This window comes from Actinomyces oricola (assembly GCF_004104015.1).
In the GTDB taxonomy this organism is placed as follows: Bacteria; Actinomycetota; Actinomycetes; order Actinomycetales; family Actinomycetaceae; genus Actinomyces; species Actinomyces oricola.
Map to the genome: position 1 here is coordinate 1 of NZ_RYFV01000013.1, position 57,671 is coordinate 57,671.

General features: G+C 69.1%; 45 protein-coding genes and 6 tRNA genes (1 of these 51 running past the window's edge). 36 read left to right on the forward strand and 15 right to left on the reverse strand.

Going from position 1 to position 57,671, the window contains the following annotated elements; all coding sequences use genetic code 11:
• The coding region (locus EUC46_RS06570; RefSeq protein ID WP_206645928.1) for a helix-turn-helix domain-containing protein at positions 1-125 on the reverse strand (125 nt) is incomplete at its 3' end.
• A gap of 407 nt (positions 126-532) precedes the next feature.
• Positions 533-617: transfer RNA gene (locus EUC46_RS06575), tRNA-Leu, on the reverse strand.
• Between the two features lie 290 nt (positions 618-907).
• Between EUC46_RS06575 and EUC46_RS06580 the strand changes: the two genes are divergently transcribed.
• Positions 908-1,996, forward strand: coding sequence for an inositol-3-phosphate synthase (locus EUC46_RS06580; protein WP_128773395.1), 1,089 nt, complete (start codon positions 908-910; stop codon positions 1,994-1,996).
• A gap of 87 nt (positions 1,997-2,083) precedes the next feature.
• On the opposite strand, the gene bcp is transcribed toward EUC46_RS06580, so the two are convergent.
• From bcp to EUC46_RS06600, 4 genes are all read right to left on the reverse strand, one after another.
• Entirely contained in the window at positions 2,084-2,569 is a 486-nt protein-coding gene (gene bcp / locus EUC46_RS06585) for a thioredoxin-dependent thiol peroxidase (protein ID WP_128773396.1), read from the reverse strand.
• 219 nt (positions 2,570-2,788) lie between these two features.
• Positions 2,789-2,971 carry a hypothetical protein gene (locus EUC46_RS06590; RefSeq protein WP_128773397.1) on the reverse strand — a complete coding sequence of 61 codons (183 nt, stop codon included), beginning with the start codon at positions 2,969-2,971 and terminating at the stop codon, positions 2,789-2,791.
• Between the two features lie 304 nt (positions 2,972-3,275).
• Positions 3,276-3,351, reverse strand: a tRNA-Lys gene (locus tag EUC46_RS06595).
• 50 nt (positions 3,352-3,401) lie between these two features.
• Positions 3,402-3,477 (reverse strand) — tRNA-Lys (locus tag EUC46_RS06600).
• 209 nt (positions 3,478-3,686) lie between these two features.
• Between EUC46_RS06600 and EUC46_RS06605 the strand changes: the two genes are divergently transcribed.
• Together EUC46_RS06605 and EUC46_RS06610 are read left to right on the forward strand one after the other, a co-directional pair.
• Positions 3,687-4,607, forward strand: a complete 921-nt coding sequence (locus tag EUC46_RS06605; RefSeq protein ID WP_128773398.1) for an ATP-grasp domain-containing protein — start codon at positions 3,687-3,689, stop codon at positions 4,605-4,607.
• A 79-nt stretch (positions 4,608-4,686) separates the two neighbouring features.
• Entirely contained in the window at positions 4,687-5,070 is a 384-nt protein-coding gene (locus EUC46_RS06610; protein ID WP_128773399.1) for a YccF domain-containing protein, read from the forward strand.
• Positions 5,071-5,119: 49 nt separating this feature from the next.
• On the opposite strand, the gene EUC46_RS06615 is transcribed toward EUC46_RS06610, so the two are convergent.
• The gene (locus EUC46_RS06615; RefSeq protein WP_206645926.1) at positions 5,120-7,807 is read right to left on the reverse strand and encodes a DEAD/DEAH box helicase; all 2,688 of its coding nucleotides are present in this window, start codon (positions 7,805-7,807) and stop codon (positions 5,120-5,122) included.
• 442 nt (positions 7,808-8,249) lie between these two features.
• On the opposite strand from EUC46_RS06615, the gene EUC46_RS06620 reads away from it, so the two are divergent.
• The 11 genes from EUC46_RS06620 to EUC46_RS06670 all read left to right on the forward strand — a co-directional run bounded on the left by EUC46_RS06620 (position 8,250) and on the right by EUC46_RS06670 (position 23,799).
• Positions 8,250-9,731: an alanine/glycine:cation symporter family protein gene (locus EUC46_RS06620; RefSeq protein ID WP_128773400.1), complete on the forward strand. Its 1,482-nt coding sequence runs from the start codon at positions 8,250-8,252 to the stop codon at positions 9,729-9,731.
• Positions 9,732-9,742: 11 nt separating this feature from the next.
• Positions 9,743-11,272: an alanine/glycine:cation symporter family protein gene (locus EUC46_RS06625; RefSeq protein ID WP_128773401.1), complete on the forward strand. Its 1,530-nt coding sequence runs from the start codon at positions 9,743-9,745 to the stop codon at positions 11,270-11,272.
• A gap of 9 nt (positions 11,273-11,281) precedes the next feature.
• The gene (locus tag EUC46_RS06630) at positions 11,282-12,115 is read left to right on the forward strand and encodes a fumarylacetoacetate hydrolase family protein (RefSeq protein ID WP_128773402.1); all 834 of its coding nucleotides are present in this window, start codon (positions 11,282-11,284) and stop codon (positions 12,113-12,115) included.
• A 143-nt stretch (positions 12,116-12,258) separates the two neighbouring features.
• Complete coding sequence (gene gltX, locus EUC46_RS06635) at positions 12,259-13,830, forward strand: glutamate--tRNA ligase (protein WP_128773403.1); 1,572 nt, start codon at positions 12,259-12,261, stop codon at positions 13,828-13,830.
• A gap of 219 nt (positions 13,831-14,049) precedes the next feature.
• Positions 14,050-14,121 (forward strand) — tRNA-Gln (locus EUC46_RS06640).
• Positions 14,122-14,175: 54 nt separating this feature from the next.
• Positions 14,176-14,248: transfer RNA gene (locus tag EUC46_RS06645), tRNA-Glu, on the forward strand.
• 38 nt (positions 14,249-14,286) lie between these two features.
• Positions 14,287-14,359 (forward strand) — tRNA-Glu (locus tag EUC46_RS06650).
• Positions 14,360-14,518: 159 nt separating this feature from the next.
• Positions 14,519-16,153, forward strand: a complete 1,635-nt coding sequence (locus tag EUC46_RS06655; protein ID WP_128773447.1) for a ribonuclease J — start codon at positions 14,519-14,521, stop codon at positions 16,151-16,153.
• 141 nt (positions 16,154-16,294) lie between these two features.
• The gene (gene lysX, locus EUC46_RS06660) at positions 16,295-19,705 is read left to right on the forward strand and encodes a bifunctional lysylphosphatidylglycerol synthetase/lysine--tRNA ligase LysX (protein ID WP_128773404.1); all 3,411 of its coding nucleotides are present in this window, start codon (positions 16,295-16,297) and stop codon (positions 19,703-19,705) included.
• A gap of 129 nt (positions 19,706-19,834) precedes the next feature.
• Complete coding sequence (locus tag EUC46_RS06665; protein ID WP_128773405.1) at positions 19,835-20,761, forward strand: PfkB family carbohydrate kinase; 927 nt, start codon at positions 19,835-19,837, stop codon at positions 20,759-20,761.
• Positions 20,762-21,015: 254 nt separating this feature from the next.
• On the forward strand, positions 21,016-23,799 hold the full coding sequence (locus tag EUC46_RS06670) for an FtsK/SpoIIIE family DNA translocase (RefSeq protein WP_128773406.1): 2,784 nt from the start codon (positions 21,016-21,018) through the stop codon (positions 23,797-23,799).
• 82 nt (positions 23,800-23,881) lie between these two features.
• Here EUC46_RS06670 and EUC46_RS06675 read toward each other — a convergent pair whose 3' ends face one another.
• Positions 23,882-25,156: a CapA family protein gene (locus EUC46_RS06675; RefSeq protein ID WP_241655441.1), complete on the reverse strand. Its 1,275-nt coding sequence runs from the start codon at positions 25,154-25,156 to the stop codon at positions 23,882-23,884.
• 106 nt (positions 25,157-25,262) lie between these two features.
• On the opposite strand from EUC46_RS06675, the gene pgsA reads away from it, so the two are divergent.
• The 6 genes from pgsA (at position 25,263) to EUC46_RS06705 (ending at position 29,539) form a co-directional block, all read left to right on the forward strand.
• Positions 25,263-25,895: a CDP-diacylglycerol--glycerol-3-phosphate 3-phosphatidyltransferase gene (gene pgsA, locus EUC46_RS06680; RefSeq protein ID WP_128773408.1), complete on the forward strand. Its 633-nt coding sequence runs from the start codon at positions 25,263-25,265 to the stop codon at positions 25,893-25,895.
• Complete coding sequence (locus tag EUC46_RS06685) at positions 25,892-26,419, forward strand: CinA family protein (protein ID WP_128773409.1); 528 nt, start codon at positions 25,892-25,894, stop codon at positions 26,417-26,419. The genes pgsA and EUC46_RS06685 overlap by 4 nt, the downstream gene beginning before the upstream one ends.
• Positions 26,420-26,704: 285 nt before the next feature.
• Positions 26,705-27,127, forward strand: a complete 423-nt coding sequence (locus EUC46_RS06690; RefSeq protein WP_206645927.1) for a helix-turn-helix domain-containing protein — start codon at positions 26,705-26,707, stop codon at positions 27,125-27,127.
• A gap of 157 nt (positions 27,128-27,284) precedes the next feature.
• Entirely contained in the window at positions 27,285-27,509 is a 225-nt protein-coding gene (locus EUC46_RS06695; RefSeq protein WP_128773411.1) for a DUF3046 domain-containing protein, read from the forward strand.
• Positions 27,510-27,830: 321 nt separating this feature from the next.
• Positions 27,831-29,042 (forward strand): recombinase RecA, encoded by a 1,212-nt coding sequence (gene recA / locus EUC46_RS06700; RefSeq protein ID WP_128773412.1) that lies wholly within the window; start codon positions 27,831-27,833, stop codon positions 29,040-29,042.
• Positions 29,042-29,539 (forward strand): regulatory protein RecX, encoded by a 498-nt coding sequence (locus EUC46_RS06705; RefSeq protein ID WP_128773413.1) that lies wholly within the window; start codon positions 29,042-29,044, stop codon positions 29,537-29,539. The genes recA and EUC46_RS06705 overlap by 1 nt, the downstream gene beginning before the upstream one ends.
• A gap of 73 nt (positions 29,540-29,612) precedes the next feature.
• Here EUC46_RS06705 and EUC46_RS06710 read toward each other — a convergent pair whose 3' ends face one another.
• A complete protein-coding gene (locus EUC46_RS06710) occupies positions 29,613-31,481 on the reverse strand; it encodes a phosphoenolpyruvate carboxykinase (GTP) (protein WP_128773414.1) in 1,869 nt (622 codons plus the stop codon).
• 268 nt (positions 31,482-31,749) lie between these two features.
• Between EUC46_RS06710 and EUC46_RS06715 the strand changes: the two genes are divergently transcribed.
• Entirely contained in the window at positions 31,750-33,474 is a 1,725-nt protein-coding gene (locus EUC46_RS06715) for a formate--tetrahydrofolate ligase (protein WP_128773415.1), read from the forward strand.
• A 92-nt stretch (positions 33,475-33,566) separates the two neighbouring features.
• Here EUC46_RS06715 and EUC46_RS06720 read toward each other — a convergent pair whose 3' ends face one another.
• From EUC46_RS06720 to gcvP, 4 genes are all read right to left on the reverse strand, one after another.
• Complete coding sequence (locus tag EUC46_RS06720; RefSeq protein WP_128773416.1) at positions 33,567-34,040, reverse strand: RpiB/LacA/LacB family sugar-phosphate isomerase; 474 nt, start codon at positions 34,038-34,040, stop codon at positions 33,567-33,569.
• Between the two features lie 115 nt (positions 34,041-34,155).
• Positions 34,156-34,545, reverse strand: a complete 390-nt coding sequence (gcvH, locus tag EUC46_RS06725) for a glycine cleavage system protein GcvH (protein ID WP_128773417.1) — start codon at positions 34,543-34,545, stop codon at positions 34,156-34,158.
• Positions 34,546-34,636: 91 nt separating this feature from the next.
• Positions 34,637-35,875, reverse strand: a complete 1,239-nt coding sequence (locus EUC46_RS06730; RefSeq protein WP_128773418.1) for a glycine cleavage system aminomethyltransferase GcvT — start codon at positions 35,873-35,875, stop codon at positions 34,637-34,639.
• Positions 35,872-38,865 carry an aminomethyl-transferring glycine dehydrogenase gene (gcvP, locus tag EUC46_RS06735; RefSeq protein ID WP_241655442.1) on the reverse strand — a complete coding sequence of 998 codons (2,994 nt, stop codon included), beginning with the start codon at positions 38,863-38,865 and terminating at the stop codon, positions 35,872-35,874. The genes EUC46_RS06730 and gcvP overlap by 4 nt, the downstream gene beginning before the upstream one ends.
• A 171-nt stretch (positions 38,866-39,036) precedes the next feature.
• Between gcvP and miaB the strand changes: the two genes are divergently transcribed.
• Positions 39,037-40,731 carry a tRNA (N6-isopentenyl adenosine(37)-C2)-methylthiotransferase MiaB gene (miaB, locus tag EUC46_RS06740; RefSeq protein ID WP_128773419.1) on the forward strand — a complete coding sequence of 565 codons (1,695 nt, stop codon included), beginning with the start codon at positions 39,037-39,039 and terminating at the stop codon, positions 40,729-40,731.
• A 30-nt stretch (positions 40,732-40,761) separates the two neighbouring features.
• Here the strand turns inward: miaB and EUC46_RS06745 are convergent, their stop codons facing one another.
• Positions 40,762-41,763, reverse strand: a complete 1,002-nt coding sequence (locus EUC46_RS06745) for an FAD:protein FMN transferase (RefSeq protein ID WP_241655443.1) — start codon at positions 41,761-41,763, stop codon at positions 40,762-40,764.
• 132 nt (positions 41,764-41,895) lie between these two features.
• On the opposite strand from EUC46_RS06745, the gene EUC46_RS06750 reads away from it, so the two are divergent.
• The 12 genes from EUC46_RS06750 to EUC46_RS06805 all read left to right on the forward strand — a co-directional run bounded on the left by EUC46_RS06750 (position 41,896) and on the right by EUC46_RS06805 (position 54,584).
• A complete protein-coding gene (locus EUC46_RS06750) occupies positions 41,896-43,737 on the forward strand; it encodes an FTR1 family iron permease (RefSeq protein ID WP_128773421.1) in 1,842 nt (613 codons plus the stop codon).
• 97 nt (positions 43,738-43,834) lie between these two features.
• Positions 43,835-44,446 carry an iron transporter gene (locus EUC46_RS06755; protein WP_128773422.1) on the forward strand — a complete coding sequence of 204 codons (612 nt, stop codon included), beginning with the start codon at positions 43,835-43,837 and terminating at the stop codon, positions 44,444-44,446.
• Positions 44,447-44,610: 164 nt separating this feature from the next.
• Complete coding sequence (locus EUC46_RS06760) at positions 44,611-45,849, forward strand: DUF2318 domain-containing protein (protein WP_241655444.1); 1,239 nt, start codon at positions 44,611-44,613, stop codon at positions 45,847-45,849.
• Between the two features lie 52 nt (positions 45,850-45,901).
• Positions 45,902-47,191: an ABC transporter permease gene (locus EUC46_RS06765; RefSeq protein ID WP_128773424.1), complete on the forward strand. Its 1,290-nt coding sequence runs from the start codon at positions 45,902-45,904 to the stop codon at positions 47,189-47,191.
• A gap of 35 nt (positions 47,192-47,226) precedes the next feature.
• On the forward strand, positions 47,227-48,432 hold the full coding sequence (locus tag EUC46_RS06770; RefSeq protein WP_164918769.1) for an ABC transporter permease: 1,206 nt from the start codon (positions 47,227-47,229) through the stop codon (positions 48,430-48,432).
• 1 nt (position 48,433) lies between these two features.
• A complete protein-coding gene (locus EUC46_RS06775) occupies positions 48,434-49,195 on the forward strand; it encodes an ABC transporter ATP-binding protein (RefSeq protein ID WP_241655445.1) in 762 nt (253 codons plus the stop codon).
• Complete coding sequence (locus tag EUC46_RS06780) at positions 49,192-49,782, forward strand: FMN-binding protein (protein WP_241655446.1); 591 nt, start codon at positions 49,192-49,194, stop codon at positions 49,780-49,782. The genes EUC46_RS06775 and EUC46_RS06780 overlap by 4 nt, the downstream gene beginning before the upstream one ends.
• 86 nt (positions 49,783-49,868) lie before the next feature.
• The gene (locus tag EUC46_RS06785) at positions 49,869-50,339 is read left to right on the forward strand and encodes a YbjN domain-containing protein (protein WP_128773426.1); all 471 of its coding nucleotides are present in this window, start codon (positions 49,869-49,871) and stop codon (positions 50,337-50,339) included.
• Complete coding sequence (locus EUC46_RS06790) at positions 50,336-51,124, forward strand: type III secretion system chaperone family protein (protein ID WP_128773427.1); 789 nt, start codon at positions 50,336-50,338, stop codon at positions 51,122-51,124. The genes EUC46_RS06785 and EUC46_RS06790 overlap by 4 nt, the downstream gene beginning before the upstream one ends.
• Positions 51,121-52,104 carry a tRNA (adenosine(37)-N6)-dimethylallyltransferase MiaA gene (miaA, locus tag EUC46_RS06795; RefSeq protein ID WP_241655447.1) on the forward strand — a complete coding sequence of 328 codons (984 nt, stop codon included), beginning with the start codon at positions 51,121-51,123 and terminating at the stop codon, positions 52,102-52,104. The genes EUC46_RS06790 and miaA overlap by 4 nt, the downstream gene beginning before the upstream one ends.
• A gap of 10 nt (positions 52,105-52,114) precedes the next feature.
• Complete coding sequence (dapF, locus tag EUC46_RS06800) at positions 52,115-53,083, forward strand: diaminopimelate epimerase (protein ID WP_128773428.1); 969 nt, start codon at positions 52,115-52,117, stop codon at positions 53,081-53,083.
• A 1-nt stretch (position 53,084) separates the two neighbouring features.
• Positions 53,085-54,584, forward strand: a complete 1,500-nt coding sequence (locus tag EUC46_RS06805) for an MFS transporter (protein ID WP_128773429.1) — start codon at positions 53,085-53,087, stop codon at positions 54,582-54,584.
• Positions 54,585-54,715: 131 nt separating this feature from the next.
• Here EUC46_RS06805 and EUC46_RS06810 read toward each other — a convergent pair whose 3' ends face one another.
• Positions 54,716-55,324 carry a class I SAM-dependent methyltransferase gene (locus EUC46_RS06810; protein WP_241655448.1) on the reverse strand — a complete coding sequence of 203 codons (609 nt, stop codon included), beginning with the start codon at positions 55,322-55,324 and terminating at the stop codon, positions 54,716-54,718.
• Between the two features lie 280 nt (positions 55,325-55,604).
• Here EUC46_RS06810 and hflX point away from each other — a divergent pair, with 280 nt between their 5' ends.
• Together hflX and EUC46_RS06820 are read left to right on the forward strand one after the other, a co-directional pair.
• Positions 55,605-57,182, forward strand: a complete 1,578-nt coding sequence (gene hflX, locus EUC46_RS06815; RefSeq protein ID WP_128773431.1) for a GTPase HflX — start codon at positions 55,605-55,607, stop codon at positions 57,180-57,182.
• A gap of 221 nt (positions 57,183-57,403) precedes the next feature.
• Positions 57,404-57,671, forward strand: the beginning of a protein-coding gene (locus tag EUC46_RS06820) for an ATP-dependent DNA helicase (RefSeq protein ID WP_128773451.1). Its footprint extends 1,628 nt past the window's final position; only the first 268 of its 1,896 coding nucleotides appear in the window; the start codon lies at positions 57,404-57,406; the stop codon falls past the right edge of the window.

A 57,671-nucleotide genomic window follows, 5' to 3' on the forward strand; every position in this document is an offset into this window, starting at 1 on the left:
TGGTTGCGGGCGATCTCCCGCGAGACCACCGAGACATCACGACCGATCCGCTCAGCGATCCTGCGCAACGACCAGCCCTGCTCCAGCCCCCGTGCGATCGCAGCCCGATCCGACATCGTCAACATCCCACCCAACACAACCTCCCGCCTCTAACCAGCACTGTTGCTACGACCCTATGACACCACCATCAGGCCCTTCGCGCTTGAGGGCGGGGCGAGTGCGACACCCCGGTGAGTGGGGGAGTGGGGATCAACTCCAATGTGATGTAAGGAGCCATTCATTTTTCATATCCGGCGGCAGTGCGAGCCCTATGACCAACAACTGCTCCTTGCCCTCATACACGCCGAGATTAGCGAGATTAGCGTAGATCGGTGTCGTGTTGACCTCTGCATTGCCCCCAGGGCGACTTGCCGAGGCCTGTCATGGCCGTCTCGTCAAACGAAAAACACCGCCGACGAGGACCGGCGCAGATCACAGTCCAACGCGGCCCAGAACCGTGCACCGCGCATTCCGGGAACGTATAAGACCGTCGTGGTGCGCGAGAAGGGACTCGAACCCTCACGCCCGAAGGCACCAGGACCTAAACCTGGGGCGTCTGCCAGTTCCGCCACTCGCGCTCGTGGCCCAGCCTACGACACTGGGGCGCCCGTGCCCTCATCGGCTGGAGCCGTGTGACATGGCGGGCCCGGCGGCCCCACGATTCCACTCGACGGCATCATGGGCCCGGATTCGCCAGCGGCCCCCGGTGGTGACGTACAGTGTGGCGCCAAGAGCACCCTCACGCTCGGCGGACCGTGTGCCCGCCGAGGCGGGCCCCACCGTCAAGCCGAGGGTGGGTATCCCCGCCACGCCCAGAGGCCCGCGCAAGGACGCCTGCCACGGGCACACCATCTAGGAGAACTACGTCATGACCACCAGTTCCGCCATTCGCGTCGGCATCGTCGGGGTCGGCAACTGCGCCTCCTCCTTCGTCCAGGGAGTCACCTACTACCGTGACGCGGCCGCTGACGAGCGGGTTCCCGGACTCATGCATGTGAACTTCGGCGGCTACCACGTGCGCGACCTGGAGTTCGTCGCCGCCTTCGACGTCGACGCCGCCAAGGTCGGCCTCGACCTGGCCGAGGCCATTAACGCCTCGCAGAACAACACCATCCGCATTGCGGATGTGGCTCCCACCGGCGTCACGGTACAGCGCGGTGTCACCTTGGACGGCCTGGGCGACTACTACCGGGCCACCATCACCGAGTCGGACGCAGAGCCCGTCGACGTCGTCGCCGCCCTCAAGGAGGCCAAGGTCGATGTTCTGGTGTGCTACCTGCCCGTGGGGAGCGAGGAGGCGGCCCGTTTCTACGCCCAGTGCGCGATTGACGCTCACTGCGCCTTCGTCAACTGCCTGCCGGTGTTCATTGGCTCCACCAAGGAATGGAGTGACAAGTTCGTCGCCGCGGGCGTGCCGATCATCGGCGACGACATTAAGAGCCAGCTGGGCGCCACCATCACCCACCGTGTCCTGGCCCGCCTGTTCGAGGAGCGCGGGTGCATCCTGGACCGCACCTATCAGCTCAACGTCGGCGGGAACATGGACTTCAAGAACATGCTGCAGCGAAGCCGCCTGGAATCCAAGAAGATCTCCAAGACCAACGCCGTCCAGTCCAACCTGGAGCGTCGCTTGGACGACCACGACGTCCACATCGGCCCCTCCGACCATGTTGCCTGGCTTGACGACCGCAAGTGGGCCTATGTGCGCCTGGAGGGCCGTAACTTCGGCGACGCCCCCATCTCCGTGGAGTACAAGCTCGAGGTCTGGGACTCCCCGAACTCGGCGGGCATTGTCATTGACGCCGTGCGCGCCGCCAAGATCGCCCTGGACCGGGGCATTGGGGGCGAACTGCTGTCTGCTGCCTCCTACTTCATGAAGTCCCCCATGGAGCAGCGCCCCGACACTGAGGCCCGCGCCAGCGTGGAGGAGTTCATTGCCGGTACCCGCGAGCGCTGAGGCTGTGCAGCCCGCGGGCCCTGTGGACGACGAAGGCCGGCCGCCATTGCGGCGGCCGGCCCCAGGCCCTTCTCGCAGCTCAGCGATCTAGGCCGGATCCTGGATGTTGAGCTCCTTGCGCAGGCGATTCACATGCCCGGTGGCCTTAACGTTGTACTGGGCCAGTTCGACGCGGCCCTGCGCGTCGACCACGATTGTGGAGCGCAGGACGCCGGTGTAGAGGCGCCCGTAATTCTTCTTCTGGCCCCACACGCCCCAGGCCTCCATGACCGCGTGGTCAATGTCGGACAGGAGCGGGAAGGTCAAGGACTGGCGCTCGGCGAACCGGTGCAGTGTCTCAGGGGAGTCCGGTGAGACCCCCACCACGCTGTAGCCCGCCGCCTTCCAGGCGTCCAGGGAGTCGCGGAAGTCGTGGGCTTCACGGGTGCACCCGGGGGTGGAGGCTTTGGGGTAGAAGTAGACGACGACACCCCGCTCGGACTCGGCGCGCAGCCTGGTCAGGGGGACAGGCGTGCCGGTGGCGTCCGGGAGCGTGAAGTCTGGGGCGGTGTCTCCGACGGCGAGCTGGGGCATCAGCGGGCCTCCTCCTTGTCGATGCTGCTCCGCTTCATCCTTGCATCGTCGCAGCGGCTGGGTGAAGAGGTGCGCCCATAGGACTTTCGTGAGGTGCCTGACGCGTCTGATTGGGATTAAGGGTGCGGGCCCGCGGGACTCCGGCCCCGCCTGCGGGGGTTGGGCAACGGAGGCGGGGCGGGAGCGTGACCTTTAAGACTCCGGCTCCGCCTGCGGGGGTCAGGCGGCCAACTCCACCAGGTCCTCCTGGGCGGCGCGGGCCTCCTGGGCGGCGTGAAGGCGCTCAAGGGCTCGCTCCAGGCGGGAGGGGGCCGCCGAGGCGCTCAATGAGTCCAGCTCGGTGCGCGCCGCAATGAGCTCGCGCTCAACCTGTGCCGGGGTATTGGTGCTGTAGGTTCGCATTGTCTCTCCTTGTCTTCTGCGGCCCTGGGCGGGCCGGTGGGGTGTCCCGGAAGGGCAGGTCGATCCTGCGTGGGACCCCGTGGCGTGTGGGTGCCGCTGCGGCGGCCGGTAGGACGGTTGAGCGCACCCGCGGTCAACCCGTGCGAGGATCCGGGTAGGCGCCATACCAACCGTGCAGGCGCACAGTCGTGGTGAGAGCCGCGCCTGCGCCCGCCCACGGTACTGGCCCTGTTGGCATAAGGCCGTATTCCGCGGGCGCCGCTGCGCGAGCGCCCGGGTACGGCCGGCGGCGCCGGCCCTCGCGTGGTACACCGCCAAGGACTCGAACCTTGAACCCGCTGATTAAGAGTCAGCTGCTCTACCAATTGAGCTAGCGGTGCTCAGTCAAGAATGACTATCACATCCTTCTGGCTGTGGGGCCAGCAGGAGGTGGTACACCGCCAGGGACTTGAACCCTGAACCCGCTGATTAAGAGTCAGCTGCTCTGCCAATTGAGCTAGCGGTGCCTCGCACCAAGCGCCTTCGCGCCCGGCGACGGAGGAAGACTTTACGGGGCGGCACCCGCCGAGTCCAGACAAGATTCTGTGAGACACCTCATTGTCTGCCGGGCGCGGCGGCACACCCGGCGGCCTTGTCGTCGAACCCACTCGATATTCGCGGATCCTCAGACGCCAGATCGCCCATGCGCGAGCGACGATGGCGGTACCTTAGAACAGTGAGCGAGCCCATTGTGACCCTGGCGACATCAGCGGACTTCCCCAACCTCGACGAAGACGACCGCGGCCTGCCCGACGCCCTGCGCGCCCGTGGCATTGAGCCCCGGGTCGCCGTATGGAACGACCCGGGCGTCAACTGGGAGGACGCCGGCGTGGTCGTCCTGCGGAGCGTGCGCGATTACGCCACCAACGACCAGTATGCGGACTTCCTGGCCTGGACCCGCTCCGTGCCGCGCCTGGTCAACCACCCCGACATTGTGGAGTGGAACTCCGATAAGCACTACCTGACCCGCCTGGCTGAGCTGGGCGCGCCCATGATCCCCACCATCTGGCTGGAGCCCTCCGCGCACTACAACAAGCACCAGGTGCACACGCGCTTCCCGGCGCTGGGCGACTTCGTGGTCAAGCCCGCCGTCTCCTCCGGTGGCCGCGGCACCGGACGGTATACCGCCACCGACGCGCGCTCGCGCTCGCAGGCCATTAACGACACCCGGCATCACCTCCGTCGGGGGCGCTCGGTCATGGTCCAGCGCTACTTGGAGCAGGTCGACCGCCAGGGCGAGATCTCCCTGGTGTACTTCAATGGCGTGCTCTCCCACGCCGTGGAGAAGGTGCCCATGCTCCACCCGCGCTTCCGCTCCGAAGACGAGGTCCACGAGGAGATCGCCACCGCCCGTGAGCCCAGTGATCAGGAGTGGCTGTGGGGCGAGCGCGCCCGCAAGGCGATCCACAAGCTCATTAAGGAGCACTCCAAGCGGGACATTCAGTTGCTGTTCAACCGGGTCGACGTAGTCCCCGACGGGGCGGGCGGCTTCTACCTCATGGAGGTCTCTCTCATTGACGCGGGCCTCTACCTGTCCAAGGCGGAGGGGGCCATGGACAACTTCGCCGACGCCATTGCGCAGCGCGTCTTCTGGTGAGCTCCGGGAATAGGGGCCGCCGCCGGCCGGTTCTCACCGGCGGCCGGGGCCCCGGCCGTTCCTCGACCACGGAGAGCTGATGCGCACCATCCTGAACATCGTCTGGGTTGTCTTCTCAGGGTTCTGGCTCTGGCTGGAGTACCTGCTGGCGGGGGTCGTAGCCTGCCTGTTCATTGTGACGATCCCCGCGGGCCTGGCCTGCTTCCGCATCGCCGGCTATGTGCTGTGGCCCTTCGGGCGCGAGGTGGTCAAGAAGCCGAGCGCTGGGGCCATGAGCGGGATTTCGAACATTATCTGGTTCGCAGTGGCCGGGCTGTGGCTGGCCATAGGGCATGTGGTGACGGCCGCCGCCCAGGCCGTCACCGTTGTGGGCTTCCCCCTGGCCATTGCGAATATCAAGATGATCCCGGTGACCTGCTTCCCCTTCGGCAAGGAGATCGTCTCCGGCCGCGGCATCCTCTGAGACTCTCCGCGACTGCTCGCCCAGCGGGCCGCCGGGAGAGCCGCGGCCCTCACCCTTGCGGTCCCACGGACAGCAGTCGCAGCACCACCTGCTCCGCCTCGTCGGACGCCGTCAGGTCCACCAGCGCCACCAACCGCCAGTCGTGGTCGCCCTCCGGGTCCTCCAGCACCTGCGTGGCCAGCCACACCTTTCGGCCCGAGCGCTCCAGGGCCTCCCGCAGCCGCTCAGAGACCCCCACCGCCGCCAGCGCCGAGTCGTCAGGCTGCTCATCCAGTGGGGCGAGCGCCACCGCCCGGGCCGCCTGGTCCGTGCCCAGCCAGTCGTACTCCTCCCAGTAGCGCCCCAGAGCCTCATCCCAACGCCGCTCGCCCCAGCCGGAGGCGGCATCCAGGCGCGCCAGGCCCTCGACGTCGTCGCGCGCCATGAGCTCCACCCGGCGGAAGAGCTCTTTGCGGACCGCCACCCGGAAGGCGTGCAGATTGCGAGTGAAAGCCACCTTTCCGTCAGCGTCGGCCCCGAAAGCCCGCTCGACGCCCAGGGAGTCGTCGGCGTCCGGGCGGTCCGCCTCCAGCAGGGCCGCCCCCTCTTGTGCACGACCGGACTGGGCGGCCCCCAGCGCCTCCCACTCATCGAGCAGGGAGGAGTCCACGGCGCGCACCAGGCCCCCCAGCCAGTCAATGAGCTCGACCACCTCCGAGGTGCGGTGCTCGTCGGGCACCACCTGGCGCAGCGCCCGGTAGGCGTCAGTGAGGTAGCGCAGTACCACCCCCTCAGACCGCCCCAGCTCGTAACGGGAGATGAGATCGGAGAAGGTCATGGCGTTCTCCACCATCTCGCGCACCACGGATTTCGGACTCAGTTCGTAGTCGGCCACCCAGGGGTTGGCCCGCCGGTACATCTCCAGGGCGGGAGCGAGCAGGTCGGCCAGCGGCTGGGGCCAGGTGATCTCCTCCATGGCCGCCAGGCGCTCCTCATAATCCATTCCCTCGGCCTTCATGGCGGCGATGGCCTCGCCGCGGGCCGCCCGCTGCTGGGCGTACAGGAGCGGGCGGGGGTCATCCAAAGTAGCTTCAACCACCGAGACCACGTCCACGGTGTGCTCGGGGGACTCCACATCCAGCAGGTCCATGGCCGCCAGCGCGAAGGGCGCCAGAGGCTGATTGAGGGCGAAGTCCCCGGGCAGGTCCACCGCCAGGCGCAGGCGGGGGCGCCCATCCGCGGCCGCGACAGCGGAGGAGACGTGCTCGACCACGCCGGCCGTGCGCAGGGAGCGGTAGATGTCCAGGGCCCGGCGCACATGCGCCCGGCGCTCGGCGGGCGTGGCGTGCGCGCGAGCAATCAAGGCGGCCATGTGGGCCACCGGGTCGCCGGGCCGCTCCATGAGGTTGAGAACCATGGTGGTGGTGACCTGGAACTGGCTGGTGAGGGTCTCGGGTGCGGCGTCGCGCAGGCGCTCAAAGGTCTTGTCCGTCCAGTTGACCCGCCCCTCAGGGGCCTTCTTGCGCACGATCTTGCGGCGCTTACGCTCGTCATCCCCAGCCCGGGCCAGGGCCTTGGCGTTCTCAATGACGTGCTCAGGGGCCTGGACTTCCACGTAGCCGCGGGTGTCGAAGCCGGCCCGCCCGGCCCGTCCCGCGACTTGGTGGAACTCCCGGGCGGTGAGGTGGCGCTCCTTAGCGCCATCGAACTTCACCAGGGAGGTCAGGACCACGCTGCGGATGGGCACATTAATCCCCACCCCCAGGGTGTCGGTGCCGCAGATGACGGCCAGTAGCCCCGCCCGCGCCAGGCGCTCAATAAGCCGCCGGTAGCGCGGCAGCATGCCGGCGTGGTGAACCCCGACGCCAGAGCGCAGCAGTCGCGACAAGGTCGCCCCGAACCCCCCGCCGAAGCGGAAGTCCCCCAGAGCGGCCGCAATCGCCTTCTTGCGGGCCTTGGGCACCAGGTCCACGCTCAGCAGCGCCGTGGCCCTCTCCACAGCCTGCTTCTGGGAGAAGTGGACGACGTAGACCGGGGCCTTGTCCTGACCAACCAGGCGCTGGAGCAGTTCGCCAATGGGCTCGACACTGTAGTCCAGCTCCAGGGGCACTGGCCGCACGGCGTCGTCGACGACGGCGACCCGGCGCCCGGTGCGCGACTCCAGGTCCCGCACGAAGAAGCTCACATCCCCCAGGGTGGCCGACATGAGCACCATCTGGGCCTGGGGGAGTTCAAGGAGCGGCACCTGCCAGGCCCAGCCGCGCTGCGGGTCGGCGTAGTAGTGGAACTCGTCCATGACCACGCAGTCCACGTCCAGGTCCTCGCCCTGCCGCAACGCCTGGTTGGCCAAGATCTCGGCAGTGCAACAGATGACGGGGGCGGCGGCGTTAATGGAGGTGTCGCCAGTGATCATGCCGACGTTCTCCGCCCCGAACAGGCGCACCAACTCGAAGAACTTCTCGCTGACCAGGGCCTTAAGCGGGGCGGTGTAATAGGAGCGGCCCCCGCGCGCCAGAGAGGCGGTGTGGGCCGCCAGGGCGATCATTGACTTGCCCGATCCGGTGGGAGTGGCGGCAATGAGGTGGCGGTCCTCCAGAATCCGGGACAGGGCCTCGTCCTGGTGAGGGTAAAGAGGGCGGCCGGTTTCCTCGGCCCACTGGCTGAAAGCCAGGTAGACCTCCTCGGGCTCGGGCACCCGGTCGGGGTCATCGGCCGGAATGAGGGTATCGAGCATGGCGTTGAGGGCCGGGGCGGTCATGGGCCCATGGTCTCACGCCAATAGTCACCGGCCCGGGATGACCGTGGCGGGACGCCTGGGATTGCCCGGCGCCCCGGGCGCTTAAGGGAACGGCTGCATATCTCAGTGCGCGCGGCCGGCCCGCCCGGAAGCGCACGGGGCGCATCCGTGAGATCCGTGGGGATTGTTGCCGGTGGCCGGGGCGGTGCCGGCAGGGACCGCGCACAACAGAAACGATCAACATGCGGGCGCCCGCACATCTATGCATCCGTGACGTGAGACCATGCGGGTCATTCCCGACTCCCGAGAGCGAAAGGCCGCATACGCCGTGGACGCAACGTTGAACCGCACCGCGGTCCATGACGGACTCAAGTGTGTGGCGCGGCCCTAGGGCAGCGCCCCGGGGCACCGCCGCGCCCCGCCCCTCCCGCACGCATCCCGCCCCGACGACAGGAGCCCTCCCATGAGCCTCGTTGAGCTAGAGGACCTTCTCAACAGTATCGACGACCTCTTCTACACCTATGTCCTGGCCGCTCTGCTTGTGCTTGTCGGCATCTTCCTGACAGTGCGCACCGGGGCCGTCCAGTTCCGGCACCTGTTCACCATGATGCGCACCATCGCCGACTCGCGCACAGGTGCCAAGGGGGGCATCTCCTCCTTCCAGGCCTTCGCCGTCGGCCTGGCCGCCCGGGTGGGCATTGGCAATATTGCCGGGGTTGCCCTGGCCATTGTCGCCGGTGGCCCCGGCGCCCTGTTCTGGATGTGGGTGGTGGCCCTTATCGGCATGGGCACCGCCTTCGTGGAATCCACGCTGGCGCAAGTCTTCAAGGAGCGCGGCCGCGACTTCACTTTCCGCGGCGGCCCGGCCTACTACATAAAAAACGGCCTCGGATCGAAAACGTGGGGAGGAATCTTCGCCGCCCTGTGCATTGTCTCCGTAGGAGTCACAGTGGTCATGGTTCAGACCAACACCCTGGCAGACGTCGTTAGCGCCACGGTTCCCAGTGTCCAGTCCTGGATGGTCGGCGTATTCCTGGTCCTGCTCACCGGCCCCGTGGTCTTCGGGGGCCTGAAGTCCGTGGCCCGGGTCACCGAGTGGCTGGCCCCGATTATGGCCCTGGCCTACGTGCTGCTCGCCCTACTCGTCACCGTGCTGAACATCACCCGAGTCCCGGGCGTCCTCTGGGACATAGTGCGCGGCGCCTTCGGGGTCGACCAAGCCCTTTACGGTGTGGCCGGCGGCATGCTCGCCGCCGTGCTCAACGGCGTGCGCCGCGGCCTGTTCTCCAACGAGGCGGGCCTGGGAACAGTCCCCAACGCCGCCGGTACGGCCACCACCGGCCACCCCGTGCGCCAGGGCCTCATCCAGTCCTTCGGTGTCTTCGTGGACACCATTTTGGTGTGCACCGCCACCGGTTTCCTCATCCTGCTCACCACCGATGCCTACAAGCCCGGTGACCAGGGCGCGGTCGGCGCCGTCCTGACCCAGCAGGCGGTCGCCGAACACCTGGGTGAGTGGACCACCTGGCCCATGGTCGTCCTCATTTTCGTACTGGTCTTCTCCACCGTGTTGGGCTGCTACTCCTACGCCCAGGTCAACGTCAACTACCTGCGCGGCCAGCTTCGCGCCGAGCAGGTATTCGGCCTGCTGCTGACCGCCGCCGCCTTCGCCGGCACCGTCCTGTCCCTGCCCATTGTGTGGGCGCTGACCGACATCGCCCTGGGCCTCCTGGGCGTGCTCAACCTGGTTGTCATTGTCATCCTGGCCCCCTGGGCGTCGGGGGCCCTGCGCGACTTCGAGGCCCAGCGCCGTGCCGGGATCAAGGACCCGGTTTTCGTGGGCCACAACAACCCCTACCTGCCGGGCGACCTCGCCCCCGGGGTGTGGGAGGGCCGGTCGGCCACCGGCCCCGAGCCGGACCCGGCCCCCGGGGCCCAGGGCTGAGAGGGGGCGCCATGTCAACCATTGACGCCGTCCTCGGCGCCATCTCCAACGCCCTATTCACCTGGATCCTGGTCTGGCTCCTCCTGGGGGCGGGGATCTACTTCACCATCCGTGCTCGCGCCGTCCAGTTACGGCACATTGCCTCCATTGGGCGGGCCGTCGTAGGTTCTCGTTCGGGCGCCCACGGCGGTATCTCCTCCTTCCAGGCCTTCGCCATGGGCCTGGCCTGCCGCGTCGGTACCGGCAATATTGTGGGCGTGGCCCTGGCCCTCATCCTGGGCGGGCCCGGCGCCGTGCTGTGGATGTGGGTGGTCGCCGTCCTGGGCACGGCCACCGCCTTCACCGAATCCACCTTGGCCCAGCTGTTCAAAGTGCGCCGGCCCGACGGCAGCTTCCGCGGGGGGCCGGCCTACTACATCTCCCGCGGGCTGCGCCTGCCCGTGGTCGGAGGGCTCTTCGCCGTTGTTTTCATGACAGCCAACGGCCTGGCCATGCCCATGGTCCAGGCCAATGCCATCGCCAACGCCCTGGGATCCGCCGGCGACGTCCCGGCGTGGGCCAGCGCCCTGATCGTGGTCACCTTGACCGCGCCAGTGCTGTTGGGCGGACTGCGCGCCATTGCCCGCGTGACCGAGTGGCTCGCCCCATTCATGGCAGTGGCCTACCTGCTGCTCGTCACCGTCATTATTGTCACCCACCCGATTGAGGCCTGGAACGCCCTGTGGAGCATTGTCGAGGGGGCCTTCGGTCTGCGCGCCGGGTTGGCGGGGCTGGCCGGCGGCGTCACCCAGGCGGTTCTTAACGGTGTGCGCCGAGGCCTGTTCTCCAATGAAGCGGGCCTGGGCGGTGCGGCCTGCGCCGCAGGGGCGGCCACGGTCGCCCACCCCGTGCAGCAGGGCTTTATTCAGGCCTTCGGGGTTGTCCTGGACACGCTGTTCATCTGCACCGCCACCGCCCTGGCAATCCTCGTGGCCGGCGAGCGCGTCTACGTCCCGGGCGTCACCGAGGAGGCGGCCGCCGGTTCCCTGACCCAGAACGCTATTGCGGCGCTCATGGGGGAGTGGACGCGCTGGCCCATGGCAGTGCTCATTGTGGTGCTGGCCTACAGCACCATTCTCGGGGCCTTCTCCTACGCCCAGGTCAACCTCGACTACCTCACCTCCCGGCCCTGGCTCGCGCGCGCCCTCCAGATCGGCGCCGTGGCCTGTGCGGCCGTGGGCTCCTTTCAGAAGCTGGCCACGGTGTGGTCTCTGGCCGATATCCTCCTGGGTCTCGGAGCCATTATCAACCTCGTGGCCCTGGTGCTGCTGTGCCGGTGGGTTTTGGGTGCCCTGCGCGACTGGGAGGCCTGCGGCGCCAAGGCCCTGGCCATGCGGGCCGGCCGGGCGCAAGACGACGGCGCGCCCGTCTTCAGCGTGGACTCGCCCTACCTGCCCGGTGTGCTCCCCGGTGACGCCTGGCCCCACGCAGCGCCCGAGGACCGGCCGCAGAATGCGGCCGAGGAGAGGCGCCTGACCGGGAGCAGCACTGGTCCCCGCTAGGGTGGTGGCATGAGGATCGCGCGTTTCTCCGCCGGGGACGAGCCCCGCTACGGCATTGTTCAGGGCCTGCCGCAGGGGGAGGCCGCTCCCACCGGGGAGTCCGAGGGGCGATTGCTCGTCCTCAAGGGCGACCCCCTGTTCTCCCGCCCCGAGGCGACCGGGGAGGTGCTGGCCCTGAGCGAGGTGCGTCTGCTTTCTCCAGTGATCCCGCGCTCCAAGGTGGTGGGGATTGGCAAGAACTATGCTGCTCACGCCGCGGAGATGGGTGAGGCGACGCCCGGCGCGGATGAGCCCCCCGTGATCTTCCTCAAGCCCAATACGGCCGTCATTGGCCCGGACGCCCCGATCGTCCTGCCTGCGTGGAGCAACGAGGTCCACTACGAGGCCGAGCTCGCGGTGGTCATGAAAACTCTGGTCAAGGACGTCCCCGTCGACGACGCCGAGTCGGTGATCCTGGGCTACACGGTCGCCAACGACGTCTCGGCCCGGGACCGGCAGCGCGCAGAGCCCCAGTGGGTGCGGGCCAAAGCCTTCGACACCTCCTGCCCGATCGGCCCGTGGATCGAGGTGCCCGAGCCCGGCGCCCAAAGCCCCTTCAATCCCGCCGACGCCATGGTGCGCGCCCGGGTGGACGGGCGGGTGGTGCAGGAGGGCACGACGGCGGACATGATCCGCTCCGTGGCCGAGCTCATCTCCTATGTCTCCAGCATCTTCACACTTCTGCCCGGCGACCTCATCCTCACCGGCACTCCGGCCGGTGTCGGCGAGATCCGCGCCGGCCAGCGCGTGGAGGTCAGCGTCGACGGCATTGGCGGATTCTCCAACCCCGTGGTGCGCCGCTGAGAGCCACCGAACCCTGAGGGGCCGCTCCCCGCAGGAGGTTCAGGAGGGTATCGCCCGCACCGTCCGCCCGTCCCGGCTCCGCCGGCGGTTGGGCCCCGCCGCGGGGTCGGGGGAGGCGCCGCGGCGGTTACCCTGGTGGCATCATGAGCGACGTCGACTTCCTCTCAGCCCCAGTGCCCGCCACCGGCCCCAGGCCCGTCCGGGTCCGCTTCTGCCCCTCGCCCACGGGCGCCCCCCACGTGGGCATGGTGCGCACCTGCCTGTTCAACTGGGCCTACGCCCGCCACACCGATGGCGCCTTCGTTTTCCGCATTGAGGACACCGATGCCGCCCGGGACTCCGAGGAGTCCTTTGAGGCGATCGTGGACTCCCTGACCTGGCTGGGACTGGACTGGGATGAGGGCGTGGGCAGGGGAGGGCCGCACGGCCCCTACCGTCAGTCCCAGCGCATGGGCCTCTATAGGGAGGTGGTCGCTGAACTGCTGGAGGCCGGCTACCTCTACGAGTCCTACTCCACGCCCGCTGAAATCGAGGCCCGCCACCGGGAGCGCGGCGAGGACCCTAAACTCGGCTACGACGGGGCCGACCGCGACCTCACCGACGCCCAGCGCGCCGCCTTCCGGGAACAGGGCCGCAAGCCGGTGCTGCGCATGCGCATGCCCGACGAGGACATTACCTTCACCGACCTGGTGCGCGGCGAGATCACCTTCAAAGCCGGTTCCGTGCCCGACTACGTGGTGGTGCGCGCCGGCGGCGACCCGCTCTACACCCTGGTCAACCCCGTTGACGACGCCGACATGGGTATTACCCATGTGCTGCGCGGGGAGGACCTGCTGTCCTCCACCCCCCGTCAGATCGCCTTGTACCGTGCCCTCATGGCCATTGGCCGCGCCCGGGCGGTGCCCGAGTTCGGGCACCTGCCCTACGTGATGGGGGAGGGCAATAAGAAGCTCTCCAAGCGCGACCCCGAGTCCAATCTTCTCATCCATCGCCACCGCGGCATGATCCCTGAGGGGCTGCTCAACTACCTGGCGCTGCTGGGCTGGTCCTTGTCCAAAGACCAGGACGTGTTCTCCGCCGCCCAGATGGTCGCGGCCTTCGAAGTCACGGAGGTCAACCCCAATCCGGCCCGCTTCGACCCCAAGAAGTGCCGGGCCATTAATGCCGAGCACATTCGCCTCCTGGACCCGCAGGACTTCCGCGACCGCCTGGTGCCCTACCTCGCCGACGCCCTGCTGGACCCCGCCGACCCCCGGGCCGTCACGAAGCCCCTGGTCAGTGCCGCCGCATTCGCCGAATTGGGCGAGCGCGAGCAGGAGATCCTTACCGCGGCCGCGCCGCTGATCCAGACCCGCATCCAGGTGCTGCGAGAGTCCCGCGACATGCTCGGCTTCCTCTTCGCCTCCGACGACGCCCTGATCCGTGACGAGAAAGCGGTCTCCAAACTGCGCGACTCCGCCCCGGAGGTCCTGGACGCCGCCATTGAGGCCCTGGAGGGGCTGACGCCCCAGCAGTGGACGACGGCGCAGCTTGAAGACGTCTTGCGCGCCGCCATTGTTGAGGGGCTGGGCATGAAGCCCCGCCTGGCCTTCGGACCTCTGCGGGTGGCCATCACCGGCCGTCAGGTCTCCCCGCCATTATTCGAGTCCATGGAGATCCTGGGGGCCGCGCCGTCCCTGTCGCGCCTGCGCTCCCTGCGCGCCCAACTCAGTTGAACTCAGCCGGGACGCGACGCGGCTGAGTACCAGGATGCGCCGGCCGCGTCCGGGCGCCGCCCCGGATGCGGCCGGCGCCCGGACGGCGCCGGGGCACCGCCGGTGAACACCCGGGAAGTGTGTCCGCACTCACGCGCTAAAGATTTGTCAAGGCTGCGGGCGTCTGCGTAAAGTACTTCCCGCTGCCCCGGACGGACTGCCGTTCCTGGGCGCGCCTCATGGGGTATGGTGTAATTGGCAACACTGGTGATTCTGGTTCATCCATTCTAGGTTCGAGTCCTGGTACCCCAGCGGGTGAGGGTTTTTGCAGTCCAAGAGCCTTCACGCCACATGTGAATATTGTGGGCCCCCATCGTCTAGCGGCCTAGGACACCGCCCTCTCACGGCGGCAGCACCGGTTCAAATCCGGTTGGGGGTACGGGGGAAGGCGGGTCCAGCGGACTCGGTTTTCCAGCAGCCCCCATCGTCTAGCGGCCTAGGACACCGCCCTCTCACGGCGGCAGCACCGGTTCAAATCCGGTTGGGGGTACCGCGCAAAAGGCTCGGTTATGAGTAACCGGGCCTTTTGTTTTTTGTAACGTGCGCTCGGGACGTGTGCTCGGCCTGGGCGGTGGCCGGCTCTGGATACACTGGCTCCGTGACGACGTTCGAGACGCTCCAGGCCCCCGGTCCCATTCCCAATGGCGCAATGCGAGTCACCCCTCTGGGAGGCCTGGGCGAGGTTGGTCGCAACATGACCGTCTTCGAGGTCGATGGCAAACTCCTCATTGTCGACTGCGGCGTTCTCTTCCCCGAAGAGGACCAGCCCGGCGTTGACCTCATCCTGCCCGACTTCACCGATATTGAAGAGCGGCTTGACGACGTCGTCGCCCTTGTGCTGACCCACGGCCACGAAGACCATATTGGCGGTGTGCCCTACCTGCTGCGCCTAAGAGGGAACATCCCCCTGGTGGGCAGTGAACTGACCCTGGCCTTTGTGGACGCCAAGCTCAAAGAACACCGCATCCGCCCGCTCCTGCGTCAGGTGGTCGAGCATGAGCGCGTCACCTACGGGCCCTTCGACATTGAGTTCGTCGCCGTCAACCACTCCATCCCCGACGCCATGGCCGCCATGATCCGCACCCCGGCGGGCTCGGTATTCATCACCGGGGACTTCAAGATGGACTCCCTGCCCATTGACGGACGCATTACCGACCTGCGCTCCTTCGCCCGTTTCGGGGAGGAGGGCGTGGACCTGTTCTGCGTGGACTCCACCAATGCCGAGGTCCCCGGCATTGTCGCCCACGAGCGTGAGATCGGCCGCGTCCTGGACCAGGTCTTCGCCGAGTCCGACGGGCAGATCGTGGTGGCCTCCTTCGCCAGCCACGTTCACCGGGTCCAGCAGGTCCTGGACGCCGCCGCCCTCCACGAGCGCCGCGTGGCGCTGATCGGCCGTTCCATGGCGCGCAATATGGGCATTGCCGCCGAGCGGGGCTACCTCAAGGTCCCCGACGACGTGCTCATGGGGGCCCGCGATATTACCTCCCTGCCACCGCACGAGCGCGTCCTCATGGTCACCGGCTCCCAAGGGGAGCCCATGGCCGCCCTGAGCCGTATGGCTCACGGGGAGCACCGGTCGGTGACCGTGGGGCCCGGCGACACGGTCATTTTCGCCTCCTCTCTCATCCCGGGTAACGAGAACTCGGTCTACCGGGTCATTAACCAACTCATGCGTCTGGGCGCGCGCGTCGTCCACCAGGGCAACGCCAAGGTCCACGTCTCCGGCCATGCCTCCTCCGAGGAGCTCCTCCACGTTTACAACATCGTCCAGCCCCGCAATGTCATGCCCATCCACGGCGAGATCCGCCATCTCGTGGCCAATGGCGCTCTGGCGGTGAGGACCGGGGTGCCCCCCGAGCGGGTCATGCTCTGTGAGGACGGCGTGGTCGTCGACCTGCTGGGCGGAGAGGCCCGCATTGCCGGGCAGGTGCCCTGCGGCTACATCTACGTCGACGGCTCCTCAGTGGGCGAGATCAACGAGACCGAGCTCAAGGACCGCCGTATCCTGGCCGAAGAGGGCTTCGTGTCGGTTTACGCCGTGGTGGAGACCAAGACCGGCACCATCTTGGCGGGCCCCCACATCCAGGCCCGCGGCATGGCCGAGGACGACTCCGTCTTCGATGAAGTCCTCCCTGATGTCACCGAGGCCCTGGATGTCGCCCTGAAGACCGGCAAGGCCGACGCCCACTCCCTGGCGCAGGTCATGCGCCGCACCTTGGGGCGCTGGGTGGGACGCCGCCTGCGCCGCCGCCCCATGATCGTGCCGGTCGTCATTGAGGCCTGAGGACAAGACGCGCTCCACCTGCTTGCGGCACCGACGGAAGGCTCCTCCTGCAGGTCGAGGCGTCACACGGGAGTCGCCCTGGGGGAGGAGGCCGGCCGCGGCCTCCGACCGTCACCATTGACGACTGTGACAGGAACAGCCATGCCAGCCACGACAGCGCCCGAGGGTTCCCAACCCGCCGGTCCCGCAGGCTCCCCGCCGCGCCGGACCCAAGGGCTGGGCCCCATTACCCGGACCTGGATTGATGTGGTGCCTCGGATCCTGCCGCACATCTTGAAGGCGGCAGCCCTGCTGTCCCTCCTGGGAGGACTGGGCCTGTCACGCACCAGCATCTATCCGGCCCTGGACGCCCCCTTCTGGTGGCTGGGCGTGCCCACCGGGGCCTCTGTTTTCGGCAGCGTCCTGCTCCTGCTCTGGGCGGCGGCAGCCATGCGCCGTAAACGCATTGCCCTGGTGCTGGCCGTGATTGTCGAGAGCCTCAATGTGATCGCGGGCCTGGTGACTCTGGTGATCCCGTCGGCCCCGATCCTGATCGAGAGCCCAGTGTGGTACGCCGTTATAGCGGTCTCCGCTTTTGCCCAGGCCCTCATTGTCCTGCTCCTGTGGTACGCGCGTGACGCCTTCCCCGGACGGCTGGTCCCCGGCGCCTGGAAGAGCGCCCTGGCGGTCCTGGTTGTGGGCCTGCTTTCGGTGGCCGGCTCCGGCGTGGTCCTGGCCTCCACCTTCCACCACAAGCTCCCCACCCTGGCCCTGCGACTGCAATGGGTGGGCCAACGCATTCTCGGCCCGGACTTCGGGAGGCTTCTGGGGTTCGGCAAGGTCCACGGGCCCCACTGGGCGGACTTCCTCCTCTCCTTCCTGGCCGCCGTTGTGGTCCTCATGGCCCTCAATGTGTTCCTGCGCTCGGCGCACCGAACCGCCCGCCCCGGCGATGACCTCAAGGTTCGCCGCCTCCTGCTGGAGCATCCCGAGGACTCCCTGGGCTACTTCGCCACCCGCCGCGACCGCCTGACCGTGTTCTCCGCCGACGGGCGGGCAGCGGTGTCCTACGGGGTCAGCGGCGGTATTGCCATGGCCGCCGGCGACCCGATCGGCGCCCGAGCCTCCTGGGAGGCCGCCATTACCGCCTGGATGGAGGAATGCCGCCTCTACGGTTGGATCCCGGCCGTTATCTCGGCCTCGGAGTCCGGCGCCCGCGCCTACCGCAGCGAAGGGCTGCGAGTGCGCCGCATGGGGGACGAGGCCGTGATCGAGGTCAGCCGCTTCGAGTTGCGCGCCCACCCCCAGGTCGCCAAGGCGGTCCGCCGCGTGCGCGCCAGTGGAGCCGTCGTTGAGGTGCGGCGCCTGGCCGACATCCCCCATGGGGAGCGTGAACAACTCCGCCGCGCCGCCGCCGACTGGCGCCACGGTGAGGAGAGGGGCTTCTCCATGGCCCTGGACCGTACCCTGGACGACGTCGACGCCCGCGAGCTCGTAGCTACAGTGCGCGGCGCCGACGGCGAGCTTCAGGCCGTGCTCGGATTCGCTCCCTGGGGCATGCGCGGGGTCTCCCTGGATGTTATGAGGCGCAGCCCCACGGCCGTCAACGGGGCCGTCGAAGCCATGGTGACCGCCATCCTGGAGGAGGGGCCGGGCCTGGGCGTGGAGCGAGTAAGTCTCAACTTCGCCATGTTCCGCACGATTTTCGTCGACGGCCTGGCCGTGGACGCCTCCTTCAAGGCCCGTGTCCTGGCCTCGCTCCTGCGCAAGGCTTCACGCTTCTGGCAGCTCGAGCAGCTCTACGAGTCCAACGCCAAATACGGCCCCACCTGGGTGCCGCGCTACCTGTGCTTCTTGGACGCCGCCCAGTTCGCCTCCGTGGTACTGGCCGCCGGAGCCCTGGAGGGCTTTGTCCCGGTCTGGGCCGGCCGTTCGACTGTCGCCCCCTGTGACGGCCTGGAGGGGGACGACTACGCCGAGGCCGTCGCCGCCCAAGTTGCCGAGCACGTCAGGGACCTGCTGCCCGTTCGGCGCCTAACCCAGGAGGAGCAGCACCATCGCAAGGCCCTGGAGGCGCTGCGCTCAGCGGGCACCGACCCCTACCCGGTGGGCGTCGAGCCCGGTGACGCGCCCGGCACGGTGCGCGCTCGCCTGGCGGGCCTAGGCGGTGAGGCGGGCGAGCGCGTGAAAGGCCTGCGCGTTCAGGGACGGGTCGCCCTCGTGCGCGACCACGGCGGCCTGCTCTTCGCCGACCTGACGCGCGGCGACGAGCGCATCCAGATCATGCTCGACGCCTCCATCCCCGGCGCCCGTCTGCAGCAGTGGAAGACCGGTATTGACCGCGGGGACATTGTGGTGGTTGCCGGCGACGGCGTGCTCACCCGCACCGGTGAGCCCACCATCGCGGTCCGCGAGTGGACCGTGCTGTCCAAGTCTTTGAGCGCCCTGCCCCGCCCCCGTCCCGACGCCGAGGGCCGCCTGCGCTCACCCCGCTCCCAGGGCGCCTCACGCACCCGCCGGCTCCTGGCCGACCCTGAGGCCGTAGAGGTGCTGCGGGCCCGCTCCGCCGTGGTCTCCTCCCTGCGCTCCACTCTGGGTCATCAGGGTTACGCTGAGGTGGAAACCCCCATCCTCCAGGCGGTCCACGGGGGCGCTAACGCGCGGCCCTTCATTACCCATCTCAACGCCTACGACACCGACGTATACCTGCGCATCGCCCCGGAGCTCTACCTCAAACGCCTGGCGGTGGCGGGCATGGACGCCGTATTCGAGATTGGCCGCTCCTTCCGCAACGAGGGCGTCGACGCCACCCACAATCCCGAGTTCACCTCCCTGGAGGCCTACCGCGCCCACGGCGACTACACCACCATGCGCCTGCTCACCGAACAGCTCATTACCCGGGCCGCCGTCGCCGTTCACGGTGCCCCCATTGCCCTGCGCCCCGCCGGGACCCCCGGAACGCAAGGCCTGGAGGTCGTGGCGCGGCGCGCGGGCGTGGACTACGTGGGCGTAGACCTCTCCGGGCACTGGCCGGTCCTGAGCGTCCATGAGGCCATCTCCCAGGCTGTGGGCCGCGAGGTCACTGTTGACACGCCGGTACCCGAACTGGAGGCCCTGGCCCGGGCCCACGACATCGACCTGCCCCCGGCCGCCGGCGCCGGCGAGATCATTGGCGCCCTCTACGACGACCTCGTCGAGGCCCGTACCCTGGCCCCCACCTTCTACACCGACTTCCCGGTGGAGACGTCCCCCCTGACCCGCCAGCATCGAGACGATCCGCGCCTGGCCGAGCGCTGGGACCTAGTGGCGTGGGGGATGGAGCTGGGCACCGCCTACAGCGAGCTGACCGACCCCGCTGAGCAGCGTGAGCGCTTCACCGCCCAGTCCCTGCGCGCCGCCGCCGGAGACCCCGAGGCCATGAGTTTGGACGAGGATTTCCTCCAGGCCCTGGAACTGGGGCTGGTGCCCACCGGCGGTCTGGGGCTGGGCGTGGACCGTGTGGCCATGCTGATCACTGGTGCGGCTTCCATTAGGGATGTTATCGCCTTCCCCTACGCCCGCCCCCAGCACTGAGTGAGCACTGAGTGCCGCCCAGCGGGCACGGCGGCAGTGAGTAGGATGACAATGGCGTCGGCCGTCGGCACCCTGGAGCGCCCAGTGACCCGGCGACTCGGAGAGACTCAGAGAGGAGCTTGACCCACCATGCCGCACGCGCGCCGTCCCGCCTGCTTCATCTCCACCGGCAGTGTCCTCATCGACCTGCCCCTGCACGTCTCGCGCATCCCCGCCCCCGGGGGCGCGGTGACCGCTACTTCTGCGGGGCCCGCCGTGGGCGGCGGCTACACCGTGGTCTCAGCGGTAGCCCGCCAGGGGCTGCCCGCCGCACTGGCGGCGACCCTGGGCACCGGCCCCAACTCCTCGCGGGTGCGCGAGTCCATGATGCTGGACGGCGTCGAACTGCTGGTGGCCGAGCTGGTCGGGGACATAGGCACCTGCACCACCTTGATCGAGCCCTCTGGCCGACGCACTTTCATTACCACCGCCGGGGTGGAGGCCGAGCCCCAGCAAGAGGACCTGGAGAGCCTGGACCTGCTGGACGGGGACTGGGTGCACGCCACCGGCTACGACCTGGTCCACCCCACCAGCTGCCCGGTCCTGGTGGACTGGCTGCTGGCCCTGCCCGACGGGGTGGAACTCGTTATTGACCTGGGGCCGGTCCAGCCCGAGATTGAGGACGACCTGCTCATCCCCCTGCTGGGGCGCACCACCTTCCTGACCGGCAACCACATGGAGATCACCGGGCTCTCCGCCCGCCTGGGCAGCCCCGACGCCCTGCGCGAGGCCTGCCCGCAGGCCCTGATCGTGCGGCGCACCGGCGTCCACGGCTGCGTGCTGTGGCCCGCCGACGGCGCCCCCATCGAGGTGCCCGGCTTCGCGCGCGACGTTGTGGACACCACCGGGGCGGGGGATACGCACACCGGGGTCCTGGTGGCCGGGCTCATGGACGGGCTCAACATAGTCGCCGCCGCCCGCCGCGCCAACGCCGCCGCCGCGGAGGCGGTCTCCCGCTCCGGGCCGGCTCGGGCTCCGCGCCGCGATGAGATCGACGTCCTCCTGGCCGGAGCCTGAGAGGCCCCCGGCCCACAGGCCAAGTGGCAACCTACTGAAAAATCACTGAAGCGGCCGGCCGCAGCCCCCGCTGTTCATCAATCGGGAGGCCCGGGCGAGATGCGGACGTATTGCGCCGCGCCCCGCGGCTGGTCGGCGGGCGCCAGTGGCCAGCCGGTGGCCGCTCGCAGGCCGAGACGCGTGGGTGACGTGACGCAGATCAGCGGCGTGGCAGGCCCCCGAGCTCGGCGGCGCCGGATACCGTCTCAAGCATCATGGCCAGATCCCGCAACTCGCCCTCCTCGCCCTCCCCCCGCTCCGCAGGGGGCCGTTCAGGCGCCCCCCAGGAACCCGCCGCCGGCTCCCAGGCGACTGCGGGCTCCAACCGCTACCGTCGCACCGCCGTGGCTTTCCTGCTCCTGGCCCTGGCCGTGGTCACCGGGCTGCGGGAGTGGTTCGGCGTCTCAGGGGCGGCCGGCAGCCTGCTCCACCACCTGGCCGCCGGACCCGTTGGAGTCCTGGGCCTGGCGGTCCCCCCGCTGCTGGGCGCCCTGGGGGTGACCATGCTGCGCGTTCGCAGGCTCGACTCCGTCCACGCCCGCATCATTGTGGGCAGCCTGGGCATTCTTACCGCCCTGACCGGCATGATCCAGGTCTTCTCGGGCAACCCCGCCATTGGTAGGGGCATGGACGCGCTGGAGAACGCCGGGGGACTGCTCGGGTGGCTCTTCGGCTACCCGCTGGCCGCCCTGTTCAGTTCGGTGGGAGCCGTCATCCTCCTCATCCTCCTCCTGCTTTTCTCCGCCCTGGTCGTCTCAGGGCGCACTGTCGCCGAGCTCCAGGAAGTCCTGGCCGCCAAGGGCCCCCTGGCCAAGAACCGGGACGGCCAGGAGGGCGGCGAGCTCCTGGCCACGAAGGTCCTCAACCAGGTGCGCCGAGGCCTGAGGCGCTCGAGAGGCGACGACACCGAGGACACCACCGTCCTGGGCACCTATGACGGCGACGAGGCCTTCCGCTCCGCCCTGGAGACGGAGCAGCGGCCGCGGGGCTCAGGGCGCCGCCGCCGCTCCATGAAGCCATCGGCCCGCAGCGCCGATCCCATTGACGCGTGGGGGGAGGGGGGAGAGGCCACAGACTTCCTGGCTGACCAGTCCGCCACCGAGGTCATGGGGGAGCCCGCACCGGACCCGCTGTCCGATGCGCAGGCGGCCGAACCGCCCAGCGTCCCCCCAACCTCCGCCCGATCGGGCCGTTCGCCGTCGACCCGCTCCCAGGCCTCACAGCGCCCGGTGCCCCCCACCGAGCCCGACGCCGTCACCGAGGAAACCCCGTCAGTCGAGCCGGACCTGGCCGATGAGATCGCCATGAGCGAGATGTCCCTGCCCGACGGCTCCACCTACACCCTGCCCGGCGACTCCCTGCTGGAGCCGGGCCCCGGGCACGCCACGCGCACTGACGCCAACGACGCCATTGTTGAGGCGCTTCAGGCGGTCTTCGCCGAGTTCAATGTCGACGCCACCGTCACCGGCTACACCCGTGGCCCCCAGGTGACCCGTTACGAGGTGCACCGGGGCCGGGGCGTCAACGTTTCGCGCATTACCGGCCTGGAGAAGAACATCGCCTATGCGGTGGCCAGTGATGAGATTCGCCTCCTGACGCCGATCCCCGGCAAGAGCGCCATTGGCATTGAGATCCCCAACACCGACCGGGAGATGGTCAAGCTCGGCGACGTGCTGCGCAGCCAGGCCGCCAAGAAGCAAACCCACCCCCTGGTGGTGGGCCTGGGGAAGAACGTCGAGGGCGACTATGTGGTGACCAACCTGGCCAAGACCCCGCACATGCTGGTGGCGGGCCAAACCGGCTCAGGAAAGTCGTCCTTCGTCAACTCCATGATCACCTCGATCATGATGCGCGCCACCCCCGAGGAGGTTCGCATGGTGCTGGTGGACCCCAAGCGGGTGGAGTTGACCATCTACGAGGGCATTCCCCACCTCATCACCCCCATTATCACCTCCCCGAAGAAGGCCGCCGAGGCCCTGGAATGGGTGGTCCGCGAAATGGACGCCCGCTATGACGACCTCTCCTCCTTCGGTTACAAGCACATTGACGACTTCAACAAGGCGGTGCGCGCCGGGGAGGTCCAACCCCTGCCCGGTTCTCAGCGGGTCATTAGCCCCTACCCCTACCTGCTCGTCGTCGTCGACGAGCTGGCCGACCTCATGATGACCGCCCCCAAGGACGTGGAGGCCTCTATTCAGCGCATTACCCAGCTGGCCCGTGCCGCCGGCATCCACCTGGTGCTGGCCACCCAGCGCCCCGTGGCCCAGGTGGTCACCGGGCTCATCAAGTCCAACGTGCCCTCGCGTCTGGCCTTCGCCACCGCCTCCCAACTCGACTCTCGCGTCATCCTGGACCAGAACGGTGCAGAGACCCTCACCGGTCAAGGTGACGCCCTCTACCTGGGGCCCGGCGCCTCCACGCCCGTGCGCATCCAAGGCTCCTGGGTGACCGAGTCCGAGATCCGTTCCGTGGTGCGCCACATTAAGGGCCAGCTCCAGCCGGAGTACCGTGAGGATGTCATCGTCCCGGAGGTTAAGAAGCAGATAGATGAGGAGATCGGCGACGATATGGACCTGCTGCTGCAGGCCGCCGAGCTCGTCATTACCAGTCAGTTCGGCTCCACCTCCATGCTCCAGCGCAAGCTCCGGGTGGGCTTCGCCAAGGCCGGGCGCCTCATGGACCTGCTGGAGACCCGTGAAGTCGTCGGCCCCTCCGGGGGCTCCAAGGCCCGCGACGTACTCGTCCAACCCGAGCAGCTTGAGGAGACCCTGGCCTGGATCCGCGGCGATGGCGGTGCTCCCGGCTCAACACCCCAACCCGAGGAGGAGGGGGAGGGGCCTGCTGCTCAGCCCGATGGCCAGGACACCGCAACCGGCCATCATCCCGCCCAGGTGCCGAGCGCGCAGACGCCCCCAGCAGCCCCTTCCCGGAAGGACGGCTCCCATGAGGACGGCTCCCAGGACGCCTGGAGCCTGACCGGCCGCGGTCCTTCGTGGTGACTGTGACTGATGACGATGGCGATAATGACAGGGGCGAGATAATCCCGTCCCTGACAAAGAGAGCGCGACTCGGGCCCGGGCGCTAGGAGCGGGGCAGCACTGTCGGCTCAGGACCGGTAGGGGCGGGGACCTCGTCGGAGTAGGTCTCCGGGTTAATGATCCCCGTCACCGTCTCCCAGCGGTAGGAGATTTCCTCAGGGGAGAGGGTGACGCCTTCAGGAACCTCACCACGCGCCAGGGCGGCCAGATCCAGGACGCGGTGCCCGCCATAGACGTCAACCGTGAAAGGGTGCCAGTGGAGCGCATCGACGCTCACCTCACCTTCTCCGGTGATCGTGACATCGACCCACACGAAGATCCCAATGCAGGCCATGATCGTGCCCTGGGCATCGGACTGGTTCGAGATGTAGTTGCCGGCCGAATACGACACCCACATGCCGCGGCCGCCAGGGCCGCCGGCCAGGAGCTCGTTGGTCTGGGGCACATGCGGGTGGGCGCTGAAAAGCACGTCGACCTCGCCGGTGGCCGCGATGGCGCTTGCGTAATCGATCTGCGCCTGGACCGGGTCGGGGGAGTACTCCTCGCCGAGCTGCGAATGGAGGATAACGATATCGGCCCCGGCGTCGCGGGCCGCACGGGCCTGGGCGGCCACCCACTCGACGTCATTGAGTTGCACCGCCCAACCCGTCTCGTCGACGAGGCCGTTAAGGCTGTAGGTGGAGGAGAGCTGGGCGACGGTAATGGTCCGCCCCCCGCGCTCCAGCTGGTAGAGCTGGTAGGGGACGGCCGCCTCGGCCTCGGTCCGATTCGTTCCGGCGTAGCCCATGCCATTGGCGATGAGCGTGTCCGCGGTGGCCACAACCCCGTCCAGGCCGCGGTCGTAGGAGTGGTTCGAGGCGGTCGCGCAGCCATCCCAGCCACTGCCCTTAAGCGCCTCAACCACCGGCGGCAGCGTCCCGAACAGGGGGAAGCCGCTGGCGACCCCGTCCGGGGCGATCGGGACCTCCATACCGCACAGGGCCAGATCGACGCCCGCAACCCAGGGCTGCTCGCCGGCAATCATGGAACTGATGTCTCCCTGGCCATTGACGGTCTCCTCCATGACGGGCATATGAGGCAGGACGTCACCGGCGTAGCCAATGGTGAGGTGAACATCGGGTGGAATGGTCGGCGTCGGACTGGGGGTCGCCGCAGTAGTCGGGGAGGGCACGGCAGTCGCGGTCTGCCCGGCCTCTTCCAACGGGCCGCCCCGGTGGCACGCCAGAGCCAGTGAAGGCAGTACGAGGATCAGCGCCAGCGCCATAAGCCGTCGCCGAGCGATGCGGGAAAGAGTGCGGTGAGCTGTTCCGTGAGTCACAATTGCAGCGTAAATCACGAGCGCCACAGGAACCAGGGTCATCTGACGCATGAGGGGGTGTAGAGGTACACGGGTGCACGGAGTTGGCAACGCTAGGCTGAGAGCAATGGACACCACGACCCCCGGGGCGGCCGCCCCCAACCGACCCCAGGCCCCGCTGCTCAACATCGCCAATGCCCTGACGGTGCTGCGCCTTCTCCTCGTGCCGGTGTTCATCTGGCTCATGCTCCTGCCCGGTGATGGCGCACGGCTGGCGGCAACCCTGGTCTTTATCGGTGCCGCGCTCACCGACCAGTTCGACGGTCACCTCGCCCGCACGCGCAACCTGGTCACGGACTTCGGCAAGATCGCCGACCCCATTGCGGACAAGGCCCTGACCCTGTCCGCCTTCGTGCTCCTGAGCGTGGCGGGCAGTTTGTGGTGGTGGGTGACCATTCTCATCCTCGTGCGCGAGCTCGGTATTACCGCGATGCGTTTCGTGATGCTGCGCCGCGCCGTTATGGCCGCCTCGCGCGGCGGCAAACTCAAGACGGTCCTCCAGATCAGCGGCCTGATCGGATTGCTGACGCCGTGGACGATGCTCTTGCCGTCGTCCCTGGCCAATCTCCTGGAGGTCCTGGCCTACGTTCTCATTGCCGCGGCACTGGTGGTCACTGTGGCCACCGGCCTGGACTATGTGCGTCAGGCCCTGATCCTCAGTGGCGCCGGGGCGCCCCAGGCGGGCGGTGAGGGCCGGTGAGTCAGGGCCAGGCGGCCCCCGAGGCCGGAACACAGGTGGAGGCGGCCAGACTCCTGCTGGCCACCGCCGAGGAGCGGGGCCTGACTCTGGCGGTCGCCGAGTCCCTTACCGGAGGGATGGTCTCCTCCACACTGGTCAGCGTCCCGGGAGCCTCCGCTGTTGTGGTGGGGGCGGTGGTCGCCTACGCCACGCGCATTAAGACCGACGTGCTGCAGGTCGACACCGAGCTTCTGGCGCGCACCGGGCCGGTCAATGGGGACGTCGCCGTGCAGATGGCGCAGGGTGTCGCCCGGCTCATGGACGCGGACATCGGTTTGGCCACCACTGGGGTCGCGGGCCCCGACCCCGCCGATGGGTACCGGGCTGGGACGGTCCATATAGCGGTCTGCTCCCCCTGGGGGGCTGTTAAGCGTGAACTGCACCTGGACGGCGACCGGGCAGCCGTCCGACAAGGGGCGACGACGGCGGTGCTGGCGCTGGCGGTCGCCCTCTTGAGCGCCGTGGAGCAGGGCGCACAGGACTGACCCTCCAACCAGCCGGGAGTGACCCCCGGCCAGCCGGGAGTCGAGTTCTCACCGCCCGGGGCGCCCCGGCGCCGCTGGGGGTTGGGGCGACGCACGTACTCGGGCCCGGCGGCCGGGCTGCAGTGCGGCAACAGGCCAACAGGGGGCGGGTCACGGGTGCGACTCATTCGGTTTCAAGGGTTCTCTCAGGATTCGGGATCAGGATCTGAGCAGCACATCGAGAAGGGAGCGCACGACCTTCTGGATGTGGGAATGAAACTCCGCACTGAATGGTTGTCACCACTGATGAAGAACGCGACTCGCCCCCGCAGCGCCCGCCCCGCAAGTCCGGCCAATCGGATGCCGATGCGCAAGACCTCGGCTGCAGGGTACGGTGCTGCCGTGGACACGACCACCAGTAAGCAAGAGAATGTCCTCCTGCGCCGTGAGATCGGCGAGGTCCTCCGCTCCGTTCGACAGCACCAGGGACGCACCCTGCGCGAGGTCTCCTCTCAGGCCCGCGTCTCCCTGGGGTATCTCTCAGAGGTCGAACGCGGTCAGAAGGAGGCCTCCTCCGAGCTCCTGGCCTCGATCTGCCAGGCCCTGGACGCCCCGCTGTCCGCAGTTCTGCGCGAGGTCTCGGACCGCATTGCCCTGAGCGAGGGCATTACGGTTCCCGACACCGTCCCCGACGAACTCATCCGCCAGCAGGGCGCCGCCCTGCGCTGAGCACCACAGTGAGGTCTCCAGATCGCAGTCGCGATCTGGAGACTTTTACATGCCCGCCCTGCGCACTTAACCGGCCGCGGCCCGCCGCCCACTCCCGGCGGCCAATGGCTCAGGAACCCCCGCCCCGGACCCGGAGGATGTACTGGATGGAGAATGTATGAGGCACTCGGAGTTCTGGCTGTCTGTTGAGACGGTCTTCGGCCCAGCCTACGGGCGCTCGCTAGCGCAAGACCTCGTGCTCCCGGCCCTGGGCGCCACCTGCGCTCAGGCCTTAGAAGCCGGGCGGCCGCCGCGAGAGGTCTGGCACGCCCTGTGCGATGAGACCGAGCGCTCCGAGGCTGAACGCTGGATACTCCGCACTCAGCCGCACCCGCGCGGTTGAGTGCGTTACGCGGCTGACAGTGTTAACAGTGTTGATAGTGCTAACAGTGTTGACAGTGTTAACAGCGTTAGTTGACGGCCGAGGGCGCCGGCGGCGCTAGGGGGAACACGCTCGGCACGAGACTCGCTTTCGAACACGTGTTCGGATACTGTTCTCCACGGATGACGTGCCGCACCTGCTTGTCCACAGGGCTCGCTCGGGCGCGGTGAAACATGTCAGTGGTCCGGCATACCGTCGTCTGCGAGCCCCGGAGAGGGGACCTCCGCCCCAGGACCAGCCATGCCCACCGCGGCCGCAGCCGCCAAGAACCGAGGTAGACCGATGCCCCAACCCAGCCAGTCACAGGACCGCTCCAAGGCTCTGGCCACCGCCCTCGCCCAGATCGACAAGTCATTCGGCAAGGGGTCCGTCATGCGCCTGGGAGACGACACCCGTCCACCGGTGTCCGTCATCTCCACCGGCTCCGTCGCCCTGGACGTGGCCCTGGGGATCGGCGGGCTGCCCCGCGGGCGCATTGTGGAGATCTACGGCCCGGAGTCCTCCGGCAAGACCACGGTTGCTCTTCACGCCGTCGCCAGCGCACAGAAGGCCGGGGGCAACGCCGCCTTCATTGACGCCGAGCACGCCCTGGACCCGGTCTATGCCAAGGCCCTGGGGGTGGACACCGACAACCTCCTGGTCTCCCAGCCTGACACCGGTGAGCAGGCCCTGGAGATCGCCGACATGCTCATCCGCTCAGGTGGCCTGGACATTATTGTCGTCGACTCCGTGGCCGCCCTGGTGCCCAAGGCGGAGATCGAGGGGGAGATGGGGGACTCGCACGTCGGCCTCCAGGCCCGCCTCATGAGCCAGGCGCTGCGCAAGATCACCGGGGCCCTGTCGGCCACCGGAACCACCGCCATCTTCATCAACCAGCTGCGCGAGAAGATCGGTGTCTTCTTCGGCAACCCGGAGACGACCACCGGTGGCAAGGCACTGAAGTTCTACGCCTCGGTGCGCATTGACGTGCGCCGCATTCAGACCCTCAAGGACGGGGATCAGCCCGTGGGCAACCGCACGAAGGCCAAGGTGGTCAAGAACAAGATGGCCCCGCCCTTCAAGCAGGCCGAATTCGACATCCTCTACGGCCAGGGCATTTCCCGGGAGGGCGGACTGCTGGACCTGGGCGTGGAGAACGGCGTAGTGCGCAAGTCCGGCGCCTGGTACACCTACGGCACTGATCAACTGGGGCAGGGCAAGGAGAACGCCCGCGCCTTCCTCAAGGACAATCCCACCCTGGCCGATGAAATCGAGGAGAAGGTCCTGGCCGTCCTCGGAGTAGGGGAGCCGGGGCGCCGTGCCCGCGAAGAGGCCGCCCGGGAGGCGGAGGGCGAGGCGGCCGCGCCCGCTGCCACCGACGCCGGGCCCGCCCGGTCGGCGAAAACAACCAAGGCCACTAAAACCAGGGCCACCAAGACCACCAAAGCCAGGGCCAAGAAGAACACCACGGCCGAGCTCGACGTGGCCTTCGGTGAGGACGCCGGCGGGTTCTAATGCCCTGGCTGACCCCAGATGCTCACACTCAGGCGGTTGAGGCGGCACGTGAGATCGTCTTGCGCCGCCTGGACCGCTGCGCCGCACCGCGTGCCGCCCTGGCTGAGCTCCTGGAGCGTAGGGAAGTTGACCCACGCGTAGCCACCGAGGTCCTCGACCGGCTCGAGGCCGCCGGGGTGATTGACGACGACGCCTACGCCACGACCCTGGCCCGCACCCGCTTCGCTGAAAAGGGCGCAGCGCGGCGCGCCATCGCCGATGAGCTACGAGTCAAGGGCCTGGGGGAGGGGTCGATCGCTGCGGCATTGGCGCAGATCGACCCTCAAGACGAGTACGAGGCCGCCCTGGCCCTGGCTCGCAAGAAACTCGCAGCGACCCGGGGCCGGGAGCCATTGGTGCGCTGGCGCCGCACCGCCGCCCACCTGGGCCGCAGGGGGTACTCGCAGTCAGTGGCCGCGGAGGTCATTGAGCGGGCGCTGGCGGAGGAGAGCGCCTGAGTCAATCGGCGACCGGCCCGGCGCCCCCCGGGAGCCGGGCCGGCCGTCATCTTCAGGGCTGGTTCTCCCACGTTCAGGGCTGGTTCTCCCACGCGGCGTCCAGGGCTGCCGACACGCGGCGGTGAGCCTCCCAGATCTCCTCGGGCAGGCCTTCGAACTGAGACAGATGCTCCTCGCGCAGCACCATTTCCTGACGCCAGCGCCTCACGTCAATGGTCAGTAGCCGCTCCAGGTCCCCCCGGTCGCCCTCGAAGCCGGCGAGGTTGAGCTCCTCGGCCAGCGGCAGGACGCCCACCGGGGTCCGCCGCCCGGTTGCCCGGCCCTCCTTGAGGTCCATGAGCCACAGCAGGGCCCGCAGGTTCTCCCCGTAACCGGGCCACAGGAAGTGACCGTCCTCGGTGTCGCGCTGAAACCAGTTGACATGGGCGAAGATCGGCTGATGCTCGGCCCGCCCCAGGGTGGTGAGCCAGTGACGGGCGTAGGCCCCCTCGGGGAAGGACATGAAGGGGCGCATGGACATGGGGTCATAGCGCAGGCGCCCCTCGGTGCCCTCGGCGGCGAAGGTCGCCTCGGCGCCCAGCGTCAGACCGTCGTAAACGCCCTCGGCCAGATCGGTGATGGCGCGGACAAGGGGCTCACGGTCCCGGCAGCGCCCACCGAAGATGATTGCGTCAATGGGTACCCCCTCGGGGCGCTCGTAGTCGGCGGCGATATTGGGCACCACGGACAGGGGGGCGGTGAAGCGGGAGTTCTTCTGGGACCACAGGTCCTCGTCGGCCCCGGAGCGCTGGCGCTCTAGGGGGCGCTCGGAAATGAGCTCGTTGCGCCAGTCGCGCCAACCGGTGACATCCTGCGGATAGTCGGGGGTCTTGCCCTCCCACCACAACTCGCCGGTGTCCTCGTGATGGGCGACATTGACGAAGAGCGTGCCGGTGCCCGGCCCGACCGCCCTCATCGCATTCGGGTTCGACTCCCAGTTGGTGTCCTTGGCCACGCCGAAGGTGCCGTACTCGGGGTTCATGCCGTACACGCGCCCGTCAACCGGGTCGACGCGCAGCCAGACAATGTCGTCGCCGTAGAAAAAGACCTCGTAGCGTTCCCCCAGGGCCGCGGGCGGCAGCATCATGGCCAGGTTGGTCTTGCCGGAGGCCGAGGGCATGCCGCCGCAAATGTGGTAGGTGCGGTCGGTGGCCCTGTCATGGATGCCAATGAGCATGAACTGCTCGCCCATGAACTCCCCGCTCATCCACCCGTCGTAGGAACTCTGGCGCAGGCCGTGGGCGATCTTGCCCAGCAATGCGTTGCCGCCGTAGGCCGAGCCGAAGTGGAGGATGGTGCGCTCGTCGGCCAAGGTGGCGAACAGGCGCTGGTCGTGGTCCGTTCCCTGCCCCAGGTTGTCAAGGTCCCCAGTGACGTGGACGGCGCGCACGAAGGTCTCGGGCTTGACGTCCACATTGAGGAAGCGGGCCCCCACGCGGGCCATGCGCAGCATCTGGAGGACCACGATCCGGTTATCACTCAACTCCACGCCGCGGGCCCAGGCGGCCAGTGGACTGTCGGGGGGCGCCATGAGGTAGGGCACGACATACATGGTTTTGCCCGCGTAGGCGTTGCGCATGCGTTCGACCTGCTCGGCGCGCACCTGGGCGGCGTCGCGCCAGTTGTTGTACACCCCCTTGTCCTGGGGCCTGTGGGTGGCCACCACCGTGCGCTCCTCAGAGCGGGCGGTGTCCTTGGGGTGGGAGTGGGCGAGGTAGCGGCCCGCCCCGGCCTCGATCATCTCACCGGTTGCCAGGGCCTCGGCGACCAGGCGCGCGTCGGAGTCGGAGTCAATGACTTCAATGCGGCCGGGGTTGAGGATCTGCACCCATTCGTGCACGAACTCATGCACATAGGGGTTGGTGAGTCCTGCCCTGGTCAGGACGTGGGTGGCATAGGTCATGATGCCCTCCTTGTGATGGCGCAACGATGGTGTCCGCAGCGGTGCGGTGTCCGGGCGGTGGGCTATCACCGCATTGGGGACGGGATGAGAACGGCCTCAGCCTAACCGAGAATTCGGATATACGAAATACTGAGAATCACCTGTGTAACTGGTGGCGTGAGGTTCCGGTGAGAGGGCGGGCGGACGGCAGGTGTGAGGCGCCCGAGGAGTGCTCCCGGCAGGCGGGCGGTCCGCCGGGGGAGCGGAGGGCGCTCGGTAGGCTCCCTCTATGAGCGACTTCCGTGCCGACACAGACACTGCACCCGCCGTCGACTCCCATGAGGGCGTCGACCTTGTGGCTCTAGCCGCTCACGCGGGGATTGGCGCCGAACATGTGGTTCCCCATGGCCGTGACGTGGCCAAGATCGACCTCGGCGCGATGATGCGCGCGCCCGACCAGGCGCGCGGCTCGCACTACGTCGTTGTCACGGCCATGACCCCCACCGCCTTCGGGGAGGGCAAGACCACCACCGCCATTGGCCTAGTCCAGGGCCTGGCGCGTCGGGGTCGGCAGGCGGTCCTCACCTTGCGCCAGTCCGCCATGGGCCCCACCTTCGGCATCAAGGGCGGGGCCGGGGGCTCGGGGCGCGCCCGGGTCCTTCCGGCAGAGCGCATGAACCTGCACTTGACCGGGGACTTCCATGCGGTGACCGCCGCCCACAATCTACTGGCGGCAATGATCGACAACCACCTGTATCACGGCAACGCCCTGCGCATTGACGAGCGCACCATTACCTGGCCGCGCGTCCTGGACGTCAATGACCGCGCCCTGCGCCACATTGTCACCGGGCTGGGGGCCAAGATCGACGGCGTCACCCGTCAGGCCTCCTTCGACATTACGCCGGCCAGTGAGGTCATGGTCATTCTCTCCCTGGCCACCTCCCTGGCCGACCTGCGTGAGCGCCTTGGGCGCATTGTCATTGGCCAGGACCTCGAGGGGGGCTGGGTCACCGCCGAGGACCTTGACGCCGCGGGGGCCATGACAGCCATTGTGCGCGACGCCCTGGACCCCAACCTCCTGCGCACCGGGGAGGGGGAGCCGGTCCTGGTCCACACCGGGCCCTTCGGCAACATTGCCACGGGCTGCTCGTCGATTATTGCCGACCTAGTGGCCTCAGCCGGCACCGCCGACGGCGGGTACGTGGTGACCGAGGCCGGTTTCGGGGCCGACATGGGCCTGGAGCGGTTCGTCGACCTCAAATGCGCCGTCTCCGGCCTCAAGCCCGCAGCGGCTGTTGTGGTCGTGACCGTGCGCGCGCTCAAGGCCCACTCCGGACGCTTCCAGGTGGTTGGCGGCAAGGAGTTGCCGGCCCGCATGCTGGAGGAGGATCTGGACGCCGTGCGCGCCGGTGCCGCCAATCTGCGCAAACACCTCCAGATCGTGCGCGACTTCGGCCTGGAGCCGGTGGTGGCCGTCAACGTCTTTCCCACCGACCACGCCGCGGAGATTGACGAGGTGGTTCGCATTGCTCGGCAGGAGGATGCGCGTGTGGCCGTCTCCCATCCCGTCACCAAGGGCGGAGCGGGGTGCCTGGAACTGGCCGACGCCGTCGTTGAGGCCTGCGGCCGGGCGAACGGCACCGTCACGCCCCGGTATCAGGCCCAGGACGACCTGCGCACCAAGATCGCCAAGGTCGCCTCCATGTACGGCGCCGAAGGCGTCGACTACGCCCCGGCGGCCTCCCGCCTCCTGGACGCCTACCAGCGCGACGGTTACGGGCACCTGGCCGTGGTAGTGGCCAAGACCCCGCTGTCGCTGTCCGCGGACCCCGCCCTCAAGGGCGTGCCCACCGGGTGGCGCCTACAGGTGCGCGACGTGCGCCTGGCGGCTGGTGCCGGCTACGTCTACGCCATCTGCGGGAACCTATCAACCATGCCGGGCCTGCCGAGCCGCCCCGCCGCCGAGCGCATTGACGTCGACGTGGACACGGGCGAAATCCTCAACCTGCGCTAAAACCTGCGTTAAGGCCGGACCCCGGGCCGGCGTCCAGCGCATGGCGGGTCGTGGACGCGCGCCCCGGTGCGCCGCCCGGGCCCCGCTCGCGGTTATAGGCCCAGGTCCGCCAGGGGCACGAGGTGGCGGTTGCTGATCTCCTCAACCTTGGCCACACGACGCCGGTACTTGGGCTGGTCCAAGAAGTCGGTGGTCATCCACACCCGCACAATCTCCCCGGCAATGGCCGAGCCAATGATCTTCCCTCCCAGGCACAGCACATTGGAGTCGGTGTGCTGGCGGGCGAGCTGGGCGCAGAAGGGGTCCTGGCACACCACCGCGGTCAGCCCGTGCACGCGGTTGGCGATGAGGGCCGAGCCGTAGCCCACCCCGTCAACGAAGATGCCCCGCTCGGCCTCTCCGCGGGCCACGGCCAGGGAAGCAGGGTAGACGTGGTCGGACAGGTCGGCGGCCTCGGTGCCCGGGGCGCCGAAGTCCTGGGTGGTGTGCCCCTGGGACTCCAGCCAGGCGGCGAGCTCCCGCTTGAGGGCGTATCCGGCGTGGTCACTGGCGAGTGCGATATGCATGTGACGAGCCTAACGCGGCAACAGTCCGCTGTGGTGGGCTTAGCGCAGCCGATTGCGCCGCCCGCGCTCGAGAGGGCGCAGGCAGCGCGGCGTGCCGGGGCGGGCCCCGGCACGGTCAGCCGGTGATCTCGGCGTCGAAGCGCTCGGCGTACTCCTGGGCGCTGAGCAGCTCTCCGGCCTGGCTGACCTCCACAGTGAAGAGCCAGCCCTGACCGTAGGGGTCGGTGTTAATAATGGCGGGATCGTCGATCACCGCGTCATTGACCGCCGCCACCCGGCCGGTCACGGGGGAGTAGATGTCGGAGACGGCCTTGGTGGACTCCAGTTCGCCGCAGGGCTCGCCGGCGGTCACCTCCGAGCCGACGTCAGGCAGGTCGACGAAAACAACCTCCCCCAGGGCGTCGGTGGCCACGGCGGTCACGCCCACGCGCGCCGGGGACTCGTCGTTGATCCACTCGTGCTCCGCGGAGTAGCGCAGGGCCGCGCGGACAGGTTGTGCGGGCATGGGGTTCCTCTCTGTGGTGCCGCCTGCGGCGGCGCGGTCAAGTTTGGGCGCAGTTCGACAGTTCAGCAGTTCAACGGTGCGGGGCGCCGTTTTAGCGGGTGCGCTTGTAGAAGGGGGCGGCGACGACGCGCATGGGCAGATGCCGGCCGCGCACATCAGCGCTCAGCTCGGTGCCCACCGGCCAGGCGGGCTCCTGCGGGGAGTAGGGGGCCAGCAGCGCCAGGGCGATCGGGTGGCCCAGCGTGGGGGAGAGCAGTCCAGAGGTCACCACCCCCAGCTCGGTGCCATCAGCCCCCACGACGGGGCAGCCCGCCCGGGCTGCCCGCCGGCCCTCACCGGCCAGGGCCACCAGGACGCGGGTTCCGGGCCGCCCCTGGTGCTCCGCGCGGGCCACCAGGGCGGGCCGACCCACGAAATCAGGCTTGCTCAGGGCCACAACTGATCCCAAGGAGGCGTCGAAGGGGGTGAGTTCCGCGCTGAGCTCATGGCCGTACAGGGGCATGCCGGCCTCCAGGCGCAGGGAGTCGCGGGCGGCCAGCCCGCAGGGCGTGAGTACGGCCTCGTTTCCCGAGGCTGGGGCCAGGGCCGCGGCATTGCCTGAGATGACGTCCCACAGGTCCTCGGCGTCCTCAGCGTTGCAGAAGACCTCGAAGCCGTCCTCACCGGTGTAGCCGGTGCGGGCCAGGAGCACCGAATGCCCCGCGGCCGTGGCCCGCACTGCCGCGTAGTAGCGCAGCCGTGCCAGGAGCTCATCGCCGCACAGGACATCGGCGCCGCAGCCCTCCGATGCCCGACTGGCAGCCGGGCGCAGGGCCGCGGGCATGGCCGCGCCGGACTCCACCACACCGCGCAGCACCTCCTGGGCGCGGGGCCCCTGGACGGCGAGCAGGGCCGTGGACAAGGACAGGTCGGCGACCTCGCAGTCAAAGCCCTCACTGCGCACCATGAGCTCGGCGGCCACGCGGTCGCGGTTGGAGGCATTAGGGACCACCAGAAGTTCCTCGTCGCACACCCGGTAAACGATGAGGTCATCAATAACGCCGCCGGAGGCGTCCACGATCATGGTGTATCGGGCCCGCCCCACGGCCAGGGTGCCCATGGCGCCGGTCAGGGCGTGATCCAGCGCGGCCAGGGCGCCAGGGCCGCTCACGCCGATCTCACCCATGTGGGACAGGTCGAAGATGCCGGCGCTGGAGCGCACCGCCCGGTGCTCGGCTATGTCCGAGGCGTAGCGCAGCGGCATCCGCCACCCGCCGAAGTCGGTGAAAGAGGCGCCCAGGCGGGTGTGAACGGAATGCAGGGGGGTGCGGTGCAGCGAGACGGGGGTCATGAGTCCTCCGAGGCGGTGGTGGGGGCGTCGTCGGCGATATCAGTCGGTGCCGGGCAGGTGCACGTGAGGTTGCGGTCCCCCCAGGCGTTGTCAATGCGGGCCACAGGTGCGAAGTACTTGTCCCGCTCCATGCCCGGCAGGGGGAAGGCCGCCTGAGCCCTGGTGTAGGGCCGGTCCCAATCCTCGGCGGCCACCTGGGCCAGGGTGTGCGGGCTGCGGCGCAGCATTGAGTCCTCCAGACTCACGGCCCCGCGCTCCACCTGGTCAATCTCAGCGCGGATGGCGCGCATGGCCGCCACAAAGCGGTCCAACTCCTCACCGGGCTCGGACTCGGTGGGCTCAACCATGAGGGTGCCGGCCACCGGGAAGGACAGGGTCGGGGCGTGAAAACCGTAGTCGATGAGGCGCTTGGCCACGTCCTCGGCCGTGACGCCGGTGTCCCTGGTGATCGGGCGCAGGTCCAGGACGCATTCGTGGGCCACCAGTCCCCCCGGGCCGGTGTACAGGGTGGGGAAGGCGTCGGCCAAGCGACGGGCGAGGTAGTTGGCGTTGGCAATGGCGCTTAAGGAAGCTGTGCGCAGGTCGGCGTCATCCATGAGGGCCAGGTAGGACCAGGCCAGGGGCATGACCCCGGCCGAACCGAAGCGGGCCCCCATGACCGGTGGCGCACTGAAACCGGCGTCCGGGTCGCCTTCGCACGGCGGTGCCGAGTCGCGCGGCCCAGCGGGCAGGAAGGCGGCCAGGTGCTCCTTGACGGCCACCGGCCCCACCCCGGGCCCGCCGCCCCCGTGGGGGATCGCGAAGGTCTTGTGAAGGTTGAGGTGGGAGACGTCGCCGCCCAGATCTCCAGGTCGCACCAGCCCGCACAGGGCGTTGAGGTTAGCCCCGTCAATGTAGACCTGGCCACCGGCCTCGTGCACCAGACGCGTGACCTCCATGACCTGCGGCTCGAAGACGCCGTGCGTGGAGGGGTAGGTGAGCATAATCGCCGCCACCCGCTCCCGGTGGGCGGCAAGCACGGCGCGCAGGTCCTCGACGTCAATCGAGCCGTCAGCAGCGGTGGACACCACCGCTACGCGCATTCCGGCCCCGGCGGCTGAGGCGGCGTTCGTGCCATGGGCGCTGGCCGGCACCAGGCACAGGTCGCGCCGGTCTTGACCCACCGAGCGCAGGTAGCCGCGAATGGCGAGCAGGCCGGCGAGCTCGCCCTGGGCTCCAGAGGCGGGTTGGACACTGACCCGGTCATACCCCGTCAGCGCGGCCAAGCGGTCGGAGAGCTGGGTGAGCATGAGGCGCCACCCGCGCGTCTGGCGGGCCGGGGCCAGGGGGTGGATGCCGGCCAGGGCGGGCTCCAGCCACAGGGCCGATTCAATGGCGGCGTTGAGTTTGAGGGTGCACGAGCCCAAGGGGATCATGGTGCGGTCCAGGGCCAGGTCCCGGTCGGCCAGGCGTCGCAGGTAGCGCACAAGAGCCACCTCGCTGTGGTAGGTGTTGAAGACCGGGTGCGTCAGGTAACTGCTGGTGCGCCGCAGCGACTCGGGCAGGCCCAGGCCGCCAGAGCCCGAGGCTCGCCCGCCGGTGGGCCTCCCGGCGCCGGTGGCTGCGGTCGAGGACGGGGCGGCCAGGGCGGCGACCACGCGCTCGACGTCAGCCGGCGTCGTCGTCTCGTTGGTGGACAGGCCCACATGGTCCTCGTCCAGCAGGCGCAGGTTGTAGCCGGCGGCCTCGGCTCGGGCCACGGCCTCCCGGGCGCCCCCGGGCAGAACAACGCTCAGAGTATCGAAGAAGGCCTTATGCTCGACCTCCAGCCCGTGGGCGCGAAGTGCGACGGCAATGCCCACCGCCTGGTCGTGAACGTGCCGGGCAATGCGCTCCAGGCCCTCGGGGCCGTGGTGGACGGCGTAAAAAGCGGCCACCACGGCCAGCAGCGCCTGGGCTGTGCAAATGTTCGAGGTGGCCTTCTCCCGGCGGATGTGCTGCTCGCGGGTCTGAAGGGACAGGCGGTAGGCCTGGGCGCCCTCGACATCGCGAGAAACACCCACAATGCGGCCCGGCACCTGGCGGGTCAGCCGGGCGGTGACCGCCATGAACCCGGGGTGGGGCCCGCCGAAGAACAGGGGTACGCCCAGGCGCTGGGCACTGCCCACCACAATATCGGCGCCCAACTCGCCGGGCGCCTCCAGGAGCGTCAGGGCCAGGGGATCTGCGTCCACGGCCACCAAAGCGCCGCGGGCATGCGCGGCCTCAATGGCGGGCGCCAGATCGGCAATGGCGCCGCGCGTCGTCACCTGTGCCAGCACCGCGCCCAGCAGTGGGCCGTCTCCGGCCGGGCCGGGCTCACACAACTGCGCCGCCGTGGCCACGACCACCGGGATCCCCACGGCCTCGCAGCGGGCCCGGGCAACCTCCAGGCACTGGGGGTGCAGGCCGGCGTCCAAGACCACCGCCCGCCCGCGAGCCCCACGGGCAGCACGGGCCATGAGCAGGACGGCCTCGGCCACGGCGGTGGCTTCGTCCAGCAGTGAGGCGCAGGCCACCGGCAGGGCCGTCAGGTCGCAGACCATGGTCTGGAACAGGAGCTGGGCCTCCAGGCGCCCCTGGGAGATCTCGGCCTGGTAGGGCGTGTAGGCAGTGGTCCACGCCGGGTTGCCCAGCACATCACGGGCGATCACCGCCGGGGTGAGCGTGGGGTGGTAGCCGCAGCCGATCATCTCAATGTGGGGGTCGTTGAGGGCCGCCAGCCGGCGCAGCGCCTCGCGGGCCTGCTCCTCCGACAAGCCCCCTGCGGCCGCCGTCGGCTCGCCGGGCCCCGGCGCCGGGAGCACGGGCAGCCCGGATGGCAGGGCCGCGGCGGCGAGCTCCTCGAGGTCGGTAACGCCCAGGGCCGCCAAGACATGGGCGCCGGCGCTCGCCGCGCCGGCAACATGCCGAGTGACGAAGGGGGCGTGAGGAGTGGCGCGTCGTTGGGCCATGGAAACCTCCAAGGTCATGGTTCGGCTGGCATCATATGGTCAAGGTGAGCGCCGACACGACCCGGTGCGGCAGCGCGCCCGCTGATGATCGGGGGCGCGGCGGGGCGGCCGGCCGGGTGACATGTTGCACCCCCTGCCGTGGGCCGGGGGGCCGGGACCGGGTCCGGGGGCGCTCTAGGATGCACCTTGATGACGCCGACGCCCTACGCACCTTCTCCGGCCACCGCGGTGCCGCTGTTCTCAGGCCGCACGGGCGTGCGCACCTACCATGTGCGCACCCTGGGCTGCCAGATGAACGTCCACGACTCGGAGCACATGGCGGGGCTCCTGGAGGAGGCCGGGTATCGGCGCGCCGAGGAGGTCCCCCAGGCCGCCGCCCGGGCCACACGGGCCGGGGACGGCGGGGCGGACGTGGTCATCCTCAACACCTGCTCGGTGCGTGAGAACGCGGCCAATCGGCTCTTCGGCAACCTCGGCCAGCTGGCCGAGGTCAAGCGGCAGCGCCCCGGCATGCAGATCGCCGTCGCCGGGTGCCTGGCCCAGCAGATGGGGCGGGGGATTGTGGAGCGGGCCCCCTGGGTCGACGTCGTCTTCGGCACCCACAACCTCGACGTGCTGCCCGCCCTGCTGGAGCGGGCTCGCCACAATGCGGCGGCCGCCGTGGAGCTGGAGGAGTCCCTCAAGGTCTTCCCCTCCACCCTGCCCACCCGCCGCGAGTCCGTCTACGCCGCCTGGGTGTCCATTGCCGTGGGCTGCAACAACACGTGCACCTTCTGCATTGTGCCCTCCCTGCGGGGCAGGCAGCGCGACCGGCGCCCCGGGGAGATTCTGGCGGAGATCGAGGCCGTCGCCGCCCAGGGGGCCATAGAGGTCACCCTGCTGGGCCAGAACGTCAACTCCTACGGCGTCGGATTCGGCGACCGCCGCGCCTTCGCGAAACTCCTGCGCGCCAGCGGCGCCGTGGAGGGCATTGAACGAGTGCGCTTCACCAGCCCACACCCGGCGGCCTTCACCGACGACGTCATTGAGGCCATGGCCTCCACGCCCACCGTCATGCCCAGCCTCCACATGCCCCTGCAGTCCGGATCCGACACCATCCTGCGGGCCATGCGCCGCTCCTACCGGGCGAAGCGATTCCTGGGGATCCTGGAGCGGGTGCGGGCCGCCATGCCGGAGGCCGCCATCAGCACCGACATTATTGTCGGCTTCCCCGGTGAGACCGAAGAGGACTTCCAGGCCACGCTCAACGTGGTGGAGCAGGCGCGCTTCGCGTCGGCCTTCACCTTCGAGTACTCCCCGCGGCCGGGCACCCCGGCCGCCGACCGCGACGACCAGATCCCCGCCGAGGTGGTCAAAGACCGCTACCGGCGCCTGGAGGAGTTGGTGCGCCGCATGACCCATGAGGAGAACGTCAAGCAGGAGGGGCGCGTCGTCGAGGTGCTCGTGGCCCAGGGGGAGGGCCGCCGCGACGCTGCGACCGCGCGCATCTCGGGGCGGGCGGCGGACAACCGCCTGGTCCATGTGGCCCTGCCCCAGGGCCTATCCGCCACGGACTACGCCGGCGGCGCCCCACGGCCGGGGGACATGGTGAGCGCGCGCGTCACTCACGGCGCCCCCCACAACCTCATTGCCGACTCGGCCCTGTGCGGGGCGGTGAGCGCCGAGGCGCTCGCGGCCAACGAGGCCCGGCCCGCGGGCGACCGGGTGTGGTACGACGACGGGCCGGCCCTGTTCGCAGTGCGTCGCACCCGGGCCGGGGACGCCTGGGAGCAGGCGCAGGCGCAGGCCCGTGCCGCCCCGGAGCCCGACACCGCGCCGGTGCCCATTGGCATGCCGACCATCCGCGTCGGTGCGCCGAGCGCAGGCGGTCGGGTCCAAGGGTGAGACCGGGCGCGATCTGACCCCGGCATGCGGCTAGAGAGCACGCTCGCCCGGCCCCGCGGGGGGCCGGGCAGGCGGGTGCGGCGCCTCCCGGGTGAAGACTTCCCCGAGCCGGGGGAAAGTGCGGCTCATGGCCGCGGTGCCGTCTGAGCGCAGGAGCACGAAGTCGAAGCGGAAGCCGGCGGCCACTAAGTCCTGCGGTGGGGTCATGAACAGCGCCGTGGCCAGGCCGTCGGCCTCGGCGCCCCGGCGGGCCACGGTCCAGGAGGCCAGCACGCTGCTCGTGGGCTGCCCGGTCAGGGCGTCCAGAATGTGATGGAGTCCATTGCCCCAGGCGCGGTGACTGATCCCCGAGGCGCACACCGCGCCCTCAGTGAGTTCAACCACCCCGACAACACGATCCTCGGCGCCCGGCTCCTCCAACCCGATTCGCACCGGCTCGGCCGAGCGCACCACGACATCCCCCGAGGCGTCCACAATGTGCTCTGTGACGCCGCTGCCATCTAGAAGATCGGAGACGAGGTCGGCCAGTGCCCCCTTGCCCACAGCGCCCACGTCCACCAGCGCCGGAGTCTCCAGGCGCAGGAGGTCGCCGTCGTGGTGCGCCGACGCCGCCCAATTCATGGTTTCCGCCGGAGCGTCCAGGCGGCGGAGGTTTCCGTGGCGCACCGTAAAGGAGTAGGCGGGGTCGTAGCCGAGTTCGACCAGCCGGGCGCCCACCAGGGGGTCAATGCGCCCGCTGCTGGCGGTGTGGAGGCGGTCGTAGAGGTCGAGGATCCGCCCAGAGCCCGGTGGCAGGTCGAGGAGCGCCGGGCCGGCGCCGAACTCACCGCGGGCGGCCCGGCTGACCAGCGAGTCGGGGCGGAAACGTGACCAGGTCCGCTCGAAGGAGGCGACCAGCTCTGCGACTCCCCGACGCAGGGGGGCGCTCAATGGCGCGGGGGAGCGAATAGTCCAGGAGGCGCCCGTGGCGGGGAAGGAGCAATGCCCTCGCCAACGCCCGGGGCGGGGAACCAAGCCGTGTTTCTGACGCACTGTACTCCTTTCTGTGAGACCGGCTCCTCTCACAGCGTAGATGAGCCTATCCTTCTCGATATAGGCGAGCCTCATGTGTCTAAAATAAGTGTCTGTCGTTCCAGCGTCATCGACGTGCGAAAGAGTCCCCGTATGCCCTCTCACCACACCCCCGCCCGCGTCAACCCGCCATACCCGGCAACGCGGGCGATCACGCTGGTCGCTTTGCTCCTGACCCTCGTGTGGGTCGTGTGCTCGGTCCAGCCGCAGGCGCATGCCTCCGACACTGACACCGACTACGGCACCTGGAGCGAGGTGGCCCAGGCCGTCAGTGATGAGCTCAACTCGGCCCTGGAGGACTACCGGCAGGGGGACAGGGCGGGCGCCGCGGCAGGGTTCCAGCGCGCCTACAACTCCGACTACGTCGCCTCCAACCTCGCCAAGGTCACCTCCGACCGCCTGGGGGAGGAGACCATGGCCGAGCAGCGGGACGCCTTCTCCGCGCTGCGCTCCTCGGCCTACGCCGCCGGCAACGAGCAGACGATCGCCGACGGCGTGGCCGATCTAGCCACCTCGGTGGCCAACTCGGCCACCGAGCTCGACGCGCTCACGGACCTGTCCTCGCCCCGGGACTACGCCGCCGAGCGCGCCGCCACCATTGCCACCGAGCGGGCGCAGCTCCAGGCCAGCCAGACGCAGGTCAACGAGGGGCGCGGCGAGCGCACATGGAGCGATATTGCCGCGGAGATGACCACCCTGATTAACCAGGGCTATGACAAGGCCGTCGCCGGCGACGGTGAGGCCGGTGCGGCCCTGGTCAATCAGGCCTACTACGGCTACTACGAGAAGCTCGGTTTTGAGAAGACCGTCATGGCGGCAATATCCGGGGACAGGGTCTCTCAGGTGGAGAACCAGTTCAAGGTCGTGCGCAAAGCCATGCTCTCCGGGGCCGACCCCTCCGAGCTCAAGGCCGATGTCGATTCCCTGACCACCATGCTCGCCGATGATGCCGCGACCTTGGACGGCGGCGCCGCCGCCGACGTCAACCCCATTAAGGTCTTCCTGTCCGGCTCCTTCGGCCAGGCCCTCCTCATCCTGCTGCGCGAGGGCCTTGAGGCGATCCTCGTGGTGGCCGCAATCATCGCCTACCTCATTAAGGCGGGGATGAAGAACCGCGTCAAGCAGATCTATATCGGCATTGTGCTGGGCCTGATCGCCAGCGGCATTGTCGCCGTCCTATTCGCCTGGCTCTACAACTCCGCCTCCGCCCACCAGGAGGTCCTCGAGGGGGTCGTGGCGCTGGTCGCCATGGTCATGCTCCTGTTCACCAGCAACTGGATGCTCTCAAAGGCCTCGGTGGCCTCATGGAACGCCTACATCAAGGACAAGACCGAGGCCTCGATATCCAATGGCGGGGTCTGGGCCCTGACCTCCCTGTCATTCCTGGCCGTCTTCCGCGAGGGCGCCGAAACCGTCATGTTCTACGAGGCCCTTTTCGCCATGGACCCCGGCGGCTCGGCCAGCATCTGGCAGGGCTTCGGCGTGGGCGCCCTGGTGCTCGTCATCGTCTTCCTCCTCATCCGGTTCACCTCGGTGAAGATCCCCCTGCGCCCCTTCTTCGCGATCACCAGCGCCATGATGGCCGTGCTCGTGGTGATCTTCGCCGGAGGCGGCGTGCATGCGCTGCTGGAGGGCGACATTGTTCCAGCCACCTATATCGAGGGCGTACCCACCTACGACTACCTCGGTATCTACCCCTACCGGGAGACCCTTGGCGCCCAGGCGGTCATGGCCGTCATTGTCATCGTTTTGTCAGTGGTCTCCCTGGTGCGTCACCGCAGTGCTGACAAGGAGCGCGCCCGGGCCGCGGCCGCCGAGGAGCCGGGGGTGCCCGCAGAGGCGAAGGAGACGAAGGAGACAACAACAGCGGGGGCCCAGGCGTCCGTCGAGGCCGCCCGGCCTGAGGCGGAGAGGGCGGCCGAGCCCGCTGACTGAACCCGCCACCATCACACATCTTCCCGACCAACGGCCGGAAGACCCCGGCCCCGCGCCGCCCGACGCGGGGCCCCAGCCCCGACACGGAAGGAATCCCATGCGCATTCACCTTAAACTCGCCAGCACCATTGGCGCCCTCGTTCTTGCCGGAGCCCTGGGCCTCGCCGGCTGCTCCAACTCCTCAAGCCCCACCGACTCCGCGTCCGCCTCCAATGCCGCAGACGACGCCGGCTCCGGCTTCCAGGAGTTCCCGGTGGGAAGCGACCAGGAGGCCGAGGGGCAGATCAACGTCGCCGTCGTCTACTTCCAGCCCGTTGACATGGAGCCGGCGGGCATGGGTCTGGCCGCCTCCGAGGCCTCCTTCCACCTGGAGGCCGACATCTCCGGCCTGGAGGGCAACACTCTGGGCTACGGCGTCGGCGACTTCGTCCCCGGCCTGACGGTGGAGTACAAGATCACCAAGAAGTCCGATGGCTCAGTGGCCGCCGAGGGCACCTTCATGCCGATGAACGCCTCGGACGGCCCGCACTACGGCGGCAACATCGCCCTGCCCGATGCCGGGGAGTACACCCTGACTCTGATTATCCACAGTCCCGAGGAGAACGGCTGGATGCTCCACACTGATGAGGAGACCGGAGTCAAGGGTAGGTTCTGGACCGAGCCCATTGAGCTGAGCTGGGACTGGCAGTACACCCCCACCGAGTGGTGAACCGGGACTGAGTCCTCGCCTCAGCTGCCCAGCGGCCGTCGGCGCCCAGATACCCTCCGGGCGCCGACGGCCACCTGACATCCAACCGGCGGGCCCGCCGCTCGCTGCTCTCTAGGAAGGACTTAATCCTCATGCTGGAACGTTATGTCGCGGTTGTCGGAGGGATGACACTGCCGTTCCTGCTCCTGGCCGCCCTGGCTGTTGTCCTGAACCCCGCAGTGCCCCAGGGCTGGCCCCGCGCCTCCCGCTGGCGGGCCGGGTCGGTCCTCGTCGGCCTTCTGGCCGGAACCGTCTTCGCCATCCTGCGCGCCACGGCCGTCCTCACCCAGCGGACCATGGTCAATATCCCCACCCTCATCGCCTGTGTCATTGCCGATGCCCTTCTTATGGTGGTTCTGGCGCTCAATGTGCGCCGCCGCTCATGGGGGCTCGAGGGACGACTGGCGGCGGTGACCAATGCGAGCGCGTGCGCCGCGCTCGCCCTGGCCTTCTTCCGGGCCGTGCCGCAGACGGTCCTCCAGCTCACCGCCTTCATTGAACCCGGCGAATCCACGTTCTCCTCCGAGATGCTGATGCGCCTGCTCGGATTCCTGCTGGGGTGGGCCGCCATTGCCGTCCTGGCCTTCACCTACTACCGGGCGTCGCGGCGCGCCCCGGTCTGGCTCACCCGCCTGGGCGTCCTGACCCTGGGGATCATGGTCCTGCTCTTCCACCTCACCGAGCTGGTCGCCACCTTGCACTCCGTCCACCGTGTGCAACTCAACAGCACCGCCTTCCGGGTCATCACCTGGCTGACCAACAACTCCCAGGGAGTGGTGCTCATAACGGCGGCCGCACTATTCCTGGTGCCGCTCGCCGCCGCCTTCCTGGCGGCCCTCGGGCGGGTCCCCGACCAGCCCAATCCCGCCCGCCGTCGCGCCGTCGTCTCGAGCCGCCGGCGCACACGCCGATGGGTCATGGCCTCCGCCATCGGCTTCGCCGCCCTGGTCGCCACCCGTACGATCGGCGTCGCCAAGGCCAATGAGGTCCCCACGCTGTCCGACCCCGAGCCCTACACCCTCGACGACGACCTCGCCCGCCTGCCCATTGACATCCTCCAGGACGGGCATCTGCATCGCTATGCTTACACCGCTTCGGATGGAGTGGAGGTGCGCTTCATCGTCGTGCTCAAGAACGGGGGCGCCTACGGCGTGGGCTTGGACGCCTGCGAGAACTGCGGCCCCTCGGGCTACTACGAGAAGGACGGCAAGGTCATCTGCAAGCGCTGCGACGTGGCCATTAATCCCGCCACCATTGGCTTCAAGGGCGGGTGCAACCCCATCCCCCTGGACTTCGACGTCGACGGCGGGGACCTGACCATCCGGGTCGCCGACCTGGAGGCGGCCTCGAAGGTCTTCGCATGACCCGCCCCACCCGCGCCCACAACCCGAGCCCCGCTGCGCAAAGGCCCCGGTGATGTTCTTCCTCCGCCTCATCCAACGATCCTTCGCCCGCCAGATCCGCCGCCGGGCCCTCATTGTGCTGACCGTGGCCCTCAGCGCCTCGGTGTCGGTGGCCATGCTCGGGGTGGTCCTCGACGTGGGCGACAAGATCAACGCCGAACTGACCACCTACGGCTCGAACATCATTGTTCAACCCCGGGCCGAAGGCGTGGTGGCCGACCTGTACGAGACCGGGGAGGACTCCGAGGCCACGGCCTTCCTCGACGAGGCCGAGGTCGCTAATGTCAAAACCATCTTCTGGGCCTACAACATTGTTGACTTCGCCCCCTCCCTGACCGGGCACGTCACCGTCTCCGCCGCGGGAACCACCCTTCAGAACACGGCGGTGACCGGGACCTGGTTCAATAAGGAACTCGCCCTGCCCACCGGGCAGGAGGTCGTCGCCGGGGTCTCGACGCTCCGCTCATGGTGGACCATGGAGGGGGCCTGGCCCGCCGACGACGCCGATGAGGCCATCGTGGGGACGACGCTGGCCCAGGAGCTGGGAGTCGCCGCCGGGGACACCCTCACCCTGACCACCTCGACGGGCACCTGCACTCTGACCGTCACTGGTGTCTACACCTCCGGCGACCAGGACGACACCAGGCTCTACACGCCGCTGGCCGTGGTGCAGGACCTCACCGGCCGCCCGGGCAAGGTCGAGCAGATCGAGGTCAAGGCCCTGACCACCCCGGAGAACGACCTGTCCCGCAAGGCCGCCTCCAACCCGGCGGCCCTGTCCTCCGCGGAGTGGGAGACCTGGTACTGCACCGCCTACCCCTCCTCCATCGCCTACCAGCTCGAGGAGGTCATTACCGGCTCGGTGGCCAAGCAGGTCCGCCAGGTCGCTGCCGTCGAGGGGCAGGTTCTGGGCAAGACCCAGGCGCTCATGATCCTCATGACCGCCCTGAGCCTGGTCGCCGCGGCGCTGGCGGTGGCCTCCCTGACTACCGCCTCACTGGTGGAGCGCACCGGCGAGTTCGCCCTGCTCAAGGCCATTGGCGCCTCATCGGCCTCCATTAACCGGCTCATCCTGGGCGAGACCTTCGTTATCGGGGTCGCGGGCACGATCCTGGGCGCCGCCATCGGCTCAGGCCTGGCGCAGCTCATTGGACGAGTCGTCTTCCAGTCCGCCATCACCATGCGCCCCATGGTCTTCGTCCTGGTGGTTGTGCTCATCGCCCTGGTCCTATTGGCGGCAACCGCTTCCTCAATGCGGTCCATCCTGCGGATCCAACCAGCCACAGCCCTGCACCGGAGGTGAGACGAATGCCTGCAACCACGCCCAGGCGCCGCCCTATGACCAACAGGCGCATGTTCCTGACCATGCTCGCCGGGGCCGTGCTCCGGCGCCGCTCCCGGGCACTGGCGGCGCTCCTGTCCTCCGCTGTGGGGGCAGTCACCCTCTTCAGCCTGGCGGCGATCTGCCTGGCAATCCCCGCCCAAATGAGCGCCCAAATGCGCCAGTTCGGCGCCAACCTCATTGTTGTGCCCTATTCCGAGGACGCCACCGGTGCGCGCATTAGCCCCCAGTCGGCCCAGGCGGTCACCCAGAGTGTTGCCGAGGCTTTGGGCGTCAGCACTGAGGAGCTGAAGACGGCGACCTACCGCTATGAGACGGTTCGCATCAATAAATCCCCTTACCTGCTGGCTGGAATCGACGTGGAGGAGGTCCACTCCCTCAATGGGCACTGGTCGGTCCAGGGGCAGTGGCCCACTGCGGGGCGCGTCCTGGTGGGGCTGGATGTGGCTGAGGCTGCGGGCCTGTCAGTGGGCTCGACGGTGAGCGTGGAGTACCTCTCCAGCGACAACCTTCAACTGGTCTCCTCCGACGGGGAGCAGGACCAGGACTCCGCCCCCGCCGGTCAAGCCCAGTGGCGGGTGGCCGGCATTGTGGACACCGGCGGCAAGGAGGACGGCATCATTTACGCCCTCGCCGAGGACGTCAACGCCCTTACCGGGGTCTCCGACCCCGGCTACGACATTGTGGAGTACTCGATAGACACCTCGGCGGTGCCCATGGACAGCGTTGTGGAGGCGATCCAGGGCGTCGATAGCGCTGTGAGGGCCGAACCGGTCGCCAAGATCACCAGCGGCGACACCCGCATTATCACCATGCTCAACACCCTGTTCTGGGTGGTCTCGCTGGTCGTCCTGGCCCTGACCCTGGTCGGGGTCTCCACCACCATGACCGTCGTGGTCTCCGAGCGCCGCAACGAGATAGGCCTGCGCAAGGCACTGGGGGCCTCCAGCGCCGCTGTGAGCCTGGAGTTCTACTCCGAGGCCGCCGTCCTGGGGCTGGTGGGCGGTGTGATTGGTACCGCAGTGGGGCACGCCCTGGCCGTGGCCGTCTCCACCGAGGTCTTCGACTCCGCGATCGGGTTCAACTGGTGGCTGGCGGCGATCTCGGTGCTGCTGACCGCCCTGGTGGCCGTGATCGCCTCCTACGCCCCAGTGCGGCGCGCCGCACGCATTGACCCCGCGATCGTTCTGCGAGAGGAATGACATGCTGCTCGAGCTCTCCCATGTCTCCAAGATCTACGGCGACCTCCACGCCGTGGACGATCTGAGCCTGTCGGTGCCGCGAGGCCAATGGCTCTCCATTGTGGGCTCCTCCGGGTCGGGCAAAACCACACTCATGAACATCATTGGCTGCATGGACACCCCGTCCACGGGCACCGTCACCCTCGACGGGCGCGAGCTCGGGCGGCTCAACGCCTCTCAGCTCACCCAGATCCGCAAGAATGTTATTGGCCTGGTCTTCCAGCAGTTCCACCTGGTTCCGCACCTGACGGCCGTAGAAAACGTTATGGTCGCCCAGTACTACCACTCGATGACCGACGAGAAGGAGGCCCTTGAGGCCCTGGAGGGCGTAGGGCTGGGAGAGCGCGCCCACCACCTGCCCTCCCAGCTCTCCGGCGGCGAGCAGCAGCGCGTGTGCATTGCCCGAGCCCTGATCAACCACCCCGAGCTGGTGCTGGCCGACGAGCCCACCGGGAACCTTGACGAGACCAACGAGCAGCTCGTCCTGGACATTTTCTCCCGCCTGCATGAGCAGGGCACCACCCTCATTGTGGTCACCCACGACGCCCATGTCGCCTCCTGCGGCCAGCGCCAGATCCTCCTCAACCACGGGCGCCTGGTGGGGGAAAGGCTTAATGAGGACGGGCAGGGCCGCGGCGAGGCGAACATGCTCGACCTGGCCTCGGTGCAGACCAGTGAACGCCAAGAACCCTCTGACGAGGCGAACCGGGAGGAGCCACGGTGAGTGGACGCAGCGAGCCACAGCAACCAGGGGGCGCGGATCGGGGCGGCAAGGGCCGGGTCCGCGCGACTCGCGGCGGCACCGCCCGCGCCGCCGCAGCACTCACCGGCGTCGTGCTCTCGGCAGTCGGGGTGGCCGCATGCGGTGGCGGGGAGGTCACCCCCGGGGATGACGAGTACGCCGGGCGCCCCCAAGACAGCCAGTCCCCGGCCGCTGAAGTCGCCCAGGGCGCCGCCACGGGCGCGCCACCAGCGCCCACGGGCGGTCCCTATGCAGATGGATCCTTCAGCGCCAGCGAGTCCTACGGCGTCGTCGACGACCTCATTGAAGAGGACTCCATTGATGTCACCGCCACGCTCAGCGGCGGAGTCATTACCGACGTCTCCGTGACCGGGCACGCTCTGACCTCCACCTCCCGGGACCATCTGACAGCCTTCATCCAGGAGATTGAGGGGGCTGTCGAGGGGCGCAGCGTCGAGGACGCCCACGTCACCGCCCTGGCGGGCGCCTCGAAGACCTCTGAGGCCTTCAACGACGCCATAGACAGTATTGCCGAGCAGTCCCGGGAGGCCGCGGCCGCCTCATCATGACGGCATCATGACGGCATGGTAACGGCGCCGGGCTTTGGCCTTCCGGTGAGGGGCAACTGCGGCCGCCTCCCGGTTAGGGTTGGGGCATGCCCTCACCCACCGAGACGCACGCTGCCGCGCCCGACACCCCGACACCGGTCGATACCGATCGCGTCCAGGAGTGCGTGCGCGCACTGGGCCTGCGTTTCTTCGTGGACGACGAGGGCGACATCGGTATTCCCTGGCGTTACGTCACGGTCCACACCGTCTTCCAAGGAACTCGCGCCCTTCAGCTGCGCGGCATGTGGCACCGCATAGCCGACACCGAGCACTTGGCGGCATTGCGCCGCCTGGTCGAGGAGTGGAACGCCACCCGCATCGGCCCCAAGGCCTACCTGACCGTTGCTGATGCCGGTGTGGTGCGTCTCCACGGGGAATACACCTACCCGCTGGAGGCGGGCATGACCGACGCCCAGCTCGCCGACTTCGTCTTCACCGGCTGCCGTCTCATTGTCGCCCTCATGCGGGAGGCCGAGGACACCTTCCCCGATCCGCTGCGCGGGAGTCTGGAACCATGAGGGGACGCCCCTTCCGCTTTGTCGACCTACTGTCCCGGATCCTGGCCAGGGGCTGGGAAAAGCGCTTGCCCGGATCACCCAAAGCGACCGCGCGCGGCACCGGCGAGAGCGCCGGCGCCACCGGCGCGGCGGCCGCGGGCACGGACCCCACAGTCCACGCCCCCCGCGCCGCCTCCGCCGCAGAGGGCGCAGGGGCGGGGAGCACGAGCAGCAGCGCGAGGAGTGGCGCAGCCCACCGCGCCGCGCCAAGCGGTGCCGCACGCCCCGAGGCCCCTCGCGCCACCTCCATTCGCCGCTCCAGTGAAGGGCGCCTCCCGCCGTCCCGGAGGATCAACAAGCCCCGCCGTGGCGAGCGCGAGCTCACTGTGCCCCTGACCCTGGAGCGGGTGGAGAGAATGGTCACCTCCACCATGGGGTACGGCCTTCATCGTCACGAGGAGGACGGGCACGTCTGCCTCCTGGGCACCTGGGATGGTTTCCCCTTCGTCCTGGAGATCCCCGAGGGCCACGAGGGCTGGCTGCTGGTCTCCGGGGACTGGGAGGAGCCGGCTCGCGAGGGGCAGCGCTCCGAGCTCGCCGCCAGCATCAATGACTGGAACCGGGACAAGATCTACCCCACGGTCGCCATTGTGGACACCCCCGTAGGGGCCCTGGTGCGCGCCACCTACCTGGCCGACCTGCGCGCCGGCGCCACCGACTCCCAGTTGCGCCTCCACCTGGATACGGCCCTGTCCTCCGCCACCCACGCTTTAGCCCAAATCCGTCCACTCCTGCCCGAGTTGTGAGCACCCGGGTGCGCATCGCCATCGTCGGCCCGACCGCCACCGGAAAGTCGGACCTGGCCCTGGACCTGGCCGACGCCTTGGGCGGGGCGGGCGGCAGCGGCGCCGAGATTCTTAACGCCGACGCCTCCCAGCTCTACCGCGGCATGGACATTGGCACCGCCAAGCTGCCGCCCTCCCAGCGGCGCGGGTACCCCCACCATCAAATCGACGTCCTCAGTGTGCGCCAGGACGCCAATGTCGCCTCCTACCAGGTCCACGCCCGCGCCGACCTGGAGTCCATTGAGGCACGCGGCAACCGGGCCCTGGTGGTCGGCGGCTCGGGCCTGTACCTGCGCGCCGTCACCGACGCCCTGGAGTTCCCCGGCACCGACCCGGATACGCGCGCCGCCCTGGTGAGCCGTCTGGAGGCGGAAGGCGCTCACAGCCTGTGGGAGGCGCTGGCCGGGGCCGACCCGGTCAGTGCCCAGCGCATTGCGCCCACCGACACCCGCAGGCTCGTGCGCGCCCTGGAGGTCATGGCGGTGACGGGCCGCCCCTTTTCCGCGACTCTGCCGCGCTACGAGGACCTTGTTCCCACCGTTCATCTGGCCCTGCGCCCGTACCGCCCGGCCCTGAACGCGCGGATCGATGGGCGCGCCCGGCTCATGGTCGACTCCGGACTCATTGAGGAGACCCGGGAGCTGGTTGCAGTGGGCCTGCGCCAGGGCGGCACCGCCCAGCGCGCCATTGGCTACGCCCAGGCCCTGGCGGTGATCGACGGGCGTATCGACCGTGACCAGGCCGGCGCCGACATCGCCCAGGCCACCCGCAGCCTGGCCAGCCGTCAGCTCAAATGGTTCCGTCGGGATCCGCGCATCCACTGGATCGACCTGCGCCTGACCCCCGAGGGCGCCTGCCCCGACGCCGAGCGTGAGCGCGTGACACAGGAGGCACTGCGGATTGTCCGGGCCGCTGAGGCCCGGGGCGATGACGTCGCATAGGCTGACCCGCATGACCACCACCGCGGGCCTGGCGGGGCACGAGCTCATTAAGGGGCACGGCACCGGCAATGACTTCCTCATGCTCGTCGACCCTGATCGCTCCGTGAGCGTCAGTGCCGCCGAGATCGCCGCCGTGTGCGACCGGCGCACCGGCATTGGCGCTGACGGCTTCGTGCGCGTCGTGCGCACCGAGGCGCTGCCCGGCGCCCGGGCCTTCCACACCGCCGTCCCCGAGGCGGAGTGGTTCATGGACTACTACAACGCGGACGGCTCCATGGCCGAGATGTGCGGCAATGCCTCCCGCCTCTTCGCCGCCGTCCTGGAGGCCGAGGGTCTGGTGGAGCTGCCGGATGGGACCTCCATCACTATTGGTACTCGCGGTGGGGCCCGCACCGTCACCCGCCTGGGAGACCTGTGGACCGTGGACATGGGGCCCGCCCGTCTGGCCACCGTGAAGAACCCTCAGGCCGACGCCGTGACCGAGGGCTGGGACACGCAGGTGACGGTGCCCGGCCTCGATGGCGCCCGCGCCGCCCTGTCCCTGGCCATGCCCAACCCGCACACTGTTGTCGCCCTGGGCGAGGAGGCCGAGTTGGCCGCCGCCGATTTCGCCGGGCTCACCGATTCCGGTGAGCCGGTCAGCTATGACCCCTGGCCCACGGCCGGCACCAACCTGGAGCTGGTGGTGCCGCTGGGGGAGCAGACCGACCCGCTCACCGGCGCCATCGTGGGCCTGGCCCGCATGCGCGTCCTGGAGCGGGGGGTGGGGGAGACCCGCTCCTGCGGGACCGGATGCTGCGCGGTCGCCGTCGCCCTGCACGAGTGGACTGGCCGGGGCGCCCCGCAGGACTATCGGCTGCTCGTGCCCGGAGGGGAGGTCGGCGTCCACGTGGGCTCCGACCCCTTGGCCGAGGGCGCCACCATCCTGCTCACCGGCCCCGCCGAGATCACCGGCCGCATCACCCTGGCCCGATCCTGACATGGCAGTCCCCCCGAGGCTCGGGGGCACCTTCACCGCGCTTCAACGCCACCTCCTGCCCCTGCTCCTTGTCCCCGCCTTCGTCTCTCTTCTGGCGGTCTCCTCGGTTAACGTCATCCTCCCGGCGGTCTCCCGGTCGGTGGAGACCTCCACCAGCGGCCTGGCGCTCATTGTCTCGGGGTATTCACTGGTCTTCGGAGTGCTGCTCGTCCCCGCCGGGCGCGCCGGGGACGTCATGGGGCGCGGGCGCCTGTTCGTCGTCGGGCTGCTCCTATTCGGCCTGGGCTCCCTGGCCACCGGGCTGGCGCCCACCATTGTCGTTCTCAACGCCTCGCGCCTACTGATGGGAGTGGGCGCGGGGCTGTTCAACCCCCAGGTCACGGGTCTCATCCAACAGTTCTACGCCGCTGAAGCGCGCGGCCGCGCCTTCGGACTCTTCGGCGGCGTCATCGGCGTCTCCGTGGCCGTGGGCCCGGTCCTGTCCGGGGGCCTGATTGCGGCCCTGGGCGCCGACTGGGGCTGGCGCGCCTCCTTCCTCATTAACGTCCCCTTCGCCCTGGCCGGGGCCTGGGCGGCGCGCCGCCACCTGCCCCCAGGCGCCTGGAGGCGGGTCAATGAGCTGACGGGCCGGGCCGGCGCGAGCGGGCCGGCCGGCCAAGGAGACCCGGGGCCCCGGGAGGCGGCGGGCGGCGGGCGCGCCGACTTCGACCCGGTGGGCATGAGCCTGCTGGCCCTGGCCACCGTGGCGGTCATGGCGCCCTTCATGGAGTACGCGCGCGGCGCCTGGGTCTGGAGTCTGCTGGTCCTGGGCGTGATCGTGACCGGGATCTGGGTGGCCTGGGAGCGGCGCTACCGGGAGCGGGGCCGTCAGCCCATGGTGGATCTCTCGCTTCTGCGCGTGCCCTCCTTCGCCTTCGGATGCCTGGCTATCGCCATCTACTTCCTGGGCTATACCTCCGTGTGGATCATTGTCGCCCAATACCTCCAGACGGGCCTGGGGAAGTCGGCCCTGGCCAGCGGGTTAATGGGGGTGCCGGCCGCCCTGTGCGCAGCCGTTCTCGCCGCGGTCAGTGGACGCCGGGTCATGCGCGTGGGGCGCGCCATGGTCCTGTGGGGCATGATCCTGGGGATTGTCGGCCTGGGCAGCACAGTCCTGGTGGTGCACCTCCGCGCGGCCGTGGGGCTCAGCCCATGGTGGATGGCCGCCACCCTCAGCCTGCTGGGCGTGGGGCAGGGGCTCGTAGTCTCTCCCAACCAGACCCTCTCCCTGGTCGACGTCCCCCTGGAGTACGCGGGAGCCGCAGGCGGCATCCTCCAGACGGGGGAGCGGATCGGCACCGCCATCGGCATTGCCGCCTTTACCGGGATCGCCTTCAGGGTGGCCGAGGGCTCGGGCTGGGACACGGCCGCCCAGGTGGCGCTGGGCGCGATCGCCGGAGTCATATTGGTTTCGGCCGCTGTCGCCCTGGCCGACCTGTGCGTGGCCGCCAGGCGGCGCTAAAGCGCACCACAAGGCGGCCGGACCGTAGTCTTAGGTTGCGGCGGCCGCGTTGAGCGGCGGTGCGCCGGGCCTAAAACCGGGCGGATCGGCGGCTGAAATCAGCGGCTGAAGGCCGGCGGGCGGCGTTCGGGTCAGTGGCGCACGCGCAGAACACGGAAGCCTTTAGAAGACGCCCGCCTGGATACGTCCCAGCCCCCCTCTGCCAGCCAGGAGGTCAAGGAGTCCGCCCCCAGGTTCTTGTGCACCACCAACCAGCCCTCACCGTTGTCGGCCAGCAGCGGCAACCAGGACTCCAGCAGTTCGTGGAGGGCGGTCTTGCCAATGCGCATTGGCGGGTTGGACCAGATGAGGTCTAGGCGCGCACCGGAGTCGCGCAGCTCTGCCAGGAGTGCAGCCGCCTCGACCGCACGCACCGTGCGGCCGGCGGCAGCGGCATTGCGGCGGGTCAGGTCCAGGCTGCGCTCATTGACGTCGGTGGCCAGGATGGTGGCGGTGGGGGCGGCGTCGGCCAGAGCCAGGGCGATCGGGCCCCAGCCGCAGCCCAGGTCCAGGAAGGTGCCGGTGCGGGGCGGGTCGGGGACGTGGCCGAGGAGGACTTGGGTCCCCTTGTCGAGGCGGTCGGAGGAGAACACGCCCGACGCCGTCGTTACCGTGTGCTCCACGCCCCGGATGGTGAAGCGGTGCGTGCGCTCCTGTGCAGGCGCGGCCGGGACGGCGGAGAAGTAGTGCTGCTCACTCACGTCCGCCAGGCTACCCGTGCCCGCACGATACCGGCGCCGACACAGGAACGAGCGCCGGCGTTCTTCGTGAGGCCAGCGAGGACGTCCGCCTCATCCCGGGGCGCCGGGCAGGGGCGGGCACTGGGCGGGTGCTATGCGCTACCATGCGCGCATGTGGATCTTCCGTATGCGTTGAGCCGGTGACCTGCCCAGCAGGCACCGCCCCCTGACCCCGGCCCACCTCGGGCAGGTCCGTCGAGCCGTGCTCCGGACTGCCGCACGCATACGCAAAGGAACACCCGTGACCCACCACCAGCCCTCCACCGACCCCACCACCGAGAGCACTGAGAGCGCCAAGAGCGCTGAGAGCATTGTCGCCCGCGTCCTGTCACGGGCCGGCACCGCCCTGGCCTCCACGGACGCCGATATCACCGACCGCCAGGGCGACGACGGCGCCCTGGAGCGTGAGGCCCGAGCCGGCCTGCGCCGCGTGGCCGGAATGTCCACCGAGCTGCAGGACGTCAGCGAGGTCGAGTACCGTCAGATCCGCCTGGAGAAGGTTGTGCTCGTCGGCCTTGAGCTCCCTCGAACCCCGACCACCGCCGCCGGCCACGGCCCCGCCCGGGAGGCCCGGGACTCCCAGGACGCCGAGACCTCCCTGCGCGAGCTGGCCGCCCTGGCCCAAACCGCCGGTAGCGAGGTTCTTGACGCCCTCATCCAGAAGCGCGACCACCCCGACCCCGCCACCTACCTGGGAAGCGGTAAGGCTAAAGAACTCGCCGAGATGGTTGCGGGTGCGGGGGCTGACACGGTGATCGTCGACGGCGACCTGGCCCCCTCCCAGCGCCGCGCCCTGGAGGACGTGGTGGGTGTCAAGGTCGTGGACCGCACGGCCGTGATCCTGGATATCTTCGCCCAGCATGCCAAGTCCCGTGAGGGCAAGGCCCAGGTCGAGCTCGCCCAGCTGGAATACCTTCTGCCGCGCCTGCGCGGCTGGGGCGAGTCCATGTCCCGGCAGGCCGGTGGGCGAATCGCCGGCGGCCAGGGCATTGGAAGCCGTGGGCCGGGTGAGACCAAGATCGAGTTGGACCGTCGCCGCATCCGTGAGCGCATGGCCAAACTACGCCGTGAGATCAAGGCAATGGCCCCTTCTCGGGAGACCAAGCGCGGCTCGCGGCGCCGCGGCGCCATTCCCTCGGTGGCGATCGCCGGCTACACCAACGCCGGCAAGTCCTCTCTCATGAACCGCCTCACCGGTGCGGGGATTATGGTGCAGGACGCTCTCTTCGCCACCTTGGACCCCACGGTGCGCCGTGCCGAGGCCGCCGACGGGCGCGTCTACACGCTCACCGACACCGTTGGATTCGTGCGCAACCTCCCCCACGAGCTCATTGAGGCCTTCCGCTCCACCCTGGAGGAGGTGGCCGGGGCGGACCTCGTCCTCCACGTGGTTGACGCCGCCCACCCCGACCCGCTGGGCCAGATCGCCGCGGTGCACGCGGTGCTCGCCGAGATCCCGGGAGCCCTGGAGGTGCCCGAGCTCATTGCCCTGAATAAGGCCGACCTCGCCGATGCCGTCACCCTGGCGGCCCTGCGCACCCGTTTGCCCGGCGCCATCGCCGTCTCGGCCCGCAGTGGCGAGGGCCTGGCCGAGCTGCGCGAGCGCATTGAGGCCATGCTGCCGCGCCCAGAGGTGCCTGTGGACGTCGTCGTGCCCTACTGGCGCGGGGACCTGGTCTCCCGTGTTCACGCCGACGGCGAGATCGGCACCCTGGAGTATGTCGAGGCGGGCACGCGGATCCGCGCGAGGGTTGACGCCGCCCTGGCTGCCGAGCTGACCGCCGCCTCGGCTCAAGGCCCCGAGGCCGCGGGGCCGTGAGCAGCCCATCGGCCCGCGTCCCCGGGGGAGGGGGAGCCCGCGAGGACGATCCGCCCCCGGCCCGCCCATCGGCCCACAGCGCCGGGAAAGGGGCCCTCGCCTCAGGGGCTGACGACTCTCACGACTCCCTCCCTGATGCGGCCCGGGTCGAGCGCGCCCAGGCGGCCCTGTCCCAGGCGGTGGACCGCCTGGGCGGCAGTCCCCGAAGTGGGCAGGTCGAGATGGTGCGCCGCGTGGTGGAGACCGTAGAGGCCGGTTCTCACCTCCTGGTCCAGGCGGGCACCGGCACCGGCAAGTCCCTGGGCTACCTCATCCCCGCCATGGTCCACGCCGTTGACACCGCCCAGCGCACCGTGATCTCCACAGCAACCCTCGCCCTCCAGCGACAGATCCTGACCAAGGACGCGCCCTTGGCGGCCGACGCCGTCCAGGCCACGACCGGTGTGCGCCCCGCCGTGGTCCTGCTCAAGGGCTGGCAGAACTACCTGT

Coding starts and splice junctions, on each gene's coding strand:
- EUC46_RS06580 (WP_128773395.1), top strand. CDS start 908: ATGACCACCAGTTCCGCCATTCGCGTCGGCATCGTCGGGGTCGGCAAC.
- bcp (WP_128773396.1), bottom strand. CDS start 2,569: ATGCCCCAGCTCGCCGTCGGAGACACCGCCCCAGACTTCACGCTCCCG.
- EUC46_RS06590 (WP_128773397.1), bottom strand. CDS start 2,971: ATGCGAACCTACAGCACCAATACCCCGGCACAGGTTGAGCGCGAGCTC.
- EUC46_RS06610 (WP_128773399.1), top strand. CDS start 4,687: ATGCGCACCATCCTGAACATCGTCTGGGTTGTCTTCTCAGGGTTCTGG.
- EUC46_RS06615 (WP_206645926.1), bottom strand. CDS start 7,807: ATGACCGCCCCGGCCCTCAACGCCATGCTCGATACCCTCATTCCGGCC.
- EUC46_RS06620 (WP_128773400.1), top strand. CDS start 8,250: ATGAGCCTCGTTGAGCTAGAGGACCTTCTCAACAGTATCGACGACCTC.
- EUC46_RS06625 (WP_128773401.1), top strand. CDS start 9,743: ATGTCAACCATTGACGCCGTCCTCGGCGCCATCTCCAACGCCCTATTC.
- EUC46_RS06630 (WP_128773402.1), top strand. CDS start 11,282: ATGAGGATCGCGCGTTTCTCCGCCGGGGACGAGCCCCGCTACGGCATT.
- gltX (WP_128773403.1), top strand. CDS start 12,259: ATGAGCGACGTCGACTTCCTCTCAGCCCCAGTGCCCGCCACCGGCCCC.
- EUC46_RS06655 (WP_128773447.1), top strand. CDS start 14,519: ATGCGAGTCACCCCTCTGGGAGGCCTGGGCGAGGTTGGTCGCAACATG.
- lysX (WP_128773404.1), top strand. CDS start 16,295: ATGCCAGCCACGACAGCGCCCGAGGGTTCCCAACCCGCCGGTCCCGCA.
- EUC46_RS06665 (WP_128773405.1), top strand. CDS start 19,835: ATGCCGCACGCGCGCCGTCCCGCCTGCTTCATCTCCACCGGCAGTGTC.
- EUC46_RS06670 (WP_128773406.1), top strand. CDS start 21,016: ATGGCCAGATCCCGCAACTCGCCCTCCTCGCCCTCCCCCCGCTCCGCA.
- pgsA (WP_128773408.1), top strand. CDS start 25,263: ATGGACACCACGACCCCCGGGGCGGCCGCCCCCAACCGACCCCAGGCC.
- EUC46_RS06690 (WP_206645927.1), top strand. CDS start 26,705: ATGAAGAACGCGACTCGCCCCCGCAGCGCCCGCCCCGCAAGTCCGGCC.
- EUC46_RS06695 (WP_128773411.1), top strand. CDS start 27,285: ATGAGGCACTCGGAGTTCTGGCTGTCTGTTGAGACGGTCTTCGGCCCA.
- recA (WP_128773412.1), top strand. CDS start 27,831: ATGCCCCAACCCAGCCAGTCACAGGACCGCTCCAAGGCTCTGGCCACC.
- EUC46_RS06705 (WP_128773413.1), top strand. CDS start 29,042: ATGCCCTGGCTGACCCCAGATGCTCACACTCAGGCGGTTGAGGCGGCA.
- EUC46_RS06710 (WP_128773414.1), bottom strand. CDS start 31,481: ATGACCTATGCCACCCACGTCCTGACCAGGGCAGGACTCACCAACCCC.
- EUC46_RS06715 (WP_128773415.1), top strand. CDS start 31,750: ATGAGCGACTTCCGTGCCGACACAGACACTGCACCCGCCGTCGACTCC.
- EUC46_RS06720 (WP_128773416.1), bottom strand. CDS start 34,040: ATGCATATCGCACTCGCCAGTGACCACGCCGGATACGCCCTCAAGCGG.
- gcvH (WP_128773417.1), bottom strand. CDS start 34,545: ATGCCCGCACAACCTGTCCGCGCGGCCCTGCGCTACTCCGCGGAGCAC.
- EUC46_RS06730 (WP_128773418.1), bottom strand. CDS start 35,875: ATGACCCCCGTCTCGCTGCACCGCACCCCCCTGCATTCCGTTCACACC.
- gcvP (WP_241655442.1), bottom strand. CDS start 38,865: ATGACCTTGGAGGTTTCCATGGCCCAACGACGCGCCACTCCTCACGCC.
- miaB (WP_128773419.1), top strand. CDS start 39,037: ATGACGCCGACGCCCTACGCACCTTCTCCGGCCACCGCGGTGCCGCTG.
- EUC46_RS06750 (WP_128773421.1), top strand. CDS start 41,896: ATGCCCTCTCACCACACCCCCGCCCGCGTCAACCCGCCATACCCGGCA.
- EUC46_RS06755 (WP_128773422.1), top strand. CDS start 43,835: ATGCGCATTCACCTTAAACTCGCCAGCACCATTGGCGCCCTCGTTCTT.
- EUC46_RS06760 (WP_241655444.1), top strand. CDS start 44,611: ATGACACTGCCGTTCCTGCTCCTGGCCGCCCTGGCTGTTGTCCTGAAC.
- EUC46_RS06765 (WP_128773424.1), top strand. CDS start 45,902: ATGTTCTTCCTCCGCCTCATCCAACGATCCTTCGCCCGCCAGATCCGC.
- EUC46_RS06770 (WP_164918769.1), top strand. CDS start 47,227: ATGACCAACAGGCGCATGTTCCTGACCATGCTCGCCGGGGCCGTGCTC.
- EUC46_RS06775 (WP_241655445.1), top strand. CDS start 48,434: ATGCTGCTCGAGCTCTCCCATGTCTCCAAGATCTACGGCGACCTCCAC.
- EUC46_RS06785 (WP_128773426.1), top strand. CDS start 49,869: ATGCCCTCACCCACCGAGACGCACGCTGCCGCGCCCGACACCCCGACA.
- EUC46_RS06790 (WP_128773427.1), top strand. CDS start 50,336: ATGAGGGGACGCCCCTTCCGCTTTGTCGACCTACTGTCCCGGATCCTG.
- dapF (WP_128773428.1), top strand. CDS start 52,115: ATGACCACCACCGCGGGCCTGGCGGGGCACGAGCTCATTAAGGGGCAC.
- EUC46_RS06805 (WP_128773429.1), top strand. CDS start 53,085: ATGGCAGTCCCCCCGAGGCTCGGGGGCACCTTCACCGCGCTTCAACGC.